The 57301-nt window shown below is 62.5% G+C and carries 52 protein-coding genes and 2 tRNA genes (1 of these 54 running past the window's edge); 15 read left to right on the top strand and 39 right to left on the bottom strand.

Features of this window, described 5'->3' with window-relative positions:
- From ACN0S5_RS01120 to ACN0S5_RS01080, 9 genes are all read right to left on the bottom strand, one after another.
- Positions 1-872: the 5' portion of an NAD(P)-dependent alcohol dehydrogenase gene (locus ACN0S5_RS01120; RefSeq protein WP_417205170.1), read on the bottom strand. It extends 172 nt beyond the left edge of the window; only the first 872 of its 1044 coding nucleotides appear in the window; the start codon lies at positions 870-872; its stop codon lies off the left edge, out of view.
- A gap of 67 nt (positions 873-939) precedes the next feature.
- Positions 940-2571 (bottom strand): molecular chaperone GroEL, encoded by a 1632-nt coding sequence (locus ACN0S5_RS01115; protein WP_417205169.1) that lies wholly within the window; start codon positions 2569-2571, stop codon positions 940-942.
- A 67-nt stretch (positions 2572-2638) separates the two neighbouring features.
- A complete protein-coding gene (locus ACN0S5_RS01110) occupies positions 2639-3442 on the bottom strand; it encodes an iron-sulfur cluster assembly protein (protein WP_417205168.1) in 804 nt (267 codons plus the stop codon).
- Positions 3443-3446: 4 nt separating this feature from the next.
- The gene (locus ACN0S5_RS01105; RefSeq protein WP_417205166.1) at positions 3447-4472 is read right to left on the bottom strand and encodes an amidohydrolase family protein; all 1026 of its coding nucleotides are present in this window, start codon (positions 4470-4472) and stop codon (positions 3447-3449) included.
- A gap of 85 nt (positions 4473-4557) precedes the next feature.
- Entirely contained in the window at positions 4558-4929 is a 372-nt protein-coding gene (locus tag ACN0S5_RS01100) for an MmoB/DmpM family protein (RefSeq protein ID WP_323770161.1), read from the bottom strand.
- A 22-nt stretch (positions 4930-4951) separates the two neighbouring features.
- Positions 4952-6013, bottom strand: coding sequence for an aromatic/alkene monooxygenase hydroxylase subunit beta (locus tag ACN0S5_RS01095; RefSeq protein WP_417205165.1), 1062 nt, complete (start codon positions 6011-6013; stop codon positions 4952-4954).
- 50 nt (positions 6014-6063) lie between these two features.
- The gene (locus ACN0S5_RS01090; protein ID WP_417205163.1) at positions 6064-7122 is read right to left on the bottom strand and encodes an NADH:ubiquinone reductase (Na(+)-transporting) subunit F; all 1059 of its coding nucleotides are present in this window, start codon (positions 7120-7122) and stop codon (positions 6064-6066) included.
- A gap of 80 nt (positions 7123-7202) precedes the next feature.
- On the bottom strand, positions 7203-8867 hold the full coding sequence (locus ACN0S5_RS01085) for an aromatic/alkene/methane monooxygenase hydroxylase/oxygenase subunit alpha (protein WP_417205162.1): 1665 nt from the start codon (positions 8865-8867) through the stop codon (positions 7203-7205).
- Between the two features lie 636 nt (positions 8868-9503).
- Positions 9504-10748: an RNA polymerase subunit sigma-54 gene (locus ACN0S5_RS01080; RefSeq protein ID WP_417205160.1), complete on the bottom strand. Its 1245-nt coding sequence runs from the start codon at positions 10746-10748 to the stop codon at positions 9504-9506.
- Positions 10749-10843: 95 nt separating this feature from the next.
- On the opposite strand from ACN0S5_RS01080, the gene ACN0S5_RS01075 reads away from it, so the two are divergent.
- Positions 10844-11809: a hypothetical protein gene (locus ACN0S5_RS01075; protein ID WP_417205158.1), complete on the top strand. Its 966-nt coding sequence runs from the start codon at positions 10844-10846 to the stop codon at positions 11807-11809.
- Here ACN0S5_RS01075 and ACN0S5_RS01070 read toward each other — a convergent pair.
- Genes ACN0S5_RS01070 through ACN0S5_RS01060 form a run of 3 tightly spaced genes read right to left on the bottom strand, consistent with a single transcriptional unit; the run spans position 11806 to position 13438 of the window.
- On the bottom strand, positions 11806-11985 hold the full coding sequence (locus tag ACN0S5_RS01070) for a hypothetical protein (RefSeq protein WP_417205156.1): 180 nt from the start codon (positions 11983-11985) through the stop codon (positions 11806-11808). The genes ACN0S5_RS01075 and ACN0S5_RS01070 overlap by 4 nt on opposite strands.
- Before the next feature lie 25 nt (positions 11986-12010).
- Positions 12011-13147: a WD40 repeat domain-containing protein gene (locus ACN0S5_RS01065; protein ID WP_417205155.1), complete on the bottom strand. Its 1137-nt coding sequence runs from the start codon at positions 13145-13147 to the stop codon at positions 12011-12013.
- Positions 13148-13438, bottom strand: coding sequence for a hypothetical protein (locus ACN0S5_RS01060; RefSeq protein WP_417205154.1), 291 nt, complete (start codon positions 13436-13438; stop codon positions 13148-13150). It abuts the gene before it with no gap.
- A 50-nt stretch (positions 13439-13488) separates the two neighbouring features.
- On the opposite strand from ACN0S5_RS01060, the gene ACN0S5_RS01055 reads away from it, so the two are divergent.
- Together ACN0S5_RS01055 and ACN0S5_RS01050 are read left to right on the top strand one after the other, a co-directional pair.
- On the top strand, positions 13489-13761 hold the full coding sequence (locus ACN0S5_RS01055) for a hypothetical protein (RefSeq protein ID WP_417205152.1): 273 nt from the start codon (positions 13489-13491) through the stop codon (positions 13759-13761).
- Positions 13762-14098: 337 nt separating this feature from the next.
- Positions 14099-14932: a GNAT family N-acetyltransferase gene (locus tag ACN0S5_RS01050; RefSeq protein WP_417205150.1), complete on the top strand. Its 834-nt coding sequence runs from the start codon at positions 14099-14101 to the stop codon at positions 14930-14932.
- On the opposite strand, the gene ACN0S5_RS01045 is transcribed toward ACN0S5_RS01050, so the two are convergent.
- Positions 14929-16749 (bottom strand): sigma-54-dependent Fis family transcriptional regulator, encoded by a 1821-nt coding sequence (locus ACN0S5_RS01045; protein ID WP_417205149.1) that lies wholly within the window; start codon positions 16747-16749, stop codon positions 14929-14931. The genes ACN0S5_RS01050 and ACN0S5_RS01045 overlap by 4 nt on opposite strands.
- Before the next feature lie 307 nt (positions 16750-17056).
- On the opposite strand from ACN0S5_RS01045, the gene ACN0S5_RS01040 reads away from it, so the two are divergent.
- The gene (locus tag ACN0S5_RS01040; RefSeq protein ID WP_417205147.1) at positions 17057-18787 is read left to right on the top strand and encodes a sigma-54-dependent Fis family transcriptional regulator; all 1731 of its coding nucleotides are present in this window, start codon (positions 17057-17059) and stop codon (positions 18785-18787) included.
- 140 nt (positions 18788-18927) lie between these two features.
- Positions 18928-20727: an NAD(P)/FAD-dependent oxidoreductase gene (locus tag ACN0S5_RS01035; RefSeq protein WP_417205145.1), complete on the top strand. Its 1800-nt coding sequence runs from the start codon at positions 18928-18930 to the stop codon at positions 20725-20727.
- A gap of 758 nt (positions 20728-21485) precedes the next feature.
- Here the strand turns inward: ACN0S5_RS01035 and ACN0S5_RS01030 are convergent.
- The 5 genes from ACN0S5_RS01030 to ACN0S5_RS01010 all read right to left on the bottom strand — a co-directional run bounded on the left by ACN0S5_RS01030 (position 21486) and on the right by ACN0S5_RS01010 (position 26464).
- Entirely contained in the window at positions 21486-22262 is a 777-nt protein-coding gene (locus ACN0S5_RS01030) for an ATP-binding cassette domain-containing protein (protein ID WP_417205143.1), read from the bottom strand.
- Between the two features lie 11 nt (positions 22263-22273).
- Entirely contained in the window at positions 22274-23368 is a 1095-nt protein-coding gene (locus ACN0S5_RS01025; protein WP_417205141.1) for an ABC transporter permease, read from the bottom strand.
- A 70-nt stretch (positions 23369-23438) separates the two neighbouring features.
- Positions 23439-24383: a substrate-binding domain-containing protein gene (locus ACN0S5_RS01020; protein ID WP_417205139.1), complete on the bottom strand. Its 945-nt coding sequence runs from the start codon at positions 24381-24383 to the stop codon at positions 23439-23441.
- Between the two features lie 79 nt (positions 24384-24462).
- A complete protein-coding gene (locus ACN0S5_RS01015) occupies positions 24463-25278 on the bottom strand; it encodes a TIM barrel protein (protein WP_417205137.1) in 816 nt (271 codons plus the stop codon).
- 157 nt (positions 25279-25435) lie between these two features.
- Positions 25436-26464, bottom strand: coding sequence for a LacI family DNA-binding transcriptional regulator (locus tag ACN0S5_RS01010; protein WP_417205136.1), 1029 nt, complete (start codon positions 26462-26464; stop codon positions 25436-25438).
- A 132-nt stretch (positions 26465-26596) separates the two neighbouring features.
- Between ACN0S5_RS01010 and ACN0S5_RS01005 the strand changes: the two genes are divergently transcribed.
- Entirely contained in the window at positions 26597-27676 is a 1080-nt protein-coding gene (locus ACN0S5_RS01005) for a fatty acid desaturase family protein (RefSeq protein ID WP_417205134.1), read from the top strand.
- A gap of 11 nt (positions 27677-27687) precedes the next feature.
- Positions 27688-27996 carry a MocE family 2Fe-2S type ferredoxin gene (locus ACN0S5_RS01000; RefSeq protein ID WP_417205133.1) on the top strand — a complete coding sequence of 103 codons (309 nt, stop codon included), beginning with the start codon at positions 27688-27690 and terminating at the stop codon, positions 27994-27996.
- A 424-nt stretch (positions 27997-28420) separates the two neighbouring features.
- On the opposite strand, the gene ACN0S5_RS00995 is transcribed toward ACN0S5_RS01000, so the two are convergent.
- Both ACN0S5_RS00995 and ACN0S5_RS00990 read right to left on the bottom strand, forming a co-directional pair.
- Positions 28421-28496: transfer RNA gene (locus tag ACN0S5_RS00995), tRNA-Val, on the bottom strand.
- A gap of 212 nt (positions 28497-28708) precedes the next feature.
- A tRNA-Val gene (locus ACN0S5_RS00990) sits at positions 28709-28783 on the bottom strand.
- Between the two features lie 214 nt (positions 28784-28997).
- Between ACN0S5_RS00990 and ACN0S5_RS00985 the strand changes: the two genes are divergently transcribed.
- Complete coding sequence (locus ACN0S5_RS00985; protein ID WP_417205131.1) at positions 28998-29192, top strand: ferrochelatase; 195 nt, start codon at positions 28998-29000, stop codon at positions 29190-29192.
- Positions 29193-29505: 313 nt separating this feature from the next.
- Positions 29506-29763 carry a hypothetical protein gene (locus ACN0S5_RS00980; RefSeq protein ID WP_417205130.1) on the top strand — a complete coding sequence of 86 codons (258 nt, stop codon included), beginning with the start codon at positions 29506-29508 and terminating at the stop codon, positions 29761-29763.
- Positions 29764-29848: 85 nt separating this feature from the next.
- Here the strand turns inward: ACN0S5_RS00980 and lon are convergent, their stop codons facing one another.
- The gene (gene lon, locus ACN0S5_RS00975) at positions 29849-32257 is read right to left on the bottom strand and encodes an endopeptidase La (protein ID WP_417205128.1); all 2409 of its coding nucleotides are present in this window, start codon (positions 32255-32257) and stop codon (positions 29849-29851) included.
- Positions 32258-32941: 684 nt separating this feature from the next.
- Here lon and ACN0S5_RS00970 point away from each other — a divergent pair.
- From ACN0S5_RS00970 to ACN0S5_RS00960, 3 genes are read left to right on the top strand one after another with little or no spacing between them, the layout of a single operon-like run.
- A complete protein-coding gene (locus tag ACN0S5_RS00970) occupies positions 32942-34159 on the top strand; it encodes an NAD-dependent epimerase/dehydratase family protein (RefSeq protein WP_417205126.1) in 1218 nt (405 codons plus the stop codon).
- Entirely contained in the window at positions 34156-34950 is a 795-nt protein-coding gene (locus tag ACN0S5_RS00965; protein WP_417205125.1) for a glycosyltransferase, read from the top strand. Before ACN0S5_RS00970 ends, ACN0S5_RS00965 begins: the two co-directional genes overlap by 4 nt.
- Entirely contained in the window at positions 34947-35762 is an 816-nt protein-coding gene (locus ACN0S5_RS00960) for an NAD-dependent epimerase/dehydratase family protein (protein WP_417205123.1), read from the top strand. Before ACN0S5_RS00965 ends, ACN0S5_RS00960 begins: the two co-directional genes overlap by 4 nt.
- A gap of 230 nt (positions 35763-35992) precedes the next feature.
- Here ACN0S5_RS00960 and tgt read toward each other — a convergent pair whose 3' ends face one another.
- Entirely contained in the window at positions 35993-37120 is a 1128-nt protein-coding gene (gene tgt, locus ACN0S5_RS00955; protein WP_417205121.1) for a tRNA guanosine(34) transglycosylase Tgt, read from the bottom strand.
- 170 nt (positions 37121-37290) lie between these two features.
- On the opposite strand from tgt, the gene ACN0S5_RS00950 reads away from it, so the two are divergent.
- From ACN0S5_RS00950 to ACN0S5_RS00940, 3 genes are all read left to right on the top strand, one after another.
- The gene (locus ACN0S5_RS00950) at positions 37291-39018 is read left to right on the top strand and encodes a glycosyltransferase family 2 protein (RefSeq protein ID WP_417205120.1); all 1728 of its coding nucleotides are present in this window, start codon (positions 37291-37293) and stop codon (positions 39016-39018) included.
- Complete coding sequence (locus ACN0S5_RS00945) at positions 39015-39965, top strand: glycosyltransferase family 2 protein (protein ID WP_417205118.1); 951 nt, start codon at positions 39015-39017, stop codon at positions 39963-39965. The genes ACN0S5_RS00950 and ACN0S5_RS00945 overlap by 4 nt, the downstream gene beginning before the upstream one ends.
- A gap of 200 nt (positions 39966-40165) precedes the next feature.
- Positions 40166-41590: a DEAD/DEAH box helicase gene (locus ACN0S5_RS00940; protein WP_417205116.1), complete on the top strand. Its 1425-nt coding sequence runs from the start codon at positions 40166-40168 to the stop codon at positions 41588-41590.
- A 73-nt stretch (positions 41591-41663) separates the two neighbouring features.
- Here ACN0S5_RS00940 and ACN0S5_RS00935 read toward each other — a convergent pair whose 3' ends face one another.
- From ACN0S5_RS00935 to nuoG, 17 genes are all read right to left on the bottom strand, one after another.
- Positions 41664-43331: a ribonuclease J gene (locus ACN0S5_RS00935; RefSeq protein WP_417205114.1), complete on the bottom strand. Its 1668-nt coding sequence runs from the start codon at positions 43329-43331 to the stop codon at positions 41664-41666.
- Positions 43328-44110, bottom strand: coding sequence for a type III pantothenate kinase (locus tag ACN0S5_RS00930; protein WP_417205112.1), 783 nt, complete (start codon positions 44108-44110; stop codon positions 43328-43330). The genes ACN0S5_RS00935 and ACN0S5_RS00930 overlap by 4 nt, the downstream gene beginning before the upstream one ends.
- A gap of 7 nt (positions 44111-44117) precedes the next feature.
- On the bottom strand, positions 44118-44861 hold the full coding sequence (locus ACN0S5_RS00925; protein WP_417205110.1) for a biotin--[acetyl-CoA-carboxylase] ligase: 744 nt from the start codon (positions 44859-44861) through the stop codon (positions 44118-44120).
- A gap of 113 nt (positions 44862-44974) precedes the next feature.
- Entirely contained in the window at positions 44975-46417 is a 1443-nt protein-coding gene (gene nuoN / locus ACN0S5_RS00920; RefSeq protein ID WP_417205108.1) for an NADH-quinone oxidoreductase subunit NuoN, read from the bottom strand.
- A gap of 12 nt (positions 46418-46429) precedes the next feature.
- Positions 46430-47998, bottom strand: coding sequence for an NADH-quinone oxidoreductase subunit M (locus ACN0S5_RS00915; protein WP_417205106.1), 1569 nt, complete (start codon positions 47996-47998; stop codon positions 46430-46432).
- A complete protein-coding gene (nuoL, locus tag ACN0S5_RS00910; protein ID WP_417205104.1) occupies positions 47998-50127 on the bottom strand; it encodes an NADH-quinone oxidoreductase subunit L in 2130 nt (709 codons plus the stop codon). Before nuoL ends, ACN0S5_RS00915 begins: the two co-directional genes overlap by 1 nt.
- Positions 50128-50131: 4 nt before the next feature.
- Positions 50132-50437: an NADH-quinone oxidoreductase subunit NuoK gene (nuoK, locus tag ACN0S5_RS00905; RefSeq protein WP_023849383.1), complete on the bottom strand. Its 306-nt coding sequence runs from the start codon at positions 50435-50437 to the stop codon at positions 50132-50134.
- A 145-nt stretch (positions 50438-50582) separates the two neighbouring features.
- Positions 50583-50780, bottom strand: a complete 198-nt coding sequence (locus ACN0S5_RS00900; RefSeq protein WP_417205102.1) for a hypothetical protein — start codon at positions 50778-50780, stop codon at positions 50583-50585.
- Positions 50777-51313 (bottom strand): hypothetical protein, encoded by a 537-nt coding sequence (locus ACN0S5_RS00895; RefSeq protein ID WP_417205100.1) that lies wholly within the window; start codon positions 51311-51313, stop codon positions 50777-50779. Before ACN0S5_RS00895 ends, ACN0S5_RS00900 begins: the two co-directional genes overlap by 4 nt.
- A gap of 8 nt (positions 51314-51321) precedes the next feature.
- Entirely contained in the window at positions 51322-51924 is a 603-nt protein-coding gene (locus ACN0S5_RS00890) for an NADH-quinone oxidoreductase subunit J (RefSeq protein WP_417205099.1), read from the bottom strand.
- Positions 51921-52328, bottom strand: coding sequence for a carboxymuconolactone decarboxylase family protein (locus tag ACN0S5_RS00885; RefSeq protein ID WP_417205098.1), 408 nt, complete (start codon positions 52326-52328; stop codon positions 51921-51923). Before ACN0S5_RS00885 ends, ACN0S5_RS00890 begins: the two co-directional genes overlap by 4 nt.
- Positions 52325-52831, bottom strand: a complete 507-nt coding sequence (locus ACN0S5_RS00880) for a hypothetical protein (protein ID WP_417205096.1) — start codon at positions 52829-52831, stop codon at positions 52325-52327. The genes ACN0S5_RS00885 and ACN0S5_RS00880 overlap by 4 nt, the downstream gene beginning before the upstream one ends.
- A 22-nt stretch (positions 52832-52853) precedes the next feature.
- The gene (nuoI, locus tag ACN0S5_RS00875) at positions 52854-53348 is read right to left on the bottom strand and encodes an NADH-quinone oxidoreductase subunit NuoI (RefSeq protein WP_094035618.1); all 495 of its coding nucleotides are present in this window, start codon (positions 53346-53348) and stop codon (positions 52854-52856) included.
- Between the two features lies 1 nt (position 53349).
- Positions 53350-53670, bottom strand: a complete 321-nt coding sequence (locus ACN0S5_RS00870) for a hypothetical protein (RefSeq protein WP_417205095.1) — start codon at positions 53668-53670, stop codon at positions 53350-53352.
- A gap of 135 nt (positions 53671-53805) precedes the next feature.
- A complete protein-coding gene (gene nuoH, locus ACN0S5_RS00865; RefSeq protein ID WP_417205093.1) occupies positions 53806-54843 on the bottom strand; it encodes an NADH-quinone oxidoreductase subunit NuoH in 1038 nt (345 codons plus the stop codon).
- A gap of 7 nt (positions 54844-54850) precedes the next feature.
- Positions 54851-55228: a hypothetical protein gene (locus tag ACN0S5_RS00860; protein ID WP_417205509.1), complete on the bottom strand. Its 378-nt coding sequence runs from the start codon at positions 55226-55228 to the stop codon at positions 54851-54853.
- A 15-nt stretch (positions 55229-55243) separates the two neighbouring features.
- Entirely contained in the window at positions 55244-57262 is a 2019-nt protein-coding gene (gene nuoG, locus ACN0S5_RS00855; protein WP_417205091.1) for an NADH-quinone oxidoreductase subunit NuoG, read from the bottom strand.
- Positions 57263-57301: the final 39 nt, after the last annotated feature.

The raw sequence follows: 57301 nt of genomic DNA, 5'->3' as shown, positions 1-57301 counted from the left end.
TTGATCTCATTGGCGACCAGTTCCAGAGTCGGCACCTCGACCGTGCCGCCGTAGCCGACCATGATCAGTTCACCGCCTTGGCGCAGCAGCTTCCAGCAGATGTTCTCGGTGCCATGCTCGCCGACGAAATCAATCGCCACATGCGCGCCGCCGCCGGTGACCTCCTTGACCTGCTCAATCAGATCCGGGCCGCCGTCCAGAACGATATCGGCCCCCAGTTCACGGGCCAGCGCCTGCGCGGCAGGTTCACGGTCGACCGCGATGATCCGCGCACCGGAGGTGTGTTTGAGCACCTGAAGCGCGATGTGGCCCAGCCCGCCAATGCCCAGCAGCAGAATGTAGCCGCCGGGATTGACCAGCTTGGCGGCCTTCTTGGCGGCGCGGTAGGCGGTGATGCCCGCATCGGCCATGGGGGCCACGGACAGCGGCGTGATGCCGGTGTTCAGCTTGATCAGGGATTTTTCGCTGGTCTTGAAATACTCGGCAAAGCCGCCGTCCAGACCAAGGCCCGGAAACAGCCCGTGGTCGCAATACATGTCGTGCCCGTAACGGCAGTTCAGACAGATACCGCAACTGTTGAACGGGTGACAGATCACCGCGTCGCCGGGTTTGACAGAGGTTACGGCGCTGCCGACATCCTCAACCCAGCCGGCATTCTCATGGCCCAGCGTGTAGGGCAACAGGCTGCCTTCGCCGTCCATGATATCCTTCCAGACCCCTTCGATGATATGCAGGTCGGTGCGGCACAGTCCGGCCGCACCGACCTTGACGATCACCTCATTGGGGCCGGTGATCGTGGGGGCACTCACCTCTTCGATCCTGAGTTGGACGTTCATCGCCGGATCGTATTCGTATAGTCTCGCTGCTTTCATGATCTCGTTCCTTCAGTCTGATCGGACCGGTCCCGCACTGGACCGGCCCCGTGGTTGCAGAGAGGGGTCAGGCCCGGCCAAGCAGTTCGGCACCGCCACCGCGCGCGGGGCCTTCGGTCGGATCGGCCTCACCTTCGTCGAGATCGCCAACAAGGGTTTCGGTCGTCAGGATCAGGGTGGCGACAGAGGCGGCATTGACCAGCGCGCTGGCGGGCACACGCGCCGGGTCGATGATCCCCGCCTCGTACATGTCGCCAAAGACGCCCGTCGCCGCGTTGTAGCCATGTCCCGGCGCGCCTTCGACCACGGCCTGCGCGACCGAGGCCACGTCCGCCCCGGCATTGCGCGCGATCCGACGCACGGGCTCGGTCAGGATCGACCGGACAAGCTGAATGCCCTTGGCCACGTCGCCCAAGGCATCAAGACTGTCGAGACAGGACCCGATCTGCGCCAAGGCCGTGCCGCCACCGGCGACCACACCGTCCTCAGCCGCCGCCTGCACCGCGCAAAGCGCATCCTCGATCAGCTGGATCGTCCGTTTTTGTTCGACCGGGGTAAATCCGCCCGCATAGATGATGGCACTTCCGCCGGTCAGTTTGGACAGGCGCTCGCGCAGCTTGTCCTTGTCGATGTTCGGCGGCGCGTTATCATGCTGACGCTGCACCTGATTGCGACGGGCGGTGATGGCATCAGGATCGCCCTCGCCCCGCAGGATCGACGTGCCAGAGGCGTGCGACCGTACGGTTTCCGCCCCGCCAAGCTGCGCACGGGTGACATTTTCGATCTTCTTGCCCAGATCGCGCGCCAGCACCTCGCCGCCGGTCAGGATGGCCAGATCGTCCATCATCGCGGTGCGCCAGTTGCCGTATTCCGGCGGATGCACGATCAGGTATTTCCCTGCCCCGCCGTTTTCCAGCAGTTTGACCACCACCTCGGGCGCGATCTCTTCGGCGACGATCAGCAGGGGGCGGTTTTCGCCATCCGCGATAGAGATTGCCTGATCCAGAAGCTCGGGCTTCAGGATTTTCTGATCGGTCAGCAGGATCAGCGGATTGCGCAGCACCGCTTCCATGTTTTCGCGGTCGGTGACCATGTGATGCGAGATATAGCCGCGCTCAAAGGACATGCCTTCGACCACTTCCATCGTTGTCTCGATGGTCACGCCGAAGTCGGCAGAGATCACGCCATCGCGGCCCACGCGGCTATAGGCCTCGGCCACCAGTTCACCCAGCTTGGGATCGGTCGACGACACCCGCGCCACCGCCTCCAGGTATTCGGGGTGATCGTCACAGCTAAGCGATGAGGCATCAATCGCGGCAACTACCCGCGACACGGCAAGGTCGATCCCCTTGCACAGGTCCACAGGTTTCGCGCCAGCGTCGGTCAGGTCGACGCCGCGCTGGATCAGCGCGTTGGCCAGCACGATCGCCGTCGTCGTTCCGTCACCGGCCACGTCGTTGGTCTGCATCGAGACCTCGCGGACGACCTGCGCGCCCATGTTTTCAAACCGGTCACGCAGCGCGATCTCGGACGCGATGCTGACACCGTCGCGGGTGACAAGCGGTGTGCCCACCGGGCGGTCGATCATCGCGTTCAGCCCCTTGGGGCCAAGGGTCGGCTCCACCGCCGCGGCCAGCCGGGCAACGCCGCGCGCCAGACAGTTGCGGGCAACCTTGCCATGTACCATCAGTTTAGCCATATCTTCCTCCTGCGCCGCGGGGCCTTACCCGGGCGTCCTCCCTAAAGTTTCTCGGTATTTCAGCGGCCTAGCGGCGCGCGCTGATCTCTTCACGGGGCGGCACGCGCCCTGCGATGAAATCAACCAGCGTCGGACCGTCTGGTCCGATCTCGACCTCTTTGTAGCGTGTTTTGGCCAGCCCCCGGCACAACGCGCCGTTGAACTCCATGTTGATCCGCGTGCTGCGCAGGCGGGCAAGGTGTTCCGACAGAGCCATCGGCTGAATGGGCTGACCTTCCCATGTTGGAAAGGCATGGTCCGACGGATCTTTCGCCAGACCTTCGGCCAAGAGCAGGTCGATGTAGCGCGGCGTCTGACGAAGCTCTTCTTCCCCGTCGAAACGCACCATGCGCAACTGGCCAAGCGTCATCGAGACGATCTCTGACGGGCACAGGCCAAGTCCCTGCAACCCCAGCATCACGGTTTCCTGACGGCGATCGAATGCCTTGGCCAGAAAGGTCTGAACCACTTCGTCCAGCCGGGCACCATCACAGTACTCGGCAAAGACGTCGTGGTACTCACGCCCGCTGTTGACCCCCTCGTTGACCTTGTCGCCAAAGCAATGGTCGTTCAGGTGCACCGTGGCCTCGACCACCCATGGAAGGGCCATCACCTCCTTGCGGATTCCGAAAGCCATCAGGAATGCGAAGTTCGGCGAACACCAGTAGGTGGGGAGCCGAAAATCGACTCTCACCTGTCTTGCATCCGTCACCTCGATCCGCTCGACAAAGCCCATGTCGGTGATCGGTTCGTCGAGTTCCGGGTCCGTCACCGCATCGAGACGTTCCCAGACTTCGATCTCCAGTTCGGCCTGTAGATTGGCAACCAGCATCGGATCACTCCGCCGCGATCTGGACGGGCGCGCCGGCCAGTTGGGACTTCTTGGCCTCGACGTCGATGTTGTACAGCTTGGCCGCGTTCAGCCCGAGGATCTTTTCCTTGATCTCGTCGGTCAGTTGCACGCCACCCCGCTCGGCAGAGATGTCTTCGGGGATCTGATAATCCCAGAACTTCTCGACCAGCCATTTCGGCGTCCAGATCGCGTAATCCGACCCGAACAGGATCTTGTCCTCACCGATCCACCACAGCAGTTCGGCCATGACTTCGCCAAAGTAACGCGGGCGCGAGTGGATGAAGGGCATGACCACCGCAAGACCGGCATAGACGTTGGTTTCCTGCGTGGCGATCCAACAGAAATCATCCAGTCGCGGCAGGCCGCAATGCTCGACGATCCAATTCAGGTTCTGGAAATCGGTGGCGGCGTAGTCCACGTCATCGACGCTGAAGGCGTCCTTGGACAGCGGAATGATGGTCGGGCCCTTGTGAACGTGGATGTTCTTGATGCCCAGTTTGTCGCACAACTCAAAGCATTTGTAGGCCGCAGGATCGTTCAGCGCCCAGCCCTTGCTGTCGCCATGCCACTCGGCGGTGTACATCTTCACGCCGGAAATGTCGTAGGTTTCCTTCATGTAGTGTATGTATTCCAGCGCCTGTTCACCATCGCGCGGATCGAATGACCCGTTGACGATAAAGCGTTCGGGATGACGCTTGGCCATCTCGTTCGACCGCTCCAGACAGCCAAAGCCCTGCTTGTAGAAATCCTTCAGAACGGTGGTCTGGATGATCGCCATGTCGTCGGGACCGTCAACAAACAGGTCGCGATAGATGTCGTCCTCGGACTGTTTGTCGAACTTGGCCTTTTCCCACAGTTCCTCGGGCGGGCTGAGGTTGGTGTGATAGGCATAAAAACAGTCAATGAATTGCTTGCCGTGCACGTTGGCCTGATTTTCCGGGCTGCCGTCCCAGAAATGGGTGTGCCCGTCGAGTACGAAAACCTCTTTGCCCTGCGGTGTCTTGAACATGGTGTCCTCCCTGGAGTGTCGATAGCGTGTCTGGTGCGCTTCCGGGGCCGACGCGGCGGTGGCCCCGGAAGGGTTCAAATGCGGGTCAGATGTATTCCATGACCTCGTTCATATCGCCGAACAGGATCACCGTGTCGTCATCGACCCGGACCATGCGGCCATAGTGGGTGGAGGTGTTGACCTCGAAGGTCTCGGCCGTCATTTCGCGGCCAAGGAACTCGGTGATCTCATCCATCTTGAAGATCAGCTTGCCTTCGCCGTCGATCCGGATGGTTGCCGGGTTGTAGGTGACGGTGACTTTCGGGTCCTGCCCCATGAACTCGGCGATGGCGCGGGCCTCGACGCTGTCGTTCATGGTGACGCCACACTCGTGCGAAACCTCGCGTGAGCTCAGGTCGATGTCCTTCATCGCCTTGAAGATGTTCTGCTTGGTCGCGTTGCGCGCTGTGCTAGACATGTTTCAATTCCTTTTCAGAGGTTTATTCGAGGCCCAGCTCGGCGACGATGTGGCTCAGGCGTTCATGGGAGACGGCTTTGACGTCCTCGAACGACACCGGCTTGGAGTGCGGCTGCGACCAGATCGGCTGCAATGCGGCGGCGGCCTTTTCGGCAAGGTCGCGGTGCTTGGCCAGCCATGTCTTGAACAGCGCCTTGTTCTGGGCACCGAACTGTTCATCGTTGGCCAGCAGGTAGATCAGGTCGACCGTGTTCGCGAGGTTGCGCTCATAGTCGGCCTCGGCGGCGGAAATCACCGGCGGCGTGATGAAGTCGTTGTTGGCGGCGGCGGCCTGCATGAAGAAGCCAGAGCGCAGCAACTCGCCCACCAGCGGCTCGAACACGATATTGATGGCGAAATACTGCTCCAGATAGTCCTCAGAGCCCATGATCGTTTCGATCGCCAGACGGCACGGCTGCCAGATCGGATCTTCCAGCCAAGTCTTCTTGCCCAGCGTGTCGTCCCAGCCGTCAAGGTCCATGCCGATCTCGGCCAGATACAGCGTGATGTCCTGCGTCAGACGCATCTTGTAGGACGAGTTGGTCAGCGTGGCGTTGTTGATCATCTGGGTGTAGCCATAGCGCTGCGCCTGCATCAGCGAGGTGCCAAGGCCGAATTCCGCGTGTTTCCACGCACCCAGATGTTTTTGCAGAACGGTCTGCCACGCCTTGTCGAACGTCCGGTGGGCACCGGCCTTGCGGGCGTTGGTGATGACGTTCTGCACCATCGTCTCGATCTTGGCCTGACGCTGGTAGTGTGTCCGCTCCCATTCCTGATCGGGCGCGCGGAAGGCATGCCAGTTGGACGACTGCGCGGCGGTGTTGCCCTTTTGGTAGGCGCCGCCGCCCTTGCCGCCCTCGAACTCGATGATCCAGTTCTGGATCAGATAGCGTTCGGGATCGGGTTGCACGTCGACAGTGACGTCCTCGTAATGCGTCGCCCGCTTTCCGCGCGGCTCAAAGTAGTTGTACTTGCGGCTTGTCGAGCCAACGAATTGCGCGGCACCTGCGGCACCAGATCCGACTGAGCTGGATGTTGCGACCATGGTAGTCTCCCTTGGTTTCTTTGTTCACGTCACTAGCGTTCGGGCCGAATTCAGTGGCCCGAAGAACCGGAAGTGGGGGTGAACTTGTCGTAGAAAATGCGGTCGGTTTCGAAGTCGTGCATGAACAGCACCGGCGACAGGGCATCGATCATCGGCGGCGGACCACAGGCGTAGACGTCGCCTTCGCCCTCGACACCAAGAGCCTTCAGCCGGGTATCGACACACTCGTGAACAAAGCCGCGTTCGCCGGTCCAGCTGTCGTCGTCATCGGCATGGCTGAGCACCGGGATGAACTCGACATTCGGATGCGCCGCCGTCAGCGCGCCGATCTCATCCAGCTTGAACAGGTCGTTCTGGCTGCGCGCCCCGTAGAAGAAATAGATCGGGCGATCCTCGCCGCTGGTGACCTGATCGTTCAGGATCGACCAGACCGGCGACATGCCGGACCCCGCGCCCACAAGGATCACCGGTCCTTGTCGCTCTTCGCGTCGGAAACACATCCCGTAGGGGCCTTCGACCCGCACTTCGGCACCGGCTTTGATGCCGCCGTCGTCAAGTTCGTTGGAGAACCGTCCGTCTGGGTACTTTTTGATAATGAAGCCAAGTTTTTGGGTTTCGCTCGGCGGATTTGCCATGGAGAACGAGCGTGTAATCTCCTCCCCCATTTCTGTTTTGACCGTGATGTCGACATATTGACCCGCCCAAAATTTGAGAGGCGCGTCCAGTTCGATTTGGACACCGCGAATATCGTGGGTCAGTTTCTGAAAATCGACGATCTTCCCGGTGAACTGCTTGACCGGAATGGATTTCGCCAACACTTCTTCGTCGTAGTTGAGCAGCTCGATCTCGACATCGCTATAGGCCAGCGTCCGGCACATCAGGATGTGGCCACTGTCCTTTTCCATGTCGTTCAGGGCGAAGGTGGAGTATTTCAGCATCTCCGTTTCGCCGTCCAACTGGACGCACTTGCAAGCCGAACACTGTCCTTCCTTGCATCCGTGGGGCAATGCGATGCCCTGGCGGAATGCGGCGTCAAGAATGGTTTCATCCTCTTCGACCTCGAATTCCACGCCTACCGGTTCCAATCGGACTTTGTATGTGTCCGTCATCGTTTCCTCCCTATCCACGCCGCGCGACTTTCGCGCGCTTGGGGGCGGGGGCCGCGCAAACGGCCCCCGCCGGTCTGCAATCAGTTGCAGGGATTGATGGTGAAGCCCGCCTGGTACTCGGCGATATGCGCCGCCCGGTCGGTCTCATTCATGCCGCGCAGCATGTTCAGCGGCGAGCGCAGGGTGTGGCCGCGGACGTGCTCCAGCTTCCACATGTCCTTGTTGTCGAACCGCAGGTGCGGCTGCGGCACCAGCGTTTCGCCATCGTCGCGGACAAAGTTGAGATCCTTGATGGCATCCGCCAGATCCCAGCCGTCATAGACACTTTCCCATTCACGCTTGCCCGAGAACTTGCCCATCGCAGGCGTCGGACGCCCCTGATATTCGTCGGCAAAGGCCTCGACGGCGGTCCAGCGGTCCAGTTCATGCGCAAAGGTGTGCAGCTGACCGTCGATCTCGTCGACCACCATATCCTCGCGGATGAGGCAGGGCACAAGGCACGACCAGCAGCGATGCGGATAGACGTAACCCGTGTCGGTGTTGAAGGTCATGACCGTCTCACCGGGCTTCGACAGCTTGGCGTACCATTTCCAGTATTCGCCGAATTCCGCGTACCAACCCGGATACTTGTGCTCAAACCACTCGAAATCTTTCTCGGTCTGGGCTTCGATCCGCCAGAAGTTCACCGGCCAACCGACCGAGAAGAACTGCGCAACCTTGTGGACGTAGTTCTTTTCGGTGATCCGCTTCCACGCTTCCTGCACGTCGTCGTGGTGGATCTTCACGCCGTACTTCTCAAGCGGCAGCATGTAGGTCCGGTAGTAGTCCTCAAAGATCCACCGGTGCCACATCTCGGCGTAGGACTCTTTGTCCTTGTCGCGGTTTGTGGTGCCGTATTCGATGAACGTGCCGATGGCGGCGTCCACGATGGCGTGGTTCTGCCAGAAGGCATAGCGCAGGTCGCGCTCCAGCAGCAGGTGGTTTTCCGGCTCTTTCAGCGCGGCCATCAGCAGCGAGTGGCCGTTGCCGATGTGGCGGCTTTCATCCGACTGCACCGACAGGAACACCGTGGGCAGAGCATAGTCACCGTTGCGCGCGGCCTCCGACGGCATTGCCACAAACAGCGTGTTGGTGAAGGCCGTTTCGGCCACAACCGTCAGGTACATGCAGGCGGCGGTCATGGTGTCGCCGGTGATGAACCCCTCGCCGAACTGGCGACCGATGGTGGTGGCGTAACACTTGCCGAACGCCTCTTCGGTGATGTCGAAACCAGCCGGGTCGATGTAGTTTTCCATGTACCACTTTTTCAGGTTCATCTGAATCGTGGAGTGGCGGAATTCATCGACCATCTGCATGGTAAAGCCGGTGCGCAGGTCTTCGCCCGGCGACAGGCGCGCCACCATGGCCATCGAGCGCGCAGCCGAGATTTCCGGGAACGGGATGATCGCCAGGAACAGCTTCATCCATTCGATCCAGCGGGGTTCCACGTTGCGGAACATGTCGCCGCGCAGCGCCGCATCAAGCGCGCCGTAAACCCGGTTGTCCTTTTCCTCTTCCATCGGAAAGTAGGAGCGCAGGACCTGTTTCATCGGGTCGCGCGGGGCCTTGGTGATCTTGTAGTCCGTCGGGTAGGTGCTGGCCTCCTCGACATAAGACGGATTCCAGCCGAGATCGGAAATCTTCTTGGTGGCCTCCCCGATCGAGATACCACGTTGAGACGTGATCTTGTTAAGCGTCAAAGTCATGCCATGAGCCTCCTTAAAGCTCTGTAGCCGGTCGCCCGGCCACCTGTTGGCGGCTTTTGCCGTTGCGTCGTTGAGCGCCTGACGGTCAGGCGCCGGTTCTCGGCAAAGGTTGAAAAGAAGGACACCGCCCGATGTCGCCGCGCTGGCGACCCGCATCCGGGTGTGTGGCCTGTCTCCCTATCCTTCGTTCTTTGAGCCGCCGCTTGGCTGGCCGCCCGCATCTTGTGTCCTTCTTCTGGCAAGGCTGGTTCCAGAAATTGAGAAATGCGGGCAGAGGCCGAAGAATAAGACCTAACAGGCTGTTTTGATGAATTATTTTTTGCGGATTATTTTTGCGCCATTGGTTTTGTGCGCCGGACGCTCAACCTGTCGCAGAGGCGGATTGTCGCATAACGTTACAGCCGTTTCATGGACGTCTTTACAAAGCGTTACACTGTCCGCGACGGCCTGATTTTTCGGACAGATCGTCGGCTGTATTGGGGCTTGGAAAACGCGCCGCGCGCAGCCGAAATTCTGCGATCACGACTGATGGACCGGCTGATTTCGGCGGCCTTTTCGGCGGCATTTCCGGGGGGATCTGAGGTCAAAAAACGCCCCGCGAAGCGTCAAATCTCGCGGCAGACCGGCAAGGTCGGATCAGGCGCGCAACCTGCGTTTCGCGGCGGGCGATATGCCGATCTCCTGACGGTAATTTGACACCACCCGCCGCGACACGGTGATGCCTTCGGCCTGCAACAAGGCCGTCATACGCCGATCCGACAGCGGTTGCGCCGGGTCTTCTTTGTCCAGCAGTGCCCGAATGCGGGCCTGCACTTGCGGTTTGGAAAACAACGTCTGGGCAGAGGCCGTGCCCGCAAACAGCGACCGGCCAATGGTTATTCCGTTCGGCCCCTCAATCAACAACCCGCTCAGAACACGGCTGACCGTGCTGAGGTGAAACCCGGTTTCCTGAGCGATCTCCGACATGGTCATCGGCTTCAACGCCGATGCGCCAGCCCGGAAATACGCGCCTTGGCGTTCAACCAGAATGGCCACCACTTGCCGCAAAGCCGATTGCCGTACGTCCAGCGCCTGCTTCAACGCCCGCGCGCGGGCCAAAGCGGCACGCGCATCGGCGGTCTGGCCATGCCTCGGCATAGGGACAATCTCAATTTCCCGATGCAAGGCAGACAGATACTCGATGTCCCAACCGTCGCCCCGTGGCGTGATCCGGACATCCGGTTCACGCGCCAAGGTTGGATCGGTGGCAAAAGCGCTGCCCGGTTTCGGGTCCAGACGCCGGAGCTGATCCAGACACGCCCGGACGCGTTCCGCACCCAATCCCGTTGCCCTGACAAGGCCGTCAATGCCGCCAACTTCCAGCGTGGAAAGTTCGGCCAATACGCGCCTAATATCATCGCTTAGCGGCCCTTTGTCCTCCAGCTGAAGGCGCAGGCAATCCTCAAGATTTAGGGCAAACAGCCCGGCTGGCTCCACCCGCTTTTGCACAACGCGCAACGCCGCTTCGACCAGTTCGGGAGAAATTTCAAGGGTTTCGGCGATCTCTTCGGGCGCGCGTCCCATCCATCCCGACGGTTCCAGCTCTTCCATGAAGGCGGTGATGATCCGCTCCATCAGACCGCCTTCGCCGATCAGCCCCGCCAGCGCGCGGGACACGTGTTCATAAAGGCTGCCCGCCTCCGCAACAGTGGCCATTTCCGCCGCATCGCTGACGCTGGACCCGGCCATCGGCCTGCGGCGCAAGATGAACATCGGGTTATCCTGCGCCGCTTCGGCCAAATGTTCGTCCAGCTCACCCGATGACATTTGCAGCACGCTGACGACCTGCCCCATGCGAAACACCTGGCCCTGCTTGGCGCGCAGTTGAAACCCTAGCGACATGGGGCAGTCCCGTGGGCCGCGACCGGACAATTTTCTGGCTTTGAAAGCCAGCCCCGGTCTATCCTTGCAAAACCAAATCCCTGAATTGCAAAGCGATGAGTCAGACACCCCCCATTGGCAGTATTGTCCCGCTGGATGGCGCTGCGCCGGAACTGTCCTACCCCGGACTGTCGCCGCAACTGCTGGCGCGGGTGAAACAACTTTGGTCCGCGGCCGGGCTCGATTTTGACAGCCACTGGCGGGTTGGTCTGCGCAGCCTGCCCGGCTTTCGCGCCGTGCCAAGGGTCGAGACCGCCGCCAACAGCACGGACGTTGATCTGGTCTTTCTGTTCGATCAATGCGTGATCTGGGTGCGCGCCTTTCATGAGGCGGCCACTCTCGGCAAAGCCCGGCAAACAAGCGGGCTGAGCGCGGCGCAATGGCATGGATTGTCCGCGCTGTCCGCCCGGCTGACCGACCAACTTGCGGCCTTGCGCCTTTTGGCGCTGACCAACCTGCCAATGCCCGCCATGCAGATCGCCCGGTCGATCACCGAAGACGTGGACATGGCGCTGGTGCTTTTGATCCGGCCCAAACTGGCGCAACGCTTTGCCGAATGTCGCACCGTGGACGAGGCCAGCGATTTCTGGCGACGCCACATTGCCGGGGGGCGCGCCTTTCGCAGCATCTCGGAGCGGCTTTATTCCGTGGGCATAGATCATTCCGCCGACACCGATTATGCGAAGTGGCGCAAATCCGTGCTCACGACGCTGGGGGCCGCCGTGCACAGCAATGCCTTGAAAACCAGCGTCACAACGCGCCAACAGGGCGATAGTCTGTTGAGTGGTGACAGCCTGCATTTCGCAGCGTTCCGCATTCATGAACTGTGTGCCTTTGCGCAATTGATCGAACCGGATCTGATCGACGTGCTGACAGCCGCTTACCGAACGGACGACACGGCAAAGCCCGCCGCCGGCACGCTGGGCGCGCTGGCAGGTCCGCTAAGCGGCATTCTTATCCATCAGATACCCAGCTTGTCGGCACCGCCTGCTGCGTCACAACAGGCGGTCAAACCGCATTAGTTCGGGCGTTTCTCGGTCTGGCCAAGACGGTTCTCGGCCACCCAGCGCGCGGCGAGAACCAGCGCGCCTGCGGCAAAATCCTTGCCGTGTTCATCGACCATTTCCTCAGCAACCTTCGCGAGTTGCTGGAAATACCGGTCCTTGCTTTGCTCTTCCGTGGACAAGGCTTGTGTCATGGATCTCTCTCCCTTGGTGGTGTTGTTATTTGAACATGTTCTTGGGGAACGTCGTGATCGAGAGCGTGCCATCCTCTCCCCCGATCGCCAGATGCGCGCCGTCGTCTGACCAGACCAGCGCGTTGACCGCGACCCCGGTGCCTTCGCGCAGGAGCATCTCATCGGGATGGCCGATTCGGCAGATCATCACCAACCCGTTCACATAACTGACCGCGCAAAGATCACGCGTGGGATGCACGGCGACCCGGTCCACAATCGTCAAACCCGGCTTGCCGGTTTCGATTGGTGCGCCTTCATGATCGCCAAACGGCAGATCCGGCAGATCCCAGCCGACAACGCGGAAGGCACCGGAGGCAACCATGCCAGTCGCCTTGTCGCTGAACCCCACGCTGCGCACGGCGGAGGGGAAATCGACGATCCGATCAGAGGTGCCCGCATCCACATCGACCAGCACCAGCGCCTTGTCCTCACAGCCCGCCGCCAGCCACCGCGCGCAGGGCGACCACGCAAGATCGCAGATCTGGCCATCGCAAGGGACACACTTGAGCACGCTCAGGTCCTGGGTGGACACAAGGCTGACCTGCCCCGCGCCCCAACACGCCAACAGGCGTTCCTTCGGTGACAGGGCCATCCGCGTTACGGCATGTGACAGCGCGACCTCGCCGCTCTCGGCACCGCCGTCCACAGCGGCCAGCACCACCACCTTGCCAAAGGCCGTCGCGATGCGCCCGCTGCCCGGCATGGCCGCCAGAGCGGTCACTGTACCGTCGCGCGCCGCCGGGATACGCAGGGTCTGTCCGCGCCCTGTGGCCCGCCACAACGCGCCCGTATCCGCATGGGCATAGGCAAACCCCTGCTCGCCATACCGGCACGGCAGAACATCGGGCCGCGCCACCGGGTCTTCGCTGACCACCGGCACCGGCAGCGGCTTGGTCCGGGGCCGGATACTGGGCCGACCGGTGTCGGCCTCGACCCGCACGCGGCTTTCGGGATGTTCCGCGTCATTGACAGAGACAAAGGCCATGCGGCCATCGCCCAAGACAGCGGCCAGCGAGGTGCCCGAGGCGTTGAAAAGGACATGGCGCACATCGGTCTCCAATTGCCACGTCCGGGCAATCAGATCGAACAGCGTCATCGCTTGGGGTGGTTTGTGCATGGTCATTCAGCGTTCCTTCGAGGTGATGGATTCAAGCTCTGCATCCAAGGATGAAAGCTGCTCTTCCAAATCATTGATCTTGGTGAGGTTGTCTTCGCGGGCGGCATCCGTGCGGGCCTGTTCGGCCTCGTGATCGCTGTCGACCACACCGTCGCGCGTGTCCTTCATCTCCAGCACCTGCATCCCGCTTGCCATTTGGTTGAGGCGCATCTGTTCGGTATTCGCCTCGGCAATCCGGAGGGTGATCTGCAAGCGGTCCTTCAGGATCTCTGCGATGGTTCGTGATTGACCGCTCATGACTGCCCCCTGTACACGGTGCCCGTCTTCCGACCCGAAAGGCCCACGCGATGACCGATCCTGCCGACATCCGCTTTTTTCAGGCTTTGAAAGAGGTCTGCGACCAGACCGACGCGGTCGACCGGACATGCCGCGACACCATCGACCGCGCGGTCGCAACCAGAGAGCCCCTCGATTTGCGGGCGGCCCGAATGGCCGTGGACAGTCTTGATGACACCACCCGAGACCGGGTAATGCGGCAGGTCCACCAGCGCATGGCCACTGACCTGTCGGCGATTTTTGACGCCATGTCCGGCGCACCCGGACGGCAGCGCCCGAATTGAGACACGGCGGGCTGCGCCGGCCGCTTGCAAATTGGCTGTTTCGCACATGGGCTCCCCCTCCCCTGGGCACCCGGTCGTTCGAGTGTCGTAAAGGCTAGCAGAGCGGCCCCCCCGCACAACGCATACAGCTGGAATTCAGCGATTGATCGCTGCCTCGGGCGAAAAGTGTAAATTTGCGTTACGTTTGAAATCGGCGGCTGTAACGCTCTGTTTCGGAATAAAAATTTCTGCGCCGCAGCAATAATTCCGCACCTGCGAGAACGGCGAATCAATCGCTTGATCTGGCGGGGCGCTTGGCGTCTTGATGGCGCTATCCGCAGCAACCCGACACAGGCAGATGGACGGCTTTCCCGATACTCTGGAACAAGACGAGCTGCTGTTGCGGCCACCGACAGAGGCGGATCTGCCGGACATTGCGCATCAATTGGGCGACCCGCGCATTGCCCCCTGGCTTGCCACGGTGGCGCAGCCTGTCGATGCGCAACAGGCCCGCGCGCTGCTGATCCACGGCCAGCATCCCGGCGAAGAGGTCCGGCTGATCTGCCGCGACAACAGCGTGCTGGGTGCGCTCTGTATCGGGGCCGCGCTGTGGTACTGGCTGGACCCGAACCACTGGCGCGGCGGCATCATGAAACGCGCGCTCACGCTAGCGATCCACGCCCGGTTCGCGCGCCCTGCCCCGCCGCTTGTCGCCACTTGCCACGAAGACAACGCCCCCTCACGCGCGCTGCTCTGTCAGTTGGGCTTTGCGCCCTATCCCATCGGTCGGCGCATGTTCTTTCAGGGCACGCAAAGGGCCGAACCCTGCCGCGATTACCTTTTGGCGCCGGAACAATGGCACCTGCTTCACCCGCCGAAAATCGCGGCGGGACAGGCAACCCTGCGACCGGCACGACAGTCCGATGCTGCGACGCTGGCACGGATGCTCCCCCGTGCCGGAACCGGTCCATGGCCAGAGGCCGAAACCCTGCCCGCCTTCATCGAGACCCATCGGTTTCGCGGTGCCCGCGAGGGGCTGCTTGTCATCGAGGACGACACCCGCAGATCCATTGGCATGGCTTTGATCGCGCATGGCGGCCCTGCATTGTGCTTTCTGTCCGACGCGGACGAACGCCGCCACCGCGCCGGGGTCGAAGCGGCCCTTGCCTACACCGGATTTGCGGCGCTCTAGTCCTTGAGGTGTGCGTAAATCGTATTGCGCGAAACACCCAGCCGCCGCGCCGTCAGCGCCACATTGCACTGGCAGACCCGGTACATACGGCGGATTTCCAGACATCTTTGTCGGCGGATCGACGTGTCATTGCAGCGTGGGCAGGCTTGCCCCGCTGTGTCCTGCACCGCAAGGAACCGATCCACCTGCCCGTCGCGCAGTATTCCCGCCGGGCAGCTTGCGGCCAAGACCTGCAAATGGTGACGCAGATCGTTCAGGTTGTCCCGCCGGTCGAGTTCGGCAAGCCGCCGGATGGCCTTGACCGACAGCCGATGCTCCGGTGACAGCTCCGCCAGCATGCTTCGGGCCAGCTTGGGAAAATCTGTCCGCGCCGCGAGCGGGGGCACTTCGAGGACCAGCATCCTCAGGTCGTCCACCGCCCTGGGGCGCGGCACGGTGTCATCGCCTTGGGTCCGGTCGGTGGCCAACACACACCAATGTTGCGCAATGATCGCCTCACGCAGCGTATCAAGAAGCTCGGCCAGCGCGCCTGAGCCCAGTTCGTCCAGAGCGGCGATATGCTCCAGCACCAGTGTCCCGCCGCCCTCGGTCCGGGGATCGGGTGCCACACAGCCCTGCAACAGGGCGTGGACAGCGGCCCCGCCGTCGGTCGCGCGCCGCAGACGCCGACAATCGACCGCAATCAATGGCCCCGATCCGTGGACATGACGGTGCACCGCTTCGGACAGCCGCGTCTTGCCGGTGCCCGCGGCGCCGCGAATGCAGACCGCCTGCCCCAGTGACGCGGCGCGTTTGGCCACCCGCAAACACTCGCGGGCCATGTCATCGTCCAGAACAAGCGCCCCTGCCTGTGGTGCCATCCGGGAAATCGCCGGGATCTCCCGCATCCGCCACCGGGGTGGCGCCATGGGTTGCAGCGATGCCGGATGCAGCCGGGCGAAAAACCCGGCGTTCGACCGCTCCCACAACTGCGCGGTCTCTCCTCTGGCCAACGCGCGCAACACAGCCTGGAAATCGCCGCGAAACAGATCATCGAACCGACTGACCGTGGCAAGGTGCATGCCTGTCAACAACCGCGCGGACATACGGTTCGCGCCGGTGATCCGACCGGTCTCGTCCACCGCGATCAACCCTACGCTTTGCGTGGTAAGGTATTCGATCCGCTGATGAAACTGGATGATGTAATCGTCCCGGTGCGCATCCGCGAAAAGCCGGTTCTCGACGTTCGTGGCGGCAAGAGAGACCAGCGCCTTGGTATGGTCCTGCCGTTCCGCCACCTCTGACGACGCATCGAGAAGACCGACGATCCGGCCATCCGACGCGTGGATCGGCACCGCGACACAGGACACCCCGCCGTGGCATCCAAAAAAGTGCTCGCCGCCCATCACCATGCTCGACCGGCCCGACACCAGCGCCAGCCCAAGGGCATTGGTGCCGCGCTGCTCTTCGCGCCAGACCGATCCGGGTCTGATAGAGCGCCCGCAGGCGCTTTCGCTGAATTCCGTGTCCATGATGGTGTCCAGCACAACGCCGGTCTCGTCGGCGAAGGCGCACATGAAGTTTGTTCCGGCGATCTGTGCACTCAGCAGTTCCAGTTCCGGACGCACAAGGCGCATCAACCGTTCTCTGGCTTGCCGGGCCACCGTCAAGGTTTGATCAGACACCACCGCGTCCACCGGCACGCCACAAGGATCCAGCCCATTCTGCAAACACCGCTGCCAGCTGTTCGTGATCTCTTCGCGGATGATGTGGGCAGGCAGCGCCCCGCCCGTGTTCAAAGGGTCCAGCGCCTGAAAGTATGCCGATTTGGTGGTCATGCGACCGACCCTCCCGTATTCGCGGCCCATTCTCGGGCAACGCGCCCGAAAATCAACCGAGATGTTAGGCGCACTTGCGCCAACGATCCCGGCGCGGCGGAACGCGCCGGGGCCGAACGCCGGGATGCGGCCGACCGGACGACGCGGGTGTCGCCCAAGGCGCTCAGGCAGCTGCGGCCATGGCGGGGCAAACGCGCGGGGGAGATGCCCCCGCCTGCGACCGTCGCCGGACCGGCACCGCCGACGAAAGTCTCCTCTGTGCGACACGGCGCATATGTTAGCATCATCCGCAGGGAGGACAGGCACCATGGCCGAGCGTCATCACGTCGATGAGATTGAACAGGTGTTGGGCGGCACCGCGACCGGGCGCGACAGCTTTGTCTCCGAGTCCTGGCGACGGTGTGTCGAGCTGTACGGCATGGACCCGACGCGCAAGGACCCGGCCCACATCGTGACCGAGACAGAGTTTCGCAACCATCGCCAACAGTCCGAATGGATGATCGGCGCGGCCCGTTGCAGCCTGCAAAACCTGTTCCGGCAGGTCACAGGTCAGAATTATGTGCTGCTTTTGACCGACGCCAAAGGCGTGTGCGTCGATTTCTTCGGCGACGATCTTTTTGTCGACGACCTGCGCCGGGCCGGTCTGTATCTTGGGTCGAACTGGTCCGAGGATCTGGCCGGGACCTGTGGCGTCGGGGCCTGCATCGTCACACAGGAACCGGTGACCGTGCATCAGGACGATCATTTCGGCAACGCGCATACAACGCTCAGCTGCACCTCGGCGCCAATTTTCGACAGCCTTGGCGGACTGGCGGCGGTGCTGGACATCTCGTTGTTGCGCTCGCCCTCGCCGAAACGCAGTCAGAACCTTGCGATGAGCCTTGTGACCAACGCCGCCCGACGGGTCGAGATGGCCAATCTCATGGCGGAAAGCCGCCGGGACTGGGTGCTGCGCCTGTCCGACAGCCCTGAATTTCTGGACGTCGATCCTGACTCGGCCATCCGTCTGGACGGGTCCGGGCGCATACTGGGTTATACCCGTGGCGCGCGGCGGCTGTTTCCCGAAGGCGGGGCAATCATCGGACGCCGCGTCGACGAGGTGCTGAACCTGACGGTCGATGACCTGCCCGATCTGATGCGCGACCGGCGCACCGAGGATCGCGTGATCGACATGCGCGATGGCGGTGCGCTGTTCGGGCATGCGATCTCGCCCCAGGCCCCCCGGACAGCGCAGCGTGTCGCGCGCCAAAGCGGCCCGCTGGCCGGGCTTTGCGGCGATGATCCGACGATGGTCCGACTTATGGCGCAGGCCACGAAACTTGCCCGGACATCGGTGCCGCTGTTGATCACCGGCGAAACCGGCACCGGCAAGACCAAGCTGGCGCGCACGGTGCACATGGTCGGGACCGCAAGCGGGTTTCTGGCGCTCGACTGCGCGCGTCTTGATGCCAAAGCTCTGGTTGCGGCAAGCCGCGATCTGACCGGGCCAAGCACGCTGCTCCTGCGCCGCATCGAGGCGCTGGACGCCAACACCGCCGCCGCGTTGTTGGGGGTCCTGGACAGTAACAGCGATCTCAGGCCGATTTCGACCACCTGTGGCGACGCCAGCGCCCTTGATTTGCCGCCTGCACTGTTTCACCGTCTGGCCGGAGCCACACTGTCGCTGCCGCCGCTGCGACAGCGACAGGATCTGGGCTGGCTGATCGACCGGATGCTGCGACGGCGCATCACCGATGACATGCGCCTGTCCCCCTCGGCCCGCGCCGCGCTGCTGGGGCGGCCATGGCCCGGCAACCTGCGCGAGCTTGAGCACGCGCTCGACGTGGCCATCGCGCTGTGCGAAGGGCGGGTCATAGACTTGCCGGACCTGCCCGCGCCGATCGGAACAGAGGCAGGCCCGCCGGAAACCGGCGAACCGCTGGAACAGGTGATGGAGGCCTGTGGCTGGAACATGTCGCGCGCCGCGCGACGGCTGGGGGTCAACCGGTCGACCATTCTGCGGCGGCTGCGCCGCGCCGGGTTGCAACCGCCCGCCTGAGATGTTGCGCGGCGTTGCGCGCGCAACATGCTGCGATGCAGCACCGATGAAACTCGCCGCAAATGCCAGTTCGCTGTGGATCGCACAGAGTTTCGCCCGCGATACTCTGGCCAATGCAACCGCTCAGAGGAGGAGAGGCGATGCTTGATTCAACCGTGACATCCCGCACGCAAGAGGTTCTGGACAGGCTCAACGCGGCATTGGACGCGGGCGATGTGGACGGGGCAAAGGCGCTTTTTGCCACCGACAGCTATTGGCGCGATCTGGTGGCCGTGACCTGGAACCTGAAGACCGTCGAAGGCCCGGACGGGGTGGCGGAGATGCTGAACAGGCAGCTTGACCATACGCGGCCCGGCAGCTTTCGGATTCAGGACGAAGAGATCCCCGCCGAGGAGGGCGGCGTGATCACCGCATGGATCACCTTTGAAACCGCCGTCGGGCGGGGATGGGGGCTGATGAGACTCAAGGACGGACGGATCTGGACCCTGCTGACAGCGCTTCAGGAACTGAAAGGGTTTGAAGAGCCGCGCGGCAGACGCCGTCCCATGGGTGCCGAACACGGCGCGCAGAAGAACCGCAGCAGCTGGAAAGAGAGCCGCGAGGCCGAAAAGGCCAGCCTTGGCTATGACACCCAGCCTTATACGGTGATCATCGGCGGAGGTCAGGGCGGCATCGCACTGGGCGCGCGGTTGCGGCAGTTGGGCGTGCCGACCATCGTGCTGGACAAGCACGACCGCCCCGGCGACCAATGGCGCAGCCGCTACAAGTCGCTGTGCCTGCACGATCCGATCTGGTACGACCATCTGCCCTATATCAAATTCCCGGACAACTGGCCGGTCTTCACGCCCAAGGACAAGGTCGGCGACTGGCTGGAAATGTACACCAAGGTCATGGAGATCAACTACTGGACCCGCTCCGAGGTGCAGAAGGCCGCATATGACGAGGCCAGCGGCACCTGGACGGTCACGGTCAATCGCGACGGCAAAGAGGTCACGCTGCGCCCCACCCAACTGGTGCTGGCCACCGGCATGTCGGGCAAGGCCAACCTGCCCAGCTTTCCCGGCATGGAGGACTTCAAAGGCGAGATCCAGCATTCCTCACAGCACAAGGGGCCGGATGACTGGACCGGCAAAAAGGTTGTCGTGGTCGGGTCGAACAACTCGGCCCACGATATCTGCGCCGCCCTGTGGGAGGCCGATGCCGAGGTCACCATGGTCCAGCGGTCCTCGACCCATATCGTGCGGTCGGAAACGCTGATGGATATCGGCCTCGGCGGGCTGTATTCCGAGGACGCGGTGGCCAACGGCGTGACAACCGAAAAGGCCGACATGATCTTTGCCTCGCTGCCTTACAGGATCATGCATGAATTCCAGATCCCGCTGTATGACCAGATGCGCGAACGCGATGCGGATTTTTATGCCGGGCTGGAAAAGGCCGGGTTCGATCTGGACTGGGGCGATGACGGGTCCGGTCTGTTCATGAAATACCTGCGGCGAGGTTCGGGCTATTACATCGACGTCGGCGCCAGCCAGTTGATCATCGACGGCGCGGTGAAGCTGGTCAAAGGTCAGGTCGATCACTTTGACAGCAACGCCGTGGTCCTGTCGGACGGCACCCGGCTGGAGGCGGATCTGGTGGTCATGGCCACCGGCTATGGGTCGATGAACGGCTGGGCCGCAGATCTGATCAATCAGGACGTCGCAGACAAGGTGGGCAAGGTCTGGGGGCTTGGGTCGGACACGACCAAGGACCCCGGTCCGTGGGAAGGCGAACAGCGCAACATGTGGAAACCGACCCAGCAGGAAAACCTGTGGTTCCACGGCGGGAACCTGCACCAGTCCCGGCACTACTCGCTGTATCTTGCCCTGCAACTGAAGGCCCGGATGGAGGGGCTGGATACGCCCGTCTACGGTCTGCAAGAGGTGCACCACACCGCGTGATGCACAGCGCGCCCGGCCGCCTGTCGGCCGGGCGCGTCCCGATCTGCCGCCTGAATCGTTGGGCTCAGTGCTGCACCTGGATATCGGGAGAAAACCATGCAGATCGCGGAGGCCACTCTGTGCCCCGCGTCCGCGGTCCGATGCCAGACCAACCCGGTCCATGGTGCATCCCGGTTGAAAGGCACCGCGCCGAGGAAACCCGAGGTCCTTGCGCCGCGCAAAGTGACCACCCCGGCCGCACCGAATGCCGATCGCATGCGATCGCCGGGCAACGGATAAAACGGCCCATTGCGTGCGTCGATCCAGAGTGTTGGCCCAAGATCGCGCATCAGTAGGCCAGAGAGCGTTGCCTGCGCAATCGCAGATATATCCTCAATGTCCCAGCAAAGCCCGCCAGCATGATGAGGAGCCGAGCGGAGGCATTTCAGATGTTGCTCCAATTCGACGCCTGTGTTGCCGGCTTTGCAATCCGATCAAGCGATGCCGGGGGCGCGCCGGTGGGGCATGGTCCCGCTGGGCGGCGGCCATGGATCAGGACGACGGATTGCGGGACGGTATCCCCCGCCTGACGCCGCCTGTCTGCGTCGCGAGGACCCTGGTCCGGCGGGCAGACATCACGGACCCGCCCCCCGCGCGACATCACTCCGCAGCCCGTTCATCAGGAACGCAGCCGGAGTATGCCCCCGCAATTCGTTTGGCGGGTGCACCTGCCCTACGCCGTCTTTGCACAAAGACACCGCTCCCAAGTGCCCGCACTCTCACGCCGCGTCGGCATACTCCGGCTGCGTCTTTGCGCCGGTGATATAGGCCACCACATCCTCACCCGAGATATCTTCGTTCCGGATATCGAGGTTCGCACAGATGCGCCCGCGCCGGAACACCACCACACGATCCACCAGATCAAAGACCTGACGCATGTTGTGGCTGATCAGGATCAGCGGTTCACCGGCTTCCTTCAATGTCCGAATGATGTTTTCGACCTGCGCGGTTTCCTGAACACCCAATGCGGCGGTGGGTTCGTCCATGATCGTCAGCTTGGAGTGAAAGGTCGCGGTGCGCGCGATCGCCACGCATTGCCGCTGTCCGCCCGACATACGCTCGATCGTGCCCCGGATGTTCGGGATCTTGACCCCGGTCTTTTCCAGCGCCCCGATGGTCCGTTCGCGCATCGCCTTGTAGTCGAGGATCGAAAAGGGCCCCAGCTTGAACTTGATCAACTCTCGTCCCAGAAACAGGTTGTCCGGCACGTCCAGCTGATCGGCCAGCGCCAAGGTCTGAAAGACGGTTTCGATCCCGGCATTTCGGGCGTCCATCGGGTTTTCGAAATGCACCGGCTGACCGTCAAAGATGATGTCGCCACGGGTCCGCTGTTCGACCCCGGTGATCTGACGCACAAAGGTGGATTTGCCCGCACCGTTGTCGCCCATTATGGCCACGTGTTCACCCTTTCTCAGCGTGAAGTTGGCACCTTCCAGCGCGTGCACGCCGCCATAGTGTTTGGTCAGGTCGCGGGTTTGCAGAATGATGTCGCTCATGGTGTCTTTCCTCATGACCGCGCCGCCGCGCGTTGACGGCGCCATTGGTCCAGCACCACGGCAGCCACGATGATCGCGCCCTTCACCATCTCCTGATAATAGGCGTCCAGTCGCAAGTAGGTGAAACCCGAAATGATGACGCCGAAGATCAACGCCCCAAGAACGGTGCCGACAATCGACCCGCGCCCGCCTGCCAGCGACACGCCGCCGATCACGGTCATGGCGATGGCGTCCAGTTCGTACATCACCCCCATGCCGGCCTGTGCGGTCAGGTTCTTGGAGGTCAGGACCAGGGCCGAAAGGCCCGCCAGCATGCCGGCGATGGTGTAGACCAGCACCTTGTGCCGGTCGACCTTGATGCCCGACATGCGCGCCGCGTCTTCGTTTGAGCCGATGGCATAGGTGTGCTTGCCGTAGACGGTGTATTTCAGGATGAAATGGAACAGGATCGCCAGCCCGATAAAGATCACCACCGGTGACCACCCGGCCATGCCATTGCCGATGCTGCTGAAGGTTTCGGTGGGAAAGGAAATCGGTTGCCCCTTGGACCACCACTTGGCGGCGCCGCGCGCCGCGACCATCATCCCCAGCGTCGCAATGAACGGGGGGATGCGGGTGTAGGCAATCAGGACCCCGTTCACCGCCCCGGCCAGTATGCCCATGGCAAGCGCCACGACGATGGGCACGACCACCGACAGGTCCATCCAGGCCGGACCGAAGACCGCCTTGGGGTTGGGAAAGCCATTGACCAATGCCGTCTGGGCAAAACTCATCGCCACCATGGCCGTCAACCCGACGATCGAGCCGGGCGACAGGTCGATGCCCCCGGCAATGATCACCTGCGTCGACCCGATGGCGATGATCCCGATGATCGACACCTGAAGGATGATGATCTTCAGCCGCACCATGTTCAGAATGGTCCCGTCACGCACGGTGTCGAAGTCGAACAGAAGGCTTTGCCCCTTCATGTACGGCAACACCTGCCCAAGGATCTCGAAAATGGCGACGATGGCGATCAGCGCGATAAAGACGTTGGCCTCGTTTGGCCAGCCGCGCTTCTTCGCGTCGAAAGTCAGTCCGCCGGTACCGTGGGACGTGTCCGCCATGGTGTCCTCTCCCTGTGAAAAGTGCGGAACGGCACCAAGGCACCGTTCCGCGTGTCCCGATCCCGACGGATCAGTTCTTGGCCATAAAGCCTGCGAGGTTGGCCGGGTTCACCAGTTGGAAGGGGATATAGACCTTCTGGTCCACGTCCTCGCCCGCGGCCAGTTTCAACGCGGCGTCCAGCGCGCCCGCGCCCTGACCGGCGGCATCCTGAAAGACGGTCACGTCCAGATCGCCCTGCGCCATGGACAGCATCGCATCCTGAGTGGCGTCCACGCCGGTCACAATGACATCCGCCATATCGATGCCCGCCGCCTTCATCGCCTGGATCGCGCCGATGGCCATTTCGTCGTTGTTGGCAAAGACCGCGTCAAAGTTTTCCGCCGCGGACAGCCAGTTGGTCATCAGGTCCTGTGCCTCGTCGCGCGACCAGTTGGCGGTCTGCTCGTCGATGATCTCGATGAAGTTGCACATGTCCATGGCGATCACGTCATGAAAGTCCTTGGTGCGTTGCACGGCGGCCTGGTTCGACAACTCGCCCATCATGACATAGATGCGCGCGCCGCCGGCCTTGCCCGCCGCGCGCAGCAACTTGCACCCTTCGAATGCGGCAAGCGTGCCGGATTCGATCTCGTTCGAGGCGACGAAAGCTTGGTTATCGGGCAGCGTGTCCACGTTGACCGGCTGGCGGTTGACATAGATCAGCGGCAGACCGGCGGCGGCGGCGGCGTCCGTCATCGCCTGTGTGGCCGAGGTGTCGACCGGGTTCACGATGATCGCGTCAACACCCGAAGCGATGAAGTTGTTGATCTGATCCAATTGCTTGGCCACGTCGTTCTGCGCATCCTCCACCTGCACATCGACGCCGTCCAGAGCCTCGGCCTGTTCTATCATTCCGTTGCGCAAGACGGTCAGAAAGTTGTCGTCAAACAGCGCCATCGACACGCCGATGGTTTCCGCCATGGCGGTCGTCGACAATAGCGAGACGAAGCCAGCGGCGATCAGGTTCTTGTTCATAGGGTCTCCTCCCAATTCGGTGTCCGGCGCACCTGTTTTCCAAACCGGAAGCCCCTCGAAAGAGGCACAAACCACCTGCTCAGTCGGCCAGTGCAGACACCTGCGAGCGGATGAAATCGAATGACGCACGCAAGGGTGCCTCTGCGTCGGTGAACGCGTGGACGACGGGGGAAAAGGCCTCCACCGAGATCGGGCCATCATAGCCCGCCGCCATCAGCGCAGCGATCTGGGTGCAGTTGCCCAACCGGTCTTGCGGGGTCACCATAACGCGGTGCTCATCTTCCATTTGCGCGGCGCTGAGGCTTTGATCCTCAACGCCTGACACGTGAACGATGCCGGTCCACTCGGGAAAGAATTCGGTCTCTTTGGCCAGAACGTGGTGAAAGGTGTCGTGCACCAGTTTGTAGTGCGCAGACCCGCCGACGGCCTCGATGGCGTTGATTGTCTCGGCTTTGTGGCGCAGCGAGGAGCGTTCAAAACCCAACGGCTCGACCAGCGCAACCATTCCCGTGCTCTTCAGCATCGGCAGGATTTCCCGCAATGCGAGCCGCAGATTGCCCTGACGCTCGCCATTGCCGCGGCCGGTCCCGTCATTGCGGGGGATCAGGCTGATGGTTTCCGCGCCGCAGGCCTGCGCGGTTGCGATCAGCGCCCGGACCTCTGCGGCGATCTCGTCGCTCCAGCTATTGAAAGGATAGACCTGACTCAACCCGACGATGCGCAGCCCCCTGTCGCGCGCGGCAGCGGCCACGATGTCGGCCTGTTCGCCGTCGAACAGCGGTCTGTTCAGATCGTTCCGAAACTCGACGCCAACACAGCCGAGGCTCTGCGCAAGATCAAGGAACGCCCGCCAGTCCAGACGCGGCGCAGTCATGTGGTTCAGCGCGAATTTCACAGTGTATCCTCCCGGTTGCGGTCGGCGGCATAAGGGCCGTCGATCCCGCACCGGACACTGCGTCGATGAAATGATTCAGGTCAAATCGATTCGAAAGAATCAGCGCTTCTCAGATCATTTAGGATACAATCCGAACAGTCATAATGATAGTTTAATATCACCCGAATTCCGGCAGATGCAGGTCCGGTTCAAGAAACCTTTGCACCTGCGCGCCACCGCCTTCGACCTTCAACCGGACCATTTCGGCCACCAACTCCTGACACAGGCGATCCAGCGGCGTTGCCACGATCAGCGTAACATAGCCATCATCCAACGCGCGCCGCGACTCCGGTGTGACCTCATTGACCACCAAGGCAATCTGCCCCGGCTCCGACTCCTCCCGCAGGGCCGCAATTGCACCTTCCATCCCGCCCCCGGCAAGGTAAACCCCGACAAGATCGGGGTGCCGGGACATCAGGTCCAACATCGCCTCGTATGTCAGTTGCCGGGTTTCAAGATTGACCAACGTATCCAGTACCGCGAACTCCGGTTGCGCCTCGCGGAACTGCGACCGGAAACCGGTTTCCCGCAACTCATGCCCATGCCAGCGATTGCCACCGACAAAGAGCGCGATCTTGCCCGGACGCGGCGCGGCGACGCTCAGCATATGCGCCGCGCCGCGCCCCACCTTCAAATTATTGAGGCCAAAGTATCCTGTTCTGTGGTTCTGCGCGAAGTCAGACAAAAGCGTTAGACACGGCACCCCGTCCGTCGCCAGTTGCGCGACCGCTTCGCCGACCCTGCTGTGGTTGACCGCCGTGGCCGCGACAACATCGGCGCGGCCACGCATCCACAACAGGTGCTCAGCCACATCCGTCGGAGCCTGCGATTGCGAAAACACGATTTCCGGGATGATCCGCGCATCCTCGGTGGCGGCACAGGCGCGGCGCAGGGTTTCGGCGAAGGCGACGTAGAAGGCTTGTTTTTCCTTGTGCAGGACAAAGCCGAGCCTGAGTTCAGGCAAACTGCGCAGGACATTCTGCGCAATCAGGTTGTGACCGTGATAGCCGATGCGCGCGGCGGCATCGGCCACCTTGCGCGCGGTCTCTTCCCGCACTCCGGGCGCTGCGGCAACGACACGATTTACCGTCGCGATGCTGACACCCGCCTCACGGGCAACATCCTGCAATGTGGGTCTTTGGGCCATGGCCAATCTGATACAAATATATCAGAGAAATGCAACACAAATGAGTCAGACCGAGACAGAATAGCCTGGCCGCCATTGGCAGGGATTCCCGATCAGTATTAAGGTCAGCCAACGACGGATGGAGGAGCTGTTATGGCGAAACGCGATTATTCATTGCTGGGCGAGGACGCCCGCCGCGCGGTCGAAAGCGGCCTTGCCGCAGCCGAATGGTATCACACCGACATACCGCGCAAGCAGATGAAGGCGCTGATGCAACGCGCCGATCAGCCTGCGATCCGCGACACGATCATTCTGTTCGGTTGCATGGTTCTCTTTGCGGGCATTGGCATCGCGCTCTGGCCGTCATGGTGGTCCGCGCCCTTCTGGCTGGCCTATGGCGTGCTTTACGGGTCGTCGATGGATTCGCGCTGGCATGAATGCGGACATGGCACGGCGTTCAAGACGCGCTGGATGAACGACTGGCTGTATCATGTCGCAAGCTTCTGCATGGTGCGCAATCCGGTCAGTTGGCGCTGGAGCCATGCGCGGCATCATACCGACACGGTCATCGTTGGCCGCGACCCAGAGATTGTTGCCATGCGCCCGCCCGCCCTGTTCCGCATTATCCTGAATTTCTTCGGCATTCTGGATGCCTGGGATGGCTGGGCGCGGATGTTGCTGAACGCCAGCGGCAAACTTGACCCGGAAGAAGCGAATTACATCCCCGAGCAAGAGCAGCCCAAGGTGGTTCACGTGGCGCGAATCTGGACCGCGATTTATGCCGCCACCATCCTGCTGGCGCTCTGGATGGGATCAATCCTGCCACTGATGGTGATTGGCCTGCCGCGTCTCTTTGGGGCCTGGCACCATGTCATGACCGGTGTCATGCAGCACGCCGGTCTGGCTGACAACGTGACAGACCACCGGTTGAACTCGCGGACGGTCTACATCAATCCGATCAGCCGTTTCATCTACTGGAACATGAACTACCACGTCGAACACCACATGTTTCCGATGGTGCCCTATCACCGGCTGCCAGAGCTGCATGAAACGATAAAGCACGACCTGCCCGAACCAAACACCTCGATTTGGCAGGCCTATGCCGAAATCGTTCCGGCGCTGCGCCGACAGCTTGCCTACGAGGATTTCTTCCTCAAACGCGACCTGCCGCCAAACGCCAAACCCTACCGGGATGACTTTCACGCCGCCGCCCTTGGCGTGCCCGCAGAATAAGGAACCGACAGATGCCCTGGATCGACGCCTGCGCCACCGATGACATCGACGAAGAGGATCTGATCCGCTTCGATCACGATGGCCGGACCTTTGCGCTATACCGCAGCCACAACGACGAGTATTTCTGCACCGATGGCCTGTGCACCCATGAGCATGTGCATCTGGAGAACGGTCTGGTGCAAGAATATGAAATCGAATGCCCCAAGCATAATGCGACCTTCGATTACCGCACCGGCGAGGCTCTGCGCGCCCCGGCCTGTGTGAACCTCAACACCTACCCGGCCAAAGTCGACGGTGGCCGGGTCTGGATTGAGATCTGAACCACCAGGATCGACCATAGGCAACCGCTCCGCGCGCGCTGGGCGCGCGGAGCCCGCAGGGCGGTGCGCCTTGTAAAAACGCCGGACGTGAATTGCACCGCCGACATCACCGGCGCCCATGGCCTTTGGTGTATCGACACGCCGTCTGATCACCCAACACGGCGGCATTGCCATGTCCGGCAGGCCCCCCCCTATGGCAAGGCACCCATTCACGGACCAAGCGCCGCACACCTCATGTCGTCAGAATTGGCCGATTGTGTCCGCCGATCCAGCCGGCACCGGGTCCAGTCCGGCCTTTCCTGTCCTGAACCACGCGCAGCCTCACCATCCCCGCCCCTCTCCGTCCACAACGCCGTTTGGCGCAGCATATCACGGCAATTCCCCGCAACGGCGCGAGGGATAGCGGACCTGAAACAGGTGGGGATGGTGGGTGATGAGAGGCTCGAACTCCCGACATCTTCGGTGTAAACGAAGCGCTCTACCAACTGAGCTAATCACCCTGACCGATGCGGGATTTACATAAAGCCTCTGCCGGGTGCAAGCCTCATTGTATCACTCTGCGGACCTGCCCTCGGGTGACACATACAACAGACCGCCGCCGGGAAATATGGCCCGGACGCGCTCTGGTCAGGCGACCCGCAATCGCGCCGCTGACGCAGCAATCGCGCCGCCGGATCCGGGCCAGATCAGTCAATTTACGTCCAAGGGGAAATGGTGGGTGATAAGGGATTTGAACCCCTGACATCTTCGATGTGAACGAAGCGCTCTACCACTGAGCTAATCACCCGGTGGCGGACCTATTACCGTCACGGGACGCGCTGTGCAAGAGGGGGGCTGCGCAAAAATCGCCACGGTTTCCCCCTCTTTGCGCCAAACATTGCCAGAGGCAGCATCGGCACAGTCAATAGCCGAATCTTTCGCTGCGGCACGCAGTTACTTGACTCGCAACGAATCCCCAATGCAGGATTTTCTACACGTTTCACCTGGGCTTGGAGAAAAATATGAAAAAGACGATTGCTGCCGCAAGTCTTCTGGTCGCTGCCACGACCGCCACAACCGCATTCGCTGGAAGCTATGAGGAGCCATATGTCGCGCCGCCGGTCATCGTTGCCGAGACGCAGCAAACCAGCAGCAGCGGCGCAATGCTGATTGCATTGATGACCATCGTGGTCTTTGGCGTTGCAGCCAGCCAGTAGGGTATGACACGGCCGGGCCCATGCCCGGCGGTAATTTGGGTGTGCGATCCGTGGCCCGCGCTGGCCAAGGGTGCCGCCCCGGTAACCAAGGACGATACCAAGGGAACAAGGGTTCTGTGGCCTCGCTGCGGGACCCTTTTCTCATTAACGCCGTTGCCGGCCCGCCTCCCTCGATCCGGTCGGGTGCGCCGCAGCGTTGCGCGGCGGCGAAACTTGCCCTAACGTCACCTTACGTGCATTGGCGACCGATACGTCACCCAGTTCGAAGTGGTATGCCGGCCTGCCAGCCGCACCATAAAAATCGGGGGATCTGATGAAGAAAATCGTGCTGACTACCGCGCTTTGCCTGACAATGGCTGGCGCCGCTTTTGCTGACACCAAATCCAAGGCGAAAATGAAGCCGGACCAACTGCGCACCGACATGATCGTGTCGTCGCAAAGCGCCGAACTGACGTCCACGTCGTCCGGTGCCGGCATCCTCATTCCGCTTATGTTGCTGGTCATCATCGCAACAGCCGCCAGTTCCGGTGGCGGCGGCAGCCACTACTATCACTACTATCCGGGATACTGACACAGCGTCCCAAGCGTAAAAAAACGCGCGGTGGTCGCCCACCGCGCGTTTGTGTTTCACACCATGTCTCAGGTTGCGGGCAAACTCAGTGCGCCCGCGCACCCGCCACGGAATCCTCTGCCGTCGCCTTGGCGGCCGCAGCGGCCTCTTCGGCCGCCTCGTCCCAATCCACCGACTCCGGTTTTGAGATCAGCGCGATGTCCAGCACTTCGGAGACGTGCTTGACCGGGATGATCTCCAGCCCCTGCTTCACATTGTCCGGCAATTCGACCAGATCCTTTTCGTTCTCTTCAGGGATGAGAACGGTCTTGATCCCGCCACGCAGCGCCGCCAGCAGTTTTTCCTTCAAACCGCCAATCGGCATCGCGTTGCCGCGCAGCGACACTTCGCCCGTCATGGCGATGTCCTTGCGCACCGGAATACCGGTCAGCACCGACACGATCGACGTCACCATGGCCAGACCCGCCGAGGGCCCGTCCTTGGGCGTCGCCCCGTCCGGCACGTGGACGTGGATGTCCAGCTTGTCGAACTTCGGCGGCTTGACCCCGATCTGCGGCGAAATCGAGCGCACGTAAGAGGCCGCAGCGTCGATGGACTCTTTCATGACATCGCCCAGCTTGCCGGTTGTCTTCATCCGGCCCTTGCCCGGCAGCTTGAGCGCCTCGATCTGAAGCAGGTCGCCACCGACAGAGGTCCAGGCCAGACCAGTGACAACACCCACCTGATGCTCATCCTCGGCCAGTCCATAACGGAACTTCTTCACGCCAAGGAAATCATCAAGGTTCTCGGACGAGACCGTGACCTTTTCGGTTTCCTTCTTGACGATCTTGGTCACCGCTTTGCGCGCCACCTTGGCAATCTCACGCTCAAGGTTCCGGACGCCCGCCTCACGGGTGTAGTAGCGCACCATATCGGTCAGCGCGTCGTCCTGAATCGTAAGCTCACCCTTCCGCAGACCGTGGTTCTTGATCACCTTGTCCAGCAGGTGCCGCTTGGCGATCTCGATCTTTTCATCCTCGGTGTACCCCGAGAGCGAAATGATCTCCATCCGGTCCAGCAGCGGCCCCGGCATGTTATAGCTGTTGGCCGTGGTCACGAACATGACGTTCGACAGGTCGTATTCCACCTCAAGATAGTGGTCCACGAATGTGCCGTTCTGTTCGGGGTCCAGCACCTCCAGCATGGCCGACGCAGGGTCACCACGGAAGTCCTGACCCATCTTGTCGATCTCGTCGAGCAGGATAAGCGGGTTCGTGGTCTTCGCCTTTTTCAGCGCCTGAATGATCTTGCCCGGCATCGATCCGATATAGGTCCGGCGGTGGCCGCGGATCTCGGATTCGTCGCGCACGCCGCCCAGCGAAATGCGGATGAACTCGCGTCCCGTGGCCTTGGCGACCGATTTGCCGAGGCTGGTTTTACCCACGCCCGGAGGGCCGACAAGGCACAGGATCGGGCCCTTCAGCTTTTTCGAGCGTGCCTGAACGGCCAGATACTCGACGATCCGCTCCTTGACCTTTTCAAGGCTGTAGTGGTCGTGATCGAGGATTTCCTGAGCTTTGTTCAGGTCCTTCTTCACGCGGCTTTTCACGCCCCACGGAATGCTCAACATCCAGTCAAGGTAGTTGCGCACCACCGTGGCCTCGGCCGACATGGGCGACATGTTCTTGAGCTTCTTCAGCTCGGCATCGGCCTTTTCACGGGCTTCCTTGGACAGCTTGGTGCCCGTGATCTTTTCCTCAAGCTCGGCGATTTCGCCTTCGCCCTCTTCGCCGTCGCCCAGCTCCTTCTGAATGGCCTTCATCTGCTCATTCAGATAATATTCGCGCTGGGTCTTCTCCATCTGGGTCTTGACGCGGGTCTTGATCTTTTTCTCGACCTGCAAGACAGACAGTTCGCCCTGCATCAGACCATAGACCTTTTCCAGCCGCTCGCTGATCGACAGCGTCTCAAGCAGTTCCTGCTTTTGGTGAACTTCCACGCCCAGATGACCGGCGACAAGGTCAGCCAGTTGCGCGGGCTCGGTCGCCTCACCAACGGCGGACAGCGCCTCTTCGGGGATGTTCTTTTTGATCTTCGAGTAACGTTCGAACTCTTCGGCCACCGTATGCACTAGCGCCTCGATCGCGGCGGTGTCGCCGGGCATCTCGGTCAGGTATTCGGCCTTGGCCTCAAAGTAGTTGTCGTTCTCGATGTATTCTTCGATGCGCACACGCGTCTGGCCCTCGACCAGCACCTTGACGGTGCCATCGGGCAGTTTCAGCAGTTGCAGCACATTGGCCAGCACGCCGGCCTTGAAAATGCCGTCGGTGCCGGGATCGTCGATGCTGGGATCGATCTGCGACGCCAGCAGGATCTGCTTGTCGTCGTTCATCACTTCTTCCAAAGCGCGCACCGATTTCTCGCGCCCTACGAAGAGCGGCACGATCATATGCGGGAACACCACGATGTCCCGCAACGGCAGCACCGGGTAGGAAGGATTGAGGGGTTGTTTCATGCTCGTGTCCTGTTCTTGGCAAGACGTCCCTGCCCCGCTTCGCGGCAGCATTTGGGCCGTCTCCGGTCCTGAGGGCTGGATATGGGGTCAAAGTGCCCGGATTCAAGCACACGGCCCCGGCCCATGGTGGTCGGCAGCATGGCCCCGCGACCTCAGAGGCGCAAGTGGCCAATGCATCCTACAGTGCAACATACAGACGAATGGCGCCTTAAACAGGCAGACCAAATGCCAACAATCCAAACGGTCGCGGCAGTCCGTCGGTCACGAACTCCTCGCCGGAAAATATCACCACCCCCAGTCACAACGACCCGAAACAGCCGGTAGATCTGCACCGAAGTGTCCGGCCCAGCCCACGACGGGCCGAAACCACCCTGCGACACCTGCCGCGGAGCGGGCCCCTTTGCCCGCAAGCAGGCGCGGCCCGGACCGAAATCCATCACGATTCGGTTCGCCCAATAAACGCCAACTCTGCCTTCGGTGCGGCGGGCGGCAGAGTTTCGCCGATATCACATCTGTATCAATATCCGCCTCACCCATTGTTTTTGCGACATTTTTTCTCCCTAAGCCGCATTTTTCCCGCATCAATTGTTAAGAAAGCTTCATTTTACATCACGACCTGTGCAGCTTACGCCCAAACGCCAAACCGGGTTAAGTCATCCGGGCACCAAGCACAGGAGCACCCCCATGCGCATCGCGATCCTTGGCGGCGACGGTTTCGTCGGCTGGCCCACCTGCCTGCATCTGTCGGCACAGGGCCATGAGGTCCACATCCTCGACAACCTGTCGCGCCGCTGGATCGACACCGAACTGGGCGTGCAATCGCTGACGCCGATGGATTCGATTCAGGAACGCTGCCGGATCTGGAAACAGACCAGCGGCGAGACCATCCATTTCCACCTGCTCGACCTTGCCAAGGAGTTCGAGCGGCTGAAACAATGGCTGGCCGAGACCCGCCCCGACGCGATCATCCATTTCGCCGAACAGCGCGCCGCGCCCTATTCGATGAAGACCGACCGGCACAAGGTCTACACCGTCAACAACAACGTCAGCGCCACGCATAACCTGCTGGCCGCGATGGTGGAATCCGGCTGCGACGCGCATCTGGTGCATCTGGGCACCATGGGCGTTTACGGCTATTCCTCAGTCGGCGCGCCGATCCCCGAGGGCTATCTGGACGTCACCATCGACACGCCCAACGGCCCAAAAGCGCAGGAAATCCTGTACCCGACGCGGCCCGGTTCGGTCTATCACATGACCAAATCGCTGGATCAGATCCTGTTCCAGTTCTACGCCCAGAATGACGGGTTGCGGATCACCGACCTGCATCAGGGCATCGTCTGGGGCACCCACACCGACCAGACCCGCCGGCATGAGCAGTTGATCAACCGGTTCGACTATGACGGCGACTATGGCACCGTGCTGAACCGCTTTCTCATTCAGGGGGCCATCGGCTATCCGCTGACGGTCCATGGCACCGGCGGTCAGACACGCGCCTTCATCCACATTCAGGATTCGGTGCGCTGCATCGAACTGGCACTGGCCGATGCGCCAGAAGCAGGCGAGCGGGTGCGCATCTTCAACCAGATGACCGAAACGCACCGCGTCCGCGATCTGGCGGAGAAAGTGTCGGACCTGACCGGCACCCCGGTGAAATACCTGCCCAACCCCCGCAAAGAAGCCGCCGAGAATGACCTGATCGTCAAGAACGATCAGTTCCTTGCACTGGGCCTGAACCCGATCACGCTGGCAGAGGGCCTGCTGGCCGAGGTTGTCGATGTGGCCAAGAAATACAGCCACCGGATCGACCGCAGCCGCGTCGCCGCCGTGTCCGCATGGACCAAGGACATCGGCACCCGCGTTGACCACGATCCAGAGGGCAAGGCGCTGCGGTCGGTATCGTGAGTCGGGCCTATGTGACACTGGTGACCAACGCGGATTTCGCGTTGGGGGCCAAGGCCTTGCTGCATTCTCTGAATGTCACCGGAACGCAGGCCGACCGGGTGGTTCTGCACACCGGCGGCGTGCCGGAGGGCGCGCTTGCCCCGCTGCGCACCCTTGGCGCGAAACTGGTCGAGGTGGCGCTGCTGCCCACCAGCGACGCCTTCAATGCCGCCCATAGCAAACAGGCCCTGCATGGGGCCGCGCCCTTTACCAAAGGCACCAAGCCCGACTTCCACACCCCGCTCGACAACTTCTGCAAGCTGCGGCTGTGGCAACTGCCCTACGCGCGGGTCGTGTTCCTCGACGCCGACACGCTGGTGCTGCGCAACATCGACAAGCTGTTCGACTATCCCGAGTTCTGCGCCGCCCCCAATGTCTACGAAAGCCTGTCAGACTTCCACCGGATGAACTCGGGCGTCTTTACCGCGCGCCCCGCGCAGGCCACCTTTGACGCGATGATGGCGCAACTCGATACGCCCGGCGCGTTCTGGCGGCGCACCGATCAGACATTCCTGCAAACCTTCTTTCCGGACTGGCACGGGCTGCCGATCACCTACAACACGCTGCAATACCTGTGGTTCAACCTGCCGGGCCTCTGGAACTGGGACGACATCAACGTCTTGCACTTCCAATACGAAAAGCCTTGGCAAGACCACGCCAAAGTAGATCGCTTGCGTCCCCTGATCGATCTTTGGCACGCCTACGCGGCGGGTGAGACACCCAACCTTGCCACCCTGCCTCGCGCCGCATGATCGCCCTGACCGGCGCAACTGGCCTGCTGGGCCGCTTTCTGCTGGACGGATTGCCCAGTCAGATAATGACGCTTGGCCGCCGCCCGTTGGCGGGCTACGCCCACCGCCTCTGGGACCTCTCCGGCGCGGCACCAGAACTGGGCGGCATCACAACCCTGATCCACGCCGCGTTTTCCCATGTTCCGGGGCGCTATCGCGGCGGTGAGGGCGACGATCCCGACGGATTCCTGAGTGCCAATCTTGACGGTACGCGCCGCCTCTTCGACGTCGCCGCCAAGGCGGGCGTGCAAAGGGTCATCTTTCTCTCTTCGCGCGCGGTTTTTGACGGCAGCGCCACCGGAGTCCCTTTGACCGAGGAAACACCGCCCAACCCCGCGTCCCTCTACGGACGGGTCAAGGCACAGGCCGAGGCCCATCTCGCCGCTCTGCCCCTGATAGGCCAAAGCCTGCGCGCCACCGGAGTCTACGGCCCCGGCCCCGGCCACAAATGGCAGGCTCTCTTCGCCGACTACCTGTCAGGCAAACCGATCCCCCCCAGACGCGGCACCGAAGTCCACGGCGCAGACCTAGCCCAAGCCTGCCGCCTGCTCCTGAACGACAATGGCACCGGCCCCTTCCACCTCTCCGACCTCCTGCTCGACCGTCACGACCTGCTGACAGAGGTCCAGCGCCTCACGGCCTGCCCCCACGCGCCGCCGCCCCCCAGCGACCGCCCTGTCGACCCGCTGATCTGCACGCGCCTGCCCGTTCTCGGCTGGCAACCGGGCGGCATGGACCTCTTGCGCGCCGACCTCCCCGCAATGCTCCCGTGACACCCCCGGCCAAAGCCTGTTCCCCGGAGCCCTCCCTCGCTTGATGCCGATCAGAGCCACGGCCCGTGCGGTGGCAAGGGGGCGCAGCCCCGCGCTTGCGCGGCTTGCCCTTGCCGCCGTGCGGGGCTTGGCTCAGGCAGCAAAAAGCGCGGGAGGGCTCCGGGGAACAGGCGGGTTTGTTCCTTGGTGACTCCTGAAGCGGAAACCGCGCCGCAAGGCGCGCCAGCCCCTCAGACAGGATCGATATCGCCTTCCGCCCGCAAGGCATGAAACTCGGCCTCGAAGGCCGCAAACCGCCCGTCGGATATCGCCGCCCGCATCCCGGCCATCAATTCCTGATAATAATGCAGGTTGTGCCAGGTCAGCAGCATGCCAGAGATCATCTCACCCGCGCGGAACACATGGTGCAGATAGGCGCGCGAATAGCCTCGGCAGGCCGGGCACGTGCAATCCTCATCCAGAGGGCGCGGATCATCCGCATGACGCGCGTTCTTGATGTTGACCTGCCCACGCCGGGTCCATGCCTGCCCGGTGCGACCCGACCGGGACGGCAGAACACAGTCCATCATGTCGATGCCACGCTTGACCGCGCCGACGATATCATCGGGCTTGCCCACCCCCATCAGGTAGCGCGGGCGGTCCTCGGGCAGCATGCCGGGCGCATAGTCCAGACAGGTGAACATGGCCTCCTGCCCCTCGCCCACGGCCAGCCCGCCAACCGCGTAGCCATCGAATCCGATACCCTTCAATGCCTCGGCACTCTCGCCGCGCAGATCCTCTTCCAGCCCACCTTGCTGAATGCCGAACAGCATATGGCCGGGCCGGTCGCCAAAGGCCTCGCGCGACCGCGCCGCCCACCGCATCGACAGCCGCATGGACTGCGCAATCCGGTCGCGATCCGCAGGCAAGGCCGGGCATTCGTCAAAGGCCATCACGATGTCCGAGCCCAGCAGCTTTTGGATCTCCATCGACCGTTCCGGCGACAACATGTGCTTGGACCCGTCGATATGGCTGCGAAAGGTCACGCCGTCTTCGGTCAGCTTGCGCAGCTCCGCCAGGCTCATCACCTGGAACCCACCCGAATCCGTCAGGATCGGCCCCGACCAGTTCATGAACCTGTGCAGCCCGCCCAAGCGCGCCACCCGCTCGGCCCCCGGTCGCAGCATCAGGTGATAGGTGTTGCCCAGCAGGATATCCGCGCCGGTCGCCGCCACGCTTTCGGGCATCATGCCCTTCACCGTGGCCGCCGTGCCGACGGGCATGAAGGCCGGTGTGCGAATCTCACCCCGCGGGGTGCGGATCACACCCCGCCGCGCGCGCCCGTCGCGGGCGATCAAATCAAAAGATGTCTGTGCCATGGGCGCCCCTCTACACCCTTCCCACGGCGGAACAAAGCCGCAAAACTCACCGCAACCACCAACCCGAGGCAAGGTCCCGCAGGGACCACAGCCGAGACACCCTGTGCGCGCTTGCGCGCTCCATCAGATCACCGCTTGCCCATCGCCGCGCACCCGGCCACTCTGCCGACATGAGCAGAACACCCACCTACAGTGGCGGCATTCAGGCCGTGATCGCCCAGTATGAGGCACGCCGCGCGCCGCTGCCACGCGACCACGGGTTGCCGCCCGCCGACACCGATCTTACAGCCCTTGCAAACCAGACCGTCGACGATCCGGACAAGGGCCCCTTTGCCCCGCCCTTTGCCGACAACCTGCACCGCAAGACCTATCAGTTGCGCAAGGAATTGCAGGGCCACTCCGAACTGACCGTCCTGCATGGGTTGACCATTTCACACCTGCGCAAGCGCAGCTTTCCCGGTCACGCGCCGCTTTTGTTCCAGCGCCTCTGGGCCGAACAGGGCGCGCATCTGCTGGACCAGCTTGACGCCCGCTGGATGGTCTCTGCCGTCACCACCTTTGGCGACCACGGTACAACCTCGGTCCAACGCAGCACCGGCCTTGCCCTCACAACCCTCTTCGGGATGATGAAGCTGTATGAAAGTGAGCGTCTCTACAGCGGCAAACCGCCCGACAAACCCTTTCCCGTCACTGACCGCCTGCGCGCCAAACTGCCCCTTCAGATGGACGCCTACGCGCTGGTCGGCGGCGGGCTGGACGTCAACCTGATTGCGCGCCTCTGGCAAGAGGCAGAGGGCGACGCGGTGATCCAACCGCTGGCGCATCACCTGCTGGACCTGCTGATCCATGATCCCGGCGGCGTGTTCCGCCGCCTGTCGATCATGTCCGCCCGCAAGGCCCGCCGCGACAAATCCGAGGCGGAGGCCAATAACACGGCCCCCGTTCCCGCGCGCCTTCGCAAAACGCCAGAGACTCTGCGCTGGGGCCTTGTCAGCACCGTCAAGGCCCCCTTGCCGCAGATCGCCCGCTTTGCGGCGCACCACCTCGACCTTGGGGCGCATGTGCTGCACCTCTATCTCGACGCCCCCGATCCAGAGGCGGCCACCTTACTGTCGCGGCATCCCCGCATCCACGTCACCCAGTGCGACGACTCCTATTGGCAGGCCTCGGGCCGCGCCCGACCAGAGGCGCACCAGTTGCGCCAAGCCTTCAACGCCACCCGCACCCTGCGCGCCAGTGCCGATGTGCTCGACTGGCTGGGCCATATCGACCACGACGAATTCCTGATCCCGAACCGCCCGCTGTCCCAGATCCTGTCCGGTGTCGCCCCCGACATCGCGCTGGCGCGTGTCCCCCCGGCAGAGGCGCTGGCGCGGGAGGACGGCACGCCGTGCCACTTCAAACTGACCCACAAGCAGGCCGGTGTGAAGAAATCGCAGCTACAGGACATCTACCCCACCTTCGGCCTGCATCTCTACGGCGGCTTCCTCAGTCACACGGGCGGCAAGGTCTTTGCCCGCCCCGGCATTCCCGACACCCGACTTGGCATCCACACCCTGAAATACAAAGGCGAGGACGCCACCAACCGGACCAAACCGGACGGTCTGTATCTGGCGCATTTCCACGCGCCCGACTGGGCGCATTTCCACAGCCATCTGACGTTTCGCCGCGAAAGGGGGTCCTACCGCGCCAATGACGCCCGCCCCGAGATGGGACAGGGCGCGTTGCTGGCCTATCTGGAACAGGAAGAGGGCGAGGCCGGTCTGCGCGCCTTCTTTGGCGAGATCTGCGCGGATACCCCGGTCCTGCGCGCACGACTGGCCGCGCATGGCATGTTGCTGACTCATGACTTTGACTTTGACGCCTGCGTTCGCCGTGTCTTTGGGGAATTGCCGTGACGCGCTGGGGCACGGTCACGACGGTCAAGGCACCGCTGGAGGCGATCCAGCGCTTTGCCGCATGGCATCTGGAACAAGGGGCGCACCGGCTCTACCTCTACCTTGACGAGGACGCGCCAGAAACTCTGGCCGCCCTCAAGGCCCATCCGAAAATCCGCGTCACCCAGACCGACGCCGCCTATTGGGCCAAACGCAATGGCCGTCCGGACAAACATCAGGCCCGGCAGGCCGCCAATGCCCGCCACGCCAACAACCGCAAGCCCGAGGTTGACTGGCTGGCGCATATCGACGTGGACGAATTCCTGCTCAGCGACCGGCCCATTGCCGACCAACTGACCGCCCTGCCCGCCGAGGCGCTCTGCGCCCGCATCCGCCCGGTCGAGGCACTGGCACCGGGCAGCGGAACCGCAGCGGGAGAGACCGCCTTCAAGGGGTTTCATCTGGATCAAGCGGCCCGCCAACAGGCGGCGCAGGCCTGTTTCCCGAACTGGGGGCGGCACCTGTCAGGCGGCTTTCTCAGCCATGTGGCCGGCAAGCTGTTCTTTCGCGCGGGAACCAAAGGATTACAGATTCGCATTCACAACGTGGTCCTGAACGATGTGCAAAACCCCGGTCAGACCGCCCTGCCCGATATCGAACTGGGCCATTTTCATGCCGACAGCTGGGATCATTTCCTGACCTCGTATCAATTCCGTCTGGCCCGCGGCTCTTACCGGGCGGAATTGAAACCGCAGGTCCGCGCAGAGGGCGCCGTGTCCTTGCATGATCTGTTTCAGAGCATCGAAGAGGCCGGCGGGGAACCCGCCCTGCGCCGTTTTTATGAAGAGGTTTGCGTCGCAGACACCGCCTTGTGCGACCGTCTGGAGGCGCATGGTCTGCTGCGACGGCACCGCCTGAGACTGGCCGAATTGCGCGGTTGTCATTTTCGTGACATCAATCCGGCCTGAATTGCGCTACTATCTACAAATCGGAAACACCCTTTGGCCGTCTTCTGGGGCATACAGCCACGTCCCGATTGACCTTTTGCCAAGATTTTACTAAGGCAAGCATCACCAAGGGGATGAATGCACTGCTTATGGACCACGCGGGTCCGCTCCCCATCAGATGCGCGGGCCAGGTACAGTGTCCGCAAAACAATCGGACATCAATGACCAAATTTTCTGATCTGAACCTCAGCCCGAAAGTCCTGAAAGCCGTCGAAGAGGCCGGCTATGAGACGCCCACGCCTATTCAGGCCGGTGCGATCCCGCCCGCTCTTGAAGGCAAGGACGTTCTTGGCATCGCCCAGACAGGCACCGGCAAGACCGCCAGCTTTACCCTGCCAATGATCACCAAGCTGGCCCGTGGCCGCGCACGTGCGCGAATGCCGCGCTCTCTGGTGCTTTGCCCGACACGGGAACTGGCCGCACAGGTGGCCGAAAACTTCGACACCTATTCCAAACACGTCAAACTGACCAAGGCGCTGCTGATCGGCGGTGTCTCGTTCAAGGAACAGGACACCCTGATCGACAAGGGCGTGGACGTGCTGATCGCCACCCCCGGTCGCCTGCTGGACCATTTTGAGCGTGGCAAGCTGCTGTTGACCGGCATCGAGATCATGGTGGTGGATGAGGCGGACCGGATGCTCGACATGGGGTTCATTCCCGATATCGAACGCATCTTCTCGCTGACGCCGTTCACCCGTCAGACGCTGTTTTTCTCGGCCACCATGGCGCCAGAGATCGAGCGGATCACAAACACCTTCCTGTCGGCCCCGGCCCGGATCGAGGTGGCCCGTCAGGCCAGCGCTTCGGAAACCATCGAACAGGCGGCTGTGGTGTTCAAACCCTCGCGCAAGGACCGCGAAGGCAGCGAAAAACGCCGCATGTTGCGCGATCTGATCGACAGTGAGGGCGCGGCCTGCACCAACGCCATCATCTTCTGCAACCGCAAGGTCGACGTCGACGTGGTGGCGAAATCGCTGAAGAAATACGGCTACGACGCGGCCCCGATCCATGGTGATCTGGACCAGTCGCAACGCACCCGGACGCTGGACGGCTTCCGCGATGGATCGTTGCGCTTTCTCATCGCCTCTGACGTGGCGGCGCGCGGGCTGGATATCCCGTCGGTGAGCCATGTGTTCAACTTCGATGTGCCCAGCCACGCCGAGGACTATGTTCACCGCATCGGGCGCACGGGTCGCGCCGGGCGGTCGGGCAAGGCGATCACGATCTGCACGCCGCGCGATGAGAAATACTTCGATGCCGTCGAACGGCTGCTGCAAAAGGCGATCCCGCGTCTTGCCAGCCCGCAAACCCCGGAACCCGAGGCCGCGCCCGCCAAGGTCGCCGCCGCGCCAACGCCCGTCCGCGAAACCGCGGAAGAGCAGCCGCGCAAATCGTCAAGCCGCCGGTCGGACAAGCCCGCCCCGCGCAGCGAAAAACCGGCCCCCCGCAGCAACGAAAGCCGCGCGCCGCGCGACTCCAACCGTGGTTCTGATCGTCGCGGCGGCCGCGACAGCAACGTCGTTGGCCTTGGCGATCACCTGCCCGAGTTCATCGCGCTGAGCTTTGACGAGCGGCGGGCCAGCTAAGCCATCGCGCTCACCGAATGACAAAGGCCGGTCCCAAGGGACCGGCCTTTTTCGTTTGTGCGCTGACGGATGTTCAGCTCAACCGGCTGACCACCACCGTCACCTCGGGTTTCTTGCCGATCTCCTTGAGCGCGGTCTGCCGCGCCACACGCCGCAGCCCTTCCTCCAGCTTGTCATCGTCGGTCCGCACCTTGTCACCGGCACGGCCGATGAACTGCGACAGGTCCTCTTCCAGCACATCCACCAGCGGCGCATGGCTGCGCCCGGTTTCGGGCAGGCCCATCAGGTCGCACCACGGCTCTCCCAGTGGTTCGTCCTGCTCATCAAGGATCACAGTGACAACGACATGCCCGTTCAGCGCCATGCGGATGCGATCCCGCACGATGCCGTCCAGTGCCCCGATCTGCACGGAGCCGTCCAGATAGGTGCGCCCGGTCTCGACATATTCCACCACGCGCGGTTCATTCCCGCTAAGCTCGACCATCATGCCGTTGACCGCCAGCACCCCGGCGCGCCGGTTGCCTTCCGCCAGCCGCACATGTTCGCGCAGGTGGCGGTGTTCCCCGTGCATCGGGATCACGACCTGCGGGTTCACGATGTTCTGCACGGTCTCAAGGTCAGGCCGGTTGGCATGGCCGGAAACGTGATAATCGCCCATCGAGTCGTCGACGATGTCGACACCCTTTTCGCTGAGCTGGTTCATGATGCGGATGACTTCGCGCTCATTGCCCGGAATGGTCTTGGAGGAGAACAGGAACAGATCGCCCTCTTTCAACTCGATCCCGTTGTATTTGCCGCGCGACAGCTGCGCGCTGGCGGCGCGCCGCTCGCCCTGACTGCCGGTCACCAGCAGCATGACGTTTTCGCGCGGCATCTGGCTGACGTCCTCGGGGCCGATCACCTTGGGAAAGCCCGACAGCACGCCGGTTTCCACCGAGGCCTCGATCATCCGGCGCATGGCGCGCCCCAACAGACAGATCGACCGCCCGGCGCGGTCGCCCGCCTCGGCCAGTGTCTTGACCCGCGCGACGTTCGACGCAAAGGTTGTGGCGACAACCATGTTCTTGGCCTCGGCCACCAGCTTTTCCACCGCCGGACCCACCGTCGCCTCGGACCGGCCCGCGTGTTGCGAAAAGACGTTGGTCGAGTCGCAGACCAGCGCCTTGATCCCCGGTTTCGACACCTCCGCCCACAGTTCCGGGTCCCAAGGCTCGCCCACAAGGGGGGTCATGTCCAGCTTGAAGTCCCCGGTGTGGATCACCCGCCCGTCCGGCGTGTCGATCACCAGCGCGCTCGATTCAGGGATCGAGTGCGAGATCGGCAGGAACCCGACCGTAAACGGCCCGACGCTGACCGTCTCCGGCCACTTTGACACGGTCCGCACCGCCTTGCCCTCGACGCCATATTCGGCCAGCTTGCCGCGCGCGATGTTGGCGGTAAAGGCGCGCGCATAAATCGGCACGCCAAGCGCCTCGAACGTATGCCCCACCGCGCCGACATGGTCCTCATGCGCGTGGGTGATGAACAGCGCCTCGATCCGGTTCTTGTTCTCTTTCAGCCAGGTGATGTCGGCAAAGATGATGTCCACGCCGGGCGTCGTGTCCATGTCCGGAAAGGTCACCCCCATGTCCACGACAATCAGGCGCTCGGCGCCCGGCTTGCCGTAACCATAGACATAGCAGTTCATGCCAATTTCCCCGGCGCCGCCGAGGGGAAGGTAGATCAGTCTGTTTTCGCTCATGCGCGGGCCTCTAAACTCTTGTTGTGATTATGAATACGGACCAGCCCGTGCATGGTCAGGAATTCTTCGTAGGCGTCGAACAACGGGTCTGCCTGCTGGAAGAGTGGCGCCAGCCCGCCTGTAGCGATAATCTTCATGGGGCGTTCGCGTTCCGCCTTGATGCGGACGCAGATCTCGCGGACCAGTCCGACGTACCCCCAGAAGATGCCGGATTGCATGCAGGCCACCGTATTGGTGCCCACCACGCGCTGCGGCTTGGTAATATCCACGTTCGGCAGGGCAGCGGCGGCCAAGTGCAGCGCCTCAAGGCTGAGGTTCACCCCCGGCGCGATGACCCCGCCGACATAGGCCCCGTCCGCATCGACCACGTCAAAGGTGGTGGCGGTGCCGAAATCGACCACGATCAGATCGCCGCCGAACAGGTCATACCCCGCCACCGTGTTCACCAGACGGTCCGGGCCAACCTGCGTGCCTTCATCGACGCGCACATCCACCGGCAGCGCGCAGTCGGGTTTGCCCACCACCATGGGCCGGGTGCCGAAATAGCGGTCCGACAGGACGCGGAGGTTGAACACCACGCGCGGCACCGTCGAGGACACAATCACATCGGTGATATCGGCATCGATCTTCTGGAACTCCATCAGCGTCGACAGCCAGACGTAATACTGATCGGCGGTGCGCTGGTGTTCCGTTGCCGTCCGCCATGTGGCGACGAATTCGCTGCCGTCCCAGATCGAGAAGACGGTGTTTGTGTTGCCACAGTCGATGGCCAGAAGCATGGTTAGCCTATCCGAAGAAGATGTCCGCCGCCGCAATGGTCACGCGGCCCTTGGGGGTCTTTAGGACAAGTTGCCCGGTGGCGTCCACCGTCTCGAAGACACCCGTCACCGTATCGCGGGTTGTCCGGGCGGTGATCGTCTCGCCCAGACGTCCGGCGCGCTGCAACCAAAGCCCCCGGATCGGCTCAAACCCGTAGGTGGCAAAACGCGCCTCATGCAGCGCATAGGCGGTGGCAAGCGCGTTCAGAAAGGCCTCCGGCGTGACCCGGACCCCGGTCTCGGACAACAGGGCCACCGGCGGGACCGCGTGTTGCTCCACCTGAGCGGCATCCGGCGCAGCCAGCAGGTTGACCCCGATCCCGATGGCCAGATGCCCGCCCGGCCCGCCAATGCTCTCCAACAGGATACCGGCCAGCTTGCCGCCGTTCATCAACACGTCGTTGGGCCATTTCAGCGCCAGACCGATCGCCGTGCCGGTCACCGCCTCCAATGCATCGTAAAGCGCCAGAGAGGTCACAAAACTCCGCAGCGCCATCTTGTCCGGGGTGTCCGCCGGGCGGATCACCAGAGTGGCGGCGAAATTCCCCTCGGGGTTGACCCAGGTCCGGCCGCGCCGCCCCCGCGCCGCCGTCTGCCGCAGGCCAAGTATCCACTCCGGACCGGACAGCCCGCCCGCGATCCGCGCCGCCTCGGCATTGGTGCTGTCCACTTCGGCCAACACCCGTCGACCGTAGCCCTCTGGCCAACCCATGGCACCCGCCCCCGTTTCTTCTGTCCTGAAATATTCCCGGGGGAGTCGACCGCAGGAAGACGGGGGCAGCGCCCCCAACCGCAGCGCGCCCGCAGGGCGCGCTGCCTCCGGGGTCAATTCACCAGTGTCGCCGCGGCGGCCTGCGCCACCCCCTCGATGCCAAACAGGTTCACCACACCAACCACCATGATCACCGCCGACACCATCAGAAAGCCCCACAGAACCGGCGATTTGCCACCGTCCAGTGCGTCCTCGCGGTCCTGCCCGAAGTACATGTAGAACACGATCCGCAGATAGTAGAACGCGCCGATGACCGAGGCGACCACACCGGCCACCGCCAGCCATGCCAGCCCGCCCTCATAGGCGGCGCGCAGCACGTAGAACTTGCCGAAGAAGCCCACCAGCGGCGGCACCCCGGCCAAGCTGAACAGCAGCACCAGCATGGCCAGCGCCTTGCCCGGCTCCTTGGTGGAATACATGCCAAGGCTTTCGATATCGGTCACCGGCTGACCGTCCCGCTCCATCGACAGGATAAAGGCAAAGGTGCCGACGTTCATGGTGACGTAAATCGCCATGTAGATCAGCATCGCCTGCACACCCAGTTCGGTGCCCGACGCCAGACCCATCAGCGCATAACCCATGTGGGCGATCGAGGAATAGGCCATCAGCCGCTTGATGTCGCGCTGCCCGATTGCCGCGATCGAACCAAGGAACATCGACAGCACCGACAGCAGCGCCACAACCTGACCCCAGTCCGAGGTCGCATTGCCGAAGGCGTCAAACATGACCCGCGCGAACAGTGCCATCGCCGCCACCTTCGGCGCGGTGGCAAAAAAGGCGGTGACCGGCGTCGGAGAGCCTTCGTAAACATCCGGCGTCCACATGTGGAACGGCACGGCAGAGACCTTGAACGCCAGACCGGCGATCAGCATGACCAGACCAATCAGCAGACCAACCGGCATGTCTCCTTCGCTGGCGGTCTGGATGATGCCGGAGAACAGCGTCGTTCCCGCATAGCCATAGGTCAGCGAGGCCCCGTAGAGCAGCAGACCAGACGACAGCGCCCCCAGCACGAAATACTTCAGCCCCGCCTCGGTCGACTTGGCACTGTCCCGGCGCAGCGAGGCCACCACGTACAGCGACAGAGATTGCAGTTCGAGCCCCATGTACAGCGACATCAGATCGCCCGCCGAGACCATCATCATCATGCCGACAACCGCCAGCGTGACCAGCAAGGGGTACTCGAACCGCAGCAGCCCACGGCGCGCCATGTAACCTTCGCTCATCAGCAGCACCGCCGCCGCCGAGACAAGGATCACCACCTTGGCAAAGCGCGCAAAGCCGTCGTTCACGAACATCCCGTGAAAGGCCACCTGCGTGCCCTCGCCGGTTGCCCCGATCCAGAAGGCCAGCGCCAGAAACAGCGCCGAAGTCACCCAGACCAGCGTCGGAGCCAGCTTGTCCTTGCTGGAGTAGACCGCCCCCACCAGCGCCGCCATCGCAAAGACCGACAGCAGGATTTCCGGCAGGATGATGTTGAGATCAGCCGAGATCATGTCCCGCTCTCCTTAGTGTTCCGCGACAGCAACTTGCGTGTCGGCCTTGGTGCGGCCGGCAGCGGCAAGCGCCGTGTCTACTTTGGTAACCAGCGCCTCGACCGACGGACCGGTGCGGTCAAGGATCGGCGCCGGGTAGACGCCCATCCAGATCGTCATGACCACCAGCGGCGCAAAGATCGCCTTTTCGCGCGTTGTCATGTCCTTGATGGTCTTGAGGCTTTCCTTGATCAGATCGCCCATCACCACGCGGCGATACAGCCAGAGCGCATAACAGGCCGACAGGATCACGCCGGTGGTCGCCCCCGCCGCCACCCAGGTGTTGACCTGGAAGACGCCCATCAGGGTCAGGAATTCGCCGATGAACCCGGAGGTGCCCGGCAGGCCGACGTTGGCCATGGTGAACAGCATGAAGATCAGCGCATAGGCCGGCATCCGGTTCACCAGACCGCCGTAGGCATCAATGTCGCGGGTGTGCATCCGATCATAGATCACCCCCACGCAGAGGAACAGCGCGCCCGAGATAAAGCCGTGGCTGATCATCTGGAAGATCGCCCCGTCCACACCCTGCTGGTTGGCCGCAAAGATGCCCATGGTCACGTATCCCATGTGCGCGACCGAGGAATAGGCGATCAGCTTTTTCATGTCTTCCTGCACCAGCGCCACCAGCGAGGTGTAGATGATCGCGATCACCGACAGGGTAAAGACAAAGGTCTGCATCACGTCGGACCCCACCGGGAACATCGCAAGGCTGAACCGCAAGAAGCCGTAGCCGCCCATCTTCAGCAGGATCGCCGCCAGCACCACCGACCCGGCGGTGGGGGCCTGAACGTGCGCCTCCGGCAACCAAGTGTGGACCGGCCACATCGGCATTTTCACCGCAAAGCTGGCGAAGAAGGCAAGGAACAGGATCGTCTGCATCCCGCCGACGACATGCACGCCAAGGAGACTGAAATCCTCGGAGGCAAAGGTGTGTTTCAGCAGCGACACATCGCAATGGCCGATACAGGTGGTGCCCGCGTCGGAATACATCGCCACCATCGCCACCAGCATCAGCACCGAGCCGAGGAAGGTATAGAGGAAGAACTTGAACGAGGCATAGATGCGGTCCTTGCCGCCCCAGATGCCGATGATCAGGAACATCGGGATCAGCCCCGCCTCGAAGAAGAGGTAGAACAACACCAGATCCAGCGCCATGAACACGCCCAGCATCAGCGTTTCCAGCAGCAGGAAGGCGATCATGTATTCCTTGACCCGGTGGCTGACGTCCCAGCTTGCCGCGATGACCAGCGGCATCATGAATGTGGTCAGCATCACAAACAGGACACTGATCCCGTCCACGCCCATCCGGTAGTTGAGCCCCAGCAGCCAGGGCCGTTCCTCGACCATCTGGAACCCGGTGTTGCCGGCGTCGAACTGGAACAGGATAAACAGCGAGATGACAAAGGTCGCCCCCGTCGCGATCAGCGCCAGCCACTTGGCATTGCGCTGCGCCGCCGCATCCTCGCCCCGCAGGAACAGCGCCATGATCAGCGCCGCCAGGGCGGGCAGGAAGGTGACGATGGAAAGCAGGTTGCCCATTAGTGTGCCCCTCCGCTGAGCGTCATCCAGGTGATGAAGATCGCGATCCCGATCACCATCGCAAAGGCATAGGTAAAGATGTAGCCGGACTGTGCCCGCCCCGCGAGGCGGGTGAAGAAGGGCACAATCCCCAAGGCGATCCCGTTCAGGCCGCCTTTGATGATCGCCTCATCGCCGCCCTTCCACAGGATGCGTCCCAGTGCCTTGGCGGGCTGCACAAAGAGGAAGTCATAGATCTCGTCCACGTACCATTTGTTCAGCAGGAACAGGTACAGCGGGCGCTGGCTCTCGGCCAGTTTGACCGGCAGTTTCGGGTTCACGATGTAGAACCAGTAGGCGGTGACAAACCCGATCAGCATGGCGATGAACGGAGACACCTTGACCCATGTGGGCGCGTGGTGCGCGTCGTCCATCACATGGTTGTCGGTGCCCATGTAGATCGCGCCAGCGCCCGGTGCCGCCACCGCATGATCTGCGGCCGGGGCCGCGTGATCGCCCGCGTCGGCGGTGTCCGCGTGGGCGGCGTCTGCCTCGGCGTGGTCGTCACCGTGTCCGGCATCGGCGGGTGCGCCATGGTCCGCCGCCTCGGCATGTACGCCGGGGATTCCGAAGAAGGCGTTCACCTTGTCATGGTCGCCGAAAAAGCTGCCGTACCAGATCATGCCGGAGAACACCGCCCCCAGCGCCAGCACGCCCAGCGGCACCAACATGACGGTCGGGCTTTCATGCGCATGCTCATGGGTGTGCTTGTCACCGCGCGGCTTGCCGAAGAAGGTCATGAAGATCAGCCGCCAGCTGTAAAAGCTGGTAAACAGCGCCGCGATGACCAGCATCCAGAAGGCATAACCGCCCTGCGTGCCCGCATAGGCGCTCTCGATCACCGCGTCCTTGGACAGGAAGCCGGCAAAGCCGATGTGCGTCAGCGGGATACCCACGCCGGTGATGGCCAGCGTGCCGATCATCATCGCCCAGAAGGTATAGGGCAGCTTTTTGCGCAGACCGCCATAGTTCCGCATGTCCTGCTCGTGGTGCATCCCGTGGATGACCGAACCGGCGCCCAGAAACAGCATCGCCTTGAAAAAGGCGTGCGTGAACAGGTGGAACATGGCGACCGAATAGACGCCGACGCCCGCCGCCACAAACATGTAGCCCAACTGCGAACAGGTCGAATAGGCGATCACGCGCTTGATGTCGTTCTGCACCAGACCCACGGTCGCGGCGAAAAAGGCCGTCGTCGCGCCAAGGAAGGTGATGAAGGCCGTCGCGTGCGGCGCAAATTCCATGATCGGCGACATGCGGCAGACAAGGAAGACACCGGCGGTGACCATGGTTGCGGCGTGGATCAGCGCCGACACCGGGGTCGGGCCTTCCATCGCGTCGGGCAGCCATGTGTGCAGGATGAACTGCGCCGATTTGCCCATCGCGCCGATGAACAGCAGCAGCGCCACCACCTCGGCCGCATTCCAGCTGCGCCAGAGGAAGGTCAGCTGCGTTTCCGCCAACGCGGGTGCGGCGGCAAAGACATCGTCAAAGCGCACGCTGTCGGTCAGGAAGAAGATCGCGAAGATCCCCAGCGCAAAGCCAAAGTCGCCAACCCGGTTGACCACAAAGGCCTTGATGGCGGCGGCATTGGCGCTTGGCTTGCGGTAGTAGAAGCCGATCAGCAGGTAGGACGCGACGCCCACGCCTTCCCAGCCAAAGAACATCTGCACAAGGTTGTCAGAGGTGACCAGCATCAACATGGCGAAGGTAAAGAACGACAGGTAGGCAAAGAAACGCGGTTTATAGCTTTCCTCACCTTCCTTGAACTGGCTGTCATGCGCCATGTAGCCAAAGGAATACAGGTGCACGAGCGCCGAAACCGTGGTCACGACGATCAGCATGATCGAGGTCAGCCGGTCCAGCCGGATCGACCAGTCCGTCGACAGCGTGCCGCTCTCGATCCAGCGCATGACCTGAATGTGCTGCGTTTCCGGTCCGTGTGTGAAAAACACGATCCACGAAAAGGCGCAGGCCAGAAACAGCAGGCCGGTGGAAATCCACTGCGCACCGCGAATGCCCGTCAGTTTCCAGCCAAAGCCCGCGATGAGCGCGCCCACCAGCGGGCCAAAGAGGATGATGCTCTCCATCAGGTCAGCCTTTCATCACGTTGACGTCTTCCACGGCAATGGTGCCGCGGTTGCGGAAGAAGCAGACCAGGATCGCCAGACCAATCGCGGCCTCGGCGGCGGCGACGGTCAACACGAATAGCGTGAAGACCTGCCCCACCAGATCGCCCAGATGCGTGGAAAAGGCGACAAGGTTGATGTTCACCGCCAGCAACATGAGTTCGATGCTCATGAGCAGGATGATCACGTTCTTGCGGTTCAGGAAAAGCCCGAAGATGCCGATGACAAAGAGCACCGCCGCCACCGTCAGGTAATGTTCCAATCCGATCATGTGCGTCCCTCCGGGCATTTTGCCCGATTTAGTTCCATCTCGTGCGCCCGGATGTTTCCGGACCCGCCCCGGACCTGATCCGGGGCCTCTTGCCTCATGTCCCCGCCCTGTCGGACAGAGGTTCCGGGTCAGGCCCGGAACCGTGTCAGCCCAGCCGCCGCGGACCGCGCCCCAGCAGCTTTAGCCGCCCCAGCTTATCCTCGGTCCAGACCTGCGCCCGCACTGGCAGCAGCAGCATCGCCTTGCGCAACATCCAGGCCCCGGCAAGGATCTTGAAGACCCAGAACGCGCCGTAGAACGCCAGCCCGTAGGGCGACAGAACCACCTCCCAGAACGCGCTCATTGGCCTGCCCCCGCGCGACCGGGATTGAACAGCCCGCATGCGCAGCTCAGGTCATAGCTTTCGCCCGCCTCGCCCAGAACGACCGGCGCCTGAACCGATCCCAGTTGGACCAGCCGCAGGTCGTCTAGGTCGTCCAATGCCGCCATGTCCGCGTAACTCCGTGGCATCTCGCGGATCATCTCCGCCATCCTGCCATAAGCGCCGTCCATGGCCGCCATATGCTCGTCCACCGTCATCGCGCCGCGCGGACCGAACAGAAAGGCCGATCCCTCCGCGCAATCCACCACCACCTGCGACTCGCGCACATAACAGGCATCGCCCTCGTAGTGCACCTGCACGACATAGCCCAGCCGCAGGGCCTCTGCCGGCATCAGTCCCGCGGCCCCGACAGGCGTGCGCAGGTGACGGACCGAGCATCCCTCCCCCTTGACCGTCGCGGCCTCCGCGTTCAGCGCGGGCGAACAGGCCAGCGCCGGACCGGCCAGCGTCGCACCCGCCCCCAGCAGCGCAGCGCCCAGAAACATATGTCGCAAAGATGCGATCAAAGGCCCTGCCCCGGCTTGACGTCCTTGAGTTCCATCGCCTTGGCCGGATCGCGGTACATCTGCGCCAGAATGTCCTGACGCTTGATGTCGGTGCGGTGGCGCAGGGTCAGCACGATGGCCCCGATCATGGCGACCAGCAGGATCAGGCCCGCAAGTTGGAACAGCAGGAAATACTGGTCATACAGGATCAGCCCCAGCGCCTCGGTGTTGTGGCGATCCGCGGGCACCGGCTGCGCCAGTTGCCCTGCCGCAAGCTCCGACGCCTCCCAGACACCAAAGGCCATAGCCAGTTGCATCAGGATCACCAGCCCGATCAGCAGCGCCAGCGGCATGTATTTGGCCATCTCCGCCTTCAGTTCGGCAAAATCGACGTCCAGCATCATGACCACGAACAGGAACAGCACCGCCACCGCGCCGACGTAGACGATGATCAACAGCATGGCGACAAATTCCGCCCCCATCAGCACAAACAGCCCCGCCGAGGACAGAAAGGCGAGGATCAGCCAGAGCACCGAATGCACCGGGTTGCGGCTGACGACCGTGAACAACCCGCCCGCTATGGCGCCGAGTGCAAAGAGGTAGAAGGCAAAGACCATCATGTCTCGTCATCCTTATTTTCGGCGATGACCTCACGCGCCAGATCCATAGCGCGGGTCATCGCGGGAATACCTGCGAACATCGACATATGGCCGATGGTTTCGGCGATCTCTTCGGGTGTTGCCCCGGCCTCCAGCGCGTGGCGCACGGTCAGGCGGAACGGCGTTTCCGCCTGTGCGCCCTGCATCGTCAAACCCGAAATGGTCAGCAGCAGCCGGGTCTTGGCGTCCAGCCCGGTCTTCGACATGCCCTTGCCGAACCACATTTCCATGGCGTCCTTGGACATGGTCGGCCAAAGCTTTTCAAAGCCCTTGGGATCAAAGCCGGACATCGCGGGATTGAAGGCCTTGGCCATCTCCTGCGCCTGCTCCATCATCAGCTCAAAAGGGGTCTTGCTGTCGGTCATTTGCCGGCCTCGCGGATGGGGCAACTGCCAAAGACGGCAGTGCGGGCAGACAGCCACTTGCCGTCCTCATAAGCGCGCGGTTCAAGAATTGACACCACTTCGACCCCGTCGCGCTGAAACGGGGCCACACTGGCCAGCCCGTCCGGTGCGCCGGTGAACCCCGCGCCGAAATCCGTCATCAACCGGGCAAAGATGGTGTCGATCATCGCGCCCTGATCCGGGGCAGAGACGCTCATGATGCAGTCGCAGAACCCGTCATGTTCGATCAGGTTGATCACGATTTCCGGTTCCGCCACCCAGACGCCATCCTGCCGCGCCATCCCGGCCCTGGCGGCCCGGTCGTCGATATCGGCGTAATCCGGGGCCGACCCCATGCAGACCTGCGAAAACAGCGCCGCGCGTTTGGCGTTCCAGGCGTCGCTCCCCGGCTCTTGCGCAATGCCGCCGCCCGCCGCAAGGGCGAGCGCGCAAAGAGCAACAGCGGAATTCAGTCGGCGGGGCATAAGCGGTCTCGGTCTTTCGGGCTCAGCGGTAGGGCGCGTCAAGTTCAAGGTTGCGGGCGATCTCGGCTTCCCAGCGGTCGCCGTTCTCCAGCAGCTTGGTCTTGTCGTAGTACAGTTCCTCGCGGGTCTCGGTGGCGAATTCGAAATTCGGACCCTCGACGATGGCATCCACCGGGCAGGCCTCTTGGCAGAAGCCACAGTAAATGCACTTGGTCATGTCGATATCATAGCGCGTGGTGCGGCGGCTGCCGTCGTCGCGCGGTTCCGCGTCGATGGTGATGGCCTGCGCCGGGCAGATTGCCTCACACAGCTTGCACGCGATACAGCGTTCCTCGCCGTTGGGATAGCGGCGCAGCGCGTGTTCACCGCGGAACCGGGGCGACAGCGGCCCCTTTTCATGCGGGTAGTTCAGCGTGGCCTTGGGGGCGAAGAAGTACTTCAGCCCCAGTTGGAACCCCTTCACGAAGTCCGCGAGCAGAAAGTACTTTGCGGCCCGGCCGTAGTCGATGGTCGCCATGCTATCCTTGCTCCCCTGCCATGTTGTTCAGATCGGCCTCGAACTTTTCGGCCGTGGGCGCGTCCATCCGCGGATCGCCCTGCTCATCGTGGTCTTTCAGCGCCGCCGGTCTGGACGGGGCCGGATCTTTGGCGCGCGCAGCCTCTGCGGCCTGCATGTCGGCGGCCCAGCGGAACACGGCGGCGGCGATTTCCGTCGCCTGCGGCATCAGATTGCCGTCGCTGTCCACATCCGGCAGGCCGGTGTCGCGCACGACAAAATCGCCAAGGTCGATCATGTCGATGTATTTCGCGTCGAGGATGGCGGATTTCAGATCAGACATGGGTGGCTCCCTTTTGGACATGGCCGCGCGTCGTGCGCGCCCCTGCCCTCAGGATACCACTCAGCGGCGCACCTGTGGCGGGTTCCCCCACCTTCCGGCTGCACGAAACGATATGTTTCCGATCCGGCAACATCCTCAGCCTCCGGTCACCCAGCGCGCGTAGCTGTCAAAGAACCAACCGAACTTGGCCGCGAAGGCCACGAAGACCACCCAGACCAGAGAGAACGGCAGGAAGACCTTCCAGCCAAGGCGCATCAACTGATCATAGCGGTAACGCGGTGTGATCGCCTTCACCATCGCGAAGATGAAGAAGAAGAACGCCATCTTGCCGACCATCCACAGCGCGCCGTCCGGCAGGCCGGGGATCGGCGACAGCCAGCCGCCAAAGAACAGCAGCGAGGTCAGCGCGCACATCAGGAAGATGGCGATATATTCACCGGCCATGAACAGCAGGAAGGGGGTCGAGGAGTATTCGACCTGATACCCGGCAACCAGTTCCGATTCCGCCTCAGGCAGGTCGAAGGGCGGGCGGTTTGTCTCTGCAAGGCAGGAGATGAAGAACAGGAAGACCATCGGGAAGTGCGGCAGCCAGTACCAGCTGAAGAACCCGAACCGACCGTCTTGCGCCGCGACGATATCGCCAAAGTTCAGCGACCCGGTCGACAGGATCACGCCGATGATGATCAGGCCGATCGACACCTCGTAGGAAATCATCTGCGCCGCAGAGCGCAACGAGCCAAGAAACGGATATTTGGAGTTCGAGGCCCAGCCGCCCATGATCACGCCGTAGACCTCAAGCGAGGACACGGCAAAGACGTAAAGGATGGCCACGTTGATGTCCGACAGCACCCAGCCCTCGCTGAACGGGATCACCGCCCATGCGATCATCGCCAGCACAAAGCTTGCCAAGGGCGCCAGCATGAACACGGTGCGGTCGGCCCCTGCCGGGATGACCACCTCTTTGACGACGTATTTCAGCGCGTCGGCCACCGTTTGCAGCAGGCCGTAGATGCCCACCACGTTTGGCCCGCGCCGCATCTGGACCGCGGCCCAGATCTTGCGGTCGCCGTAGACGAGAAAGAGCAGTGACACCATCACAAAGCCCAGCACCGCAAGGCATTGCGCAAAGATGATGACAAAGGTGCCCAGAGGCGTGGCGAAGAAGTTTTCCATCAGGTCCTCACACCATCGGTATTCCGTTCTCGGCACAGGCCAGCGCCGCCACTTCGGCGTCGATGGTCTTGAGCCCGCGGGGCAGCTCCGCCGAGATGGTGTAAACCGCATCTCCGCGCCATAGGCCACCCTCTTCGTAGACAGTCGTGCGCAAATGACGCGCAAATCCGTAACCCCGGATCAGGGCATATTGCGCGGCTGCGCATTCGGCGTAATCGTCGACATCCGCCGCATTGCGCGCGCCGCGCATCTCGACCTCGAACTGCACCAGATCGCCGTCCAAAAGCCGCGTCTCGACACCGGAATAGACCGGCGCGAAAGGCGGTTCCGGGTCTTCCGGAGTGCAGGCCGACAGGCTGCTGGCCAAGGCCAACAAGGATATGATCACCAGCCCGCGCACTTATTCCGCCGCAAGCGGCGCCGATGCGCGGTCCCGCGCGGCCTTGGACAGTTCCGCCATCAGCGCACTGGCGCGGGCGATCGGGTTGGTCAGATAGAAATCACGCACCGCATTGCGGAAATCCGCATCGCCAAGCGTGCCCGCCTCCAGCGGTTGCCAGTCGTTTTCGGGCACCTCGTCGATGCCTTGCAGATGCGGCACCTCACCGACCAGCGCCTGACGCAGTTCGGCCAGCGTGTTCCACGGCAACGTTGCGCCCATCTCGGCGGACAGCGCCCGCAGGATCGCCCAGTTTTCCTTGGCCTCCCCCGGCGCAAAGCCAGAGCGCAAGGCAATTTGCGGGCGGCCTTCGGTATTGACGAACAGGCCCTGCTCTTCGGTGTAGGCCGCGCCCGGCAGGATCACGTCGGCGCGATGCGCGCCCCGGTCGCCATGGCTGCCCTGATAGATCACAAAGGCCCCCGGCGCGATTTCGACCTCGTCCGCGCCCAGATTATAGATCACGTCGGCCTCTGACACCGCGTCCATACCCCGGTCATTGACCGCGCCCACATCCATCGCGCCAACGCGGCTGGCCGCCGTGTGCAGCACCATCAGCTTGGATTTCGAACGGGTGCAGATCTCCATGGCGGTCGCCAGAACAGCGGCGCCGTCCGCTTCGCGCAACGCGCCTTGTCCGATCACCACAATCGTGTCCTGATCGACCGCGTCGCTGTGGTCACGATCCAAGATATCCTGAAGCGCGGCACGGCCCGCTCCGGCGTGATGATAGTCATAGGTCAGATCGACCGCTTCGCCGACCAGCCCGACCTGCGCGCCGTTGGCCCATGCCTTGCGGATGCGGGCGTTCAGCACCGGTGCCTCGACACGCGGGTTGCTGCCGATCAACAGGATCATCTTGGCGGTGTCGATGTCCTCGATGGCAGCCGTCCCGACATAGCCCGAGCGGTTGCCCGCAGGCAGTTTCGCGCCATCGGTGCGGCATTCGACGACACCGCCCTGCCCCTCGATCATCTGTTTCAGGCTATACATCGCCTCGACCGGGGCCAGATCCCCGATAATACCCGCCGGTTTGGTGGCGGATTTCAGCGCCTCGGCGGTCTTGGCCAGCGCCTCGCCCCAGCTAGCCGGGCGCAGCTTGCCGTTCTCACGGATATAGGGCCGGTCCAGCCGCTGGCGGCGCAGCCCGTCCCAGACAAAGCGCGTCTTGTCGGAAATCCATTCCTCATTCACGCCGTCATGGTTGCGCGGCAGAATGCGCATGACTTCGCGGCCCTTGGTGTCGACGCGGATGTTCGACCCCAAGGCATCCATCACGTCGATGGTTTCTGTCTTGGTCAATTCCCACGGACGGGCGGTAAAGGCATAGGGTTTCGACACCAGCGCGCCCACCGGGCACAGGTCGATGATGTTGCCCTGCAAATTCGAATCAAGCGTCTCGTTCAGGTACGAGGTGATCTCGGCATCTTCGCCACGCCCGGTCTGGCCCATCTGGGTGATGCCCGCGACCTCTGTGGTGAACCGCACGCAACGGGTGCAGGAAATGCAGCGCGTCATATGCGTCTCGACCAGCGGACCAAGGTCCAGATCGTCGGTGGCACGCTTGGGTTCGCGGAAACGGCTGAAATCGACGCCATAGGCCATGGCCTGATCCTGAAGGTCGCACTCGCCGCCCTGATCGCAGATCGGGCAATCCAGCGGGTGGTTGATGAGCAGGAACTCCATCACCCCTTCGCGGGCCTTCTTGACCATGGGCGAATTGGTCTTGATTTCCGGCAATTCGCCGTTGCGGCCACCGCGCACATCGCGGACCTGCATCGCGCAGGAGGCGGCGGGCTTGGGCGGACCGCCCACAACCTCGACAAGGCACATGCGGCAGTTGCCGGCGATCGATAGACGCTCGTGATAGCAGAAGCGCGGAACCTCGACCCCGGCCTCTTCACAGGCCTGAATCAGGGTCATCGCCCCATCCACCTCGATCTCTTGCCCGTCGATGATGATCTTGCGCGTATCGGACATGCCTGTGCCTCTCCCGTTCCTCGGCTGGCAGCGCCCAAC

It is taken from the genome of Antarctobacter sp. (assembly GCF_048262615.1).
GTDB lineage: Bacteria > Pseudomonadota > Alphaproteobacteria > Rhodobacterales > Rhodobacteraceae > Antarctobacter.
Note: the sequence above shows the minus strand (reverse complement) of the source record. Positions and strands in the feature narration are given on the sequence as shown.

Excerpts from the sequence above, each read along its gene's own strand:
- ACN0S5_RS01115 (WP_417205169.1), bottom strand. The coding sequence starts at position 2,571 with ATGGCTAAACTGATGGTACATGGCAAGGTTGCCCGCAACTGTCTGGCG.
- ACN0S5_RS01110 (WP_417205168.1), bottom strand. The coding sequence starts at position 3,442 with ATGCTGGTTGCCAATCTACAGGCCGAACTGGAGATCGAAGTCTGGGAA.
- ACN0S5_RS01105 (WP_417205166.1), bottom strand. The coding sequence starts at position 4,472 with ATGTTCAAGACACCGCAGGGCAAAGAGGTTTTCGTACTCGACGGGCAC.
- ACN0S5_RS01100 (WP_323770161.1), bottom strand. The coding sequence starts at position 4,929 with ATGTCTAGCACAGCGCGCAACGCGACCAAGCAGAACATCTTCAAGGCG.
- ACN0S5_RS01095 (WP_417205165.1), bottom strand. The coding sequence starts at position 6,013 with ATGGTCGCAACATCCAGCTCAGTCGGATCTGGTGCCGCAGGTGCCGCG.
- ACN0S5_RS01090 (WP_417205163.1), bottom strand. The coding sequence starts at position 7,122 with ATGACGGACACATACAAAGTCCGATTGGAACCGGTAGGCGTGGAATTC.
- ACN0S5_RS01085 (WP_417205162.1), bottom strand. The coding sequence starts at position 8,867 with ATGACTTTGACGCTTAACAAGATCACGTCTCAACGTGGTATCTCGATC.
- ACN0S5_RS01080 (WP_417205160.1), bottom strand. The coding sequence starts at position 10,748 with ATGTCGCTAGGGTTTCAACTGCGCGCCAAGCAGGGCCAGGTGTTTCGC.
- ACN0S5_RS01075 (WP_417205158.1), top strand. The coding sequence starts at position 10,844 with ATGAGTCAGACACCCCCCATTGGCAGTATTGTCCCGCTGGATGGCGCT.
- ACN0S5_RS01070 (WP_417205156.1), bottom strand. The coding sequence starts at position 11,985 with ATGACACAAGCCTTGTCCACGGAAGAGCAAAGCAAGGACCGGTATTTC.
- ACN0S5_RS01065 (WP_417205155.1), bottom strand. The coding sequence starts at position 13,147 with ATGACCATGCACAAACCACCCCAAGCGATGACGCTGTTCGATCTGATT.
- ACN0S5_RS01060 (WP_417205154.1), bottom strand. The coding sequence starts at position 13,438 with ATGAGCGGTCAATCACGAACCATCGCAGAGATCCTGAAGGACCGCTTG.
- ACN0S5_RS01055 (WP_417205152.1), top strand. The coding sequence starts at position 13,489 with ATGACCGATCCTGCCGACATCCGCTTTTTTCAGGCTTTGAAAGAGGTC.
- ACN0S5_RS01050 (WP_417205150.1), top strand. The coding sequence starts at position 14,099 with ATGGACGGCTTTCCCGATACTCTGGAACAAGACGAGCTGCTGTTGCGG.
- ACN0S5_RS01045 (WP_417205149.1), bottom strand. The coding sequence starts at position 16,749 with ATGACCACCAAATCGGCATACTTTCAGGCGCTGGACCCTTTGAACACG.
- ACN0S5_RS01040 (WP_417205147.1), top strand. The coding sequence starts at position 17,057 with ATGGCCGAGCGTCATCACGTCGATGAGATTGAACAGGTGTTGGGCGGC.
- ACN0S5_RS01035 (WP_417205145.1), top strand. The coding sequence starts at position 18,928 with ATGCTTGATTCAACCGTGACATCCCGCACGCAAGAGGTTCTGGACAGG.
- ACN0S5_RS01030 (WP_417205143.1), bottom strand. The coding sequence starts at position 22,262 with ATGAGCGACATCATTCTGCAAACCCGCGACCTGACCAAACACTATGGC.
- ACN0S5_RS01025 (WP_417205141.1), bottom strand. The coding sequence starts at position 23,368 with ATGGCGGACACGTCCCACGGTACCGGCGGACTGACTTTCGACGCGAAG.
- ACN0S5_RS01020 (WP_417205139.1), bottom strand. The coding sequence starts at position 24,383 with ATGAACAAGAACCTGATCGCCGCTGGCTTCGTCTCGCTATTGTCGACG.
- ACN0S5_RS01010 (WP_417205136.1), bottom strand. The coding sequence starts at position 26,464 with ATGGCCCAAAGACCCACATTGCAGGATGTTGCCCGTGAGGCGGGTGTC.
- ACN0S5_RS01005 (WP_417205134.1), top strand. The coding sequence starts at position 26,597 with ATGGCGAAACGCGATTATTCATTGCTGGGCGAGGACGCCCGCCGCGCG.
- ACN0S5_RS01000 (WP_417205133.1), top strand. The coding sequence starts at position 27,688 with ATGCCCTGGATCGACGCCTGCGCCACCGATGACATCGACGAAGAGGAT.
- ACN0S5_RS00985 (WP_417205131.1), top strand. The coding sequence starts at position 28,998 with ATGAAAAAGACGATTGCTGCCGCAAGTCTTCTGGTCGCTGCCACGACC.
- ACN0S5_RS00980 (WP_417205130.1), top strand. The coding sequence starts at position 29,506 with ATGAAGAAAATCGTGCTGACTACCGCGCTTTGCCTGACAATGGCTGGC.
- lon (WP_417205128.1), bottom strand. The coding sequence starts at position 32,257 with ATGAAACAACCCCTCAATCCTTCCTACCCGGTGCTGCCGTTGCGGGAC.
- ACN0S5_RS00970 (WP_417205126.1), top strand. The coding sequence starts at position 32,942 with ATGCGCATCGCGATCCTTGGCGGCGACGGTTTCGTCGGCTGGCCCACC.
- ACN0S5_RS00960 (WP_417205123.1), top strand. The coding sequence starts at position 34,947 with ATGATCGCCCTGACCGGCGCAACTGGCCTGCTGGGCCGCTTTCTGCTG.
- tgt (WP_417205121.1), bottom strand. The coding sequence starts at position 37,120 with ATGGCACAGACATCTTTTGATTTGATCGCCCGCGACGGGCGCGCGCGG.
- ACN0S5_RS00950 (WP_417205120.1), top strand. The coding sequence starts at position 37,291 with ATGAGCAGAACACCCACCTACAGTGGCGGCATTCAGGCCGTGATCGCC.
- ACN0S5_RS00940 (WP_417205116.1), top strand. The coding sequence starts at position 40,166 with ATGACCAAATTTTCTGATCTGAACCTCAGCCCGAAAGTCCTGAAAGCC.
- ACN0S5_RS00935 (WP_417205114.1), bottom strand. The coding sequence starts at position 43,331 with ATGAGCGAAAACAGACTGATCTACCTTCCCCTCGGCGGCGCCGGGGAA.
- ACN0S5_RS00930 (WP_417205112.1), bottom strand. The coding sequence starts at position 44,110 with ATGCTTCTGGCCATCGACTGTGGCAACACAAACACCGTCTTCTCGATC.
- ACN0S5_RS00925 (WP_417205110.1), bottom strand. The coding sequence starts at position 44,861 with ATGGGTTGGCCAGAGGGCTACGGTCGACGGGTGTTGGCCGAAGTGGAC.
- nuoN (WP_417205108.1), bottom strand. The coding sequence starts at position 46,417 with ATGATCTCGGCTGATCTCAACATCATCCTGCCGGAAATCCTGCTGTCG.
- ACN0S5_RS00915 (WP_417205106.1), bottom strand. The coding sequence starts at position 47,998 with ATGGGCAACCTGCTTTCCATCGTCACCTTCCTGCCCGCCCTGGCGGCG.
- nuoL (WP_417205104.1), bottom strand. The coding sequence starts at position 50,127 with ATGGAGAGCATCATCCTCTTTGGCCCGCTGGTGGGCGCGCTCATCGCG.
- nuoK (WP_023849383.1), bottom strand. The coding sequence starts at position 50,437 with ATGATCGGATTGGAACATTACCTGACGGTGGCGGCGGTGCTCTTTGTC.
- ACN0S5_RS00900 (WP_417205102.1), bottom strand. The coding sequence starts at position 50,780 with ATGAGCGCGTTCTGGGAGGTGGTTCTGTCGCCCTACGGGCTGGCGTTC.
- ACN0S5_RS00890 (WP_417205099.1), bottom strand. The coding sequence starts at position 51,924 with ATGATGGTCTTTGCCTTCTACCTCTTTGCACTCGGCGCCATAGCGGGC.
- ACN0S5_RS00885 (WP_417205098.1), bottom strand. The coding sequence starts at position 52,328 with ATGACCGACAGCAAGACCCCTTTTGAGCTGATGATGGAGCAGGCGCAG.
- ACN0S5_RS00880 (WP_417205096.1), bottom strand. The coding sequence starts at position 52,831 with ATGCCCCGCCGACTGAATTCCGCTGTTGCTCTTTGCGCGCTCGCCCTT.
- nuoI (WP_094035618.1), bottom strand. The coding sequence starts at position 53,348 with ATGGCGACCATCGACTACGGCCGGGCCGCAAAGTACTTTCTGCTCGCG.
- ACN0S5_RS00870 (WP_417205095.1), bottom strand. The coding sequence starts at position 53,670 with ATGTCTGATCTGAAATCCGCCATCCTCGACGCGAAATACATCGACATG.
- nuoH (WP_417205093.1), bottom strand. The coding sequence starts at position 54,843 with ATGGAAAACTTCTTCGCCACGCCTCTGGGCACCTTTGTCATCATCTTT.
- nuoG (WP_417205091.1), bottom strand. The coding sequence starts at position 57,262 with ATGTCCGATACGCGCAAGATCATCATCGACGGGCAAGAGATCGAGGTG.